Raw genomic sequence first — 54,107 nt, 5'->3', positions numbered from 1 at the left:
ACCAAAACGCCCGCCTCTCACGAGGCGGGCGTTTTGCGTTTCCAAGTCGCTTTTCTTACCGGATGGTCATGATCCGGCCAAAGGGAGGTAAGGCGAGGCCTGGCACAGTCCCCTCCTGTCTCAGAAGAGGGGAGGGGGCTTCGTGCCGATCCAAGCTCAAGCGGCTTTCCCGCGCATTCCCGACCACGTATCGTCCGGCCCCATGCGTCTTCTCATCATCGAGGACGACCGCGAGGCGGTCTCCTATCTCGTCAAGGCTTTCAAGGAAGCCGGTCACGTGCCGGACCATGCGGTCGATGGGCTGGATGGCTATGCGATGGCGCGGGAGGGCGATTACGATGTCCTCATCGTCGATCGCATGTTGCCGAAGCTCGACGGATTGTCGCTGGTTCGGTCCCTGCGCGAGCAGGAAGTCACCACGCCGATCCTGATTCTCTCGGCGCTCGGGCAGGTTGACGACCGGGTGAAAGGCCTGCGGGCCGGCGGCGACGATTACCTACCGAAACCCTATGCCTTCTCCGAGCTGCTCGCCCGCGCCGAGGTGTTGGCACGGCGCCGTGCATCCACACCCGGCACCGCCGAGGCGACGTCCTATCATGTGGGGGACCTGCATCTCGATCGCCTGTCTCACCGCGTCACCCGCGGCGGCCATGAAATTCTGCTCCAACCGCGCGAATTTCGTCTGCTCGAATATCTCATGCGCCATGCTGGGCAGGTCGTGACCCGCACGATGCTGCTCGAACATGTCTGGGACTACCATTTCGACCCGCAGACCAACGTCATCGATGTCCATGTCTCACGCCTGCGGGCCAAGCTCGACAAGGATTTCGACACCGCCCTGATCCATACGATCCGCGGTGCCGGCTATATCCTGCGACCGGACGATTCCTCCCGCTCGTCCGACGCGTCGTGAGCGAGGCCGACGGTCTGCCCGCGCGTATCCGGAACCTGTTCCGGACGACCGCCTTCAAGCTGTCCTTCGCCTATCTGGTCGTCTTCGCGACATTCGCCTTCCTGGCTTTGGGCTATGTCGCCTGGAATGCGAGCCGCGTGCTCGACGACCAGATGGTGTCGACCATCGAGGCCGAGATCAACGGCCTGTCGGAGCAGTACAAGGCCGGAGGCCTGCGCCGGCTGATCTCCGTCGTCGAACGCCGGGCCGGCGAACCGGGAGCCTCCCTCTATCTGGTGACGACGGCGGCGGGAGAGCGCGTCGTCGGCAATGTGGGAGCGCTCGCCGACGGAACCCTGGCCCAGCCCGGCCAGACCGAGGCCGCCTATGCCCGCAGCGGTCAGTCCGACGTGCTCGACCGCCACGCCATTCTGCAGGTCTTCGTTCTCCCCGGAGGGTTCCGCCTCGTCGTCGGACGAGACGTGGAGGAGCGTGACCGCCTGCGCTCCATCATCGCGACGACCTTCGGCTCTTCCGTGGCCCTGGTCGTCATCCTCGGGGTCGTCGGGGGATGGTTCGTGGCCAGCCGCGTTCTCCGGCGGGTCGACGCCATGACCGAGACGACGCGCCGGATCATGGCCGGCGACCTCGATGGGCGGCTCGCGGTGGCCGGAAACGGCGACGAACTCGATCGCCTGGCGAGTAATCTCAACGAGATGCTCGAGCGTATCGGCGAGTTGATGCGCGGCTTGCGCGAAGTTTCCGACAATATCGCCCACGATCTCAAGACCCCGCTCACCCGGCTGCGCAACCGCGCCGACGAAGCGCTTCACGGCGCCGACACGCCCGAGCAATTGCGTGCCGCCATGGAGGGCGTCATCGAGGAGAGCGACGGCCTGATCCGGGTTTTCAATGCCCTGCTGATGATCGCGCGGCTGGAGGCCGGAAACGCACAGGAGATCATGGCCCGGTTCGATCTCGGCCTCGTGGCGCAGGGGGTGGGCGAACTCTATGAGGCGCTGGCGTCCGAGCGGGGGATGGAACTGGCCATCGAGGCGCCCGAAGGGCTCATGATCCGTGGCAACCGCGAACTCGTGGGCCAGGCCCTCGCCAACCTCATCGACAATGCGGTGAAATATGGCGGCGCCGGCGGAACGGTGCGTGTCACCGCCGAAGAGCGCGGATCCGGCATTGCGGTCATCGTCTCCGACAATGGTCCAGGCATTCCCGAGGAGGCGCGCGGGCGCGTGCTCGGCCGGTTCGTCCGCCTGGAGGAAGCGCGGTCCCTGCCGGGATTCGGTCTAGGGCTCAGTCTCATCAATGCGGTGGTGCGCCTTCATCAGGGCACGCTCGCGCTGGAAGACAATCGGCCGGGACTTCGCGTCGTCATGACCCTCCCGGCCTGAAACTGCCTTACAAAACTTACCGTCGTCCCTCGCTCACGGCACAACGGCGCAGCGGGAGTTTTTTTGAGAGATACAAAGCAGGTTCGCGTTTGCGAGCCCATGCTCCATCGGGTGGTCGACATCCGACGGATGGAACCGCCGGCCTGGGTCCGTCCCGACCCCCTTGCCGATTCTCGAAAGGTCCGCTCCCAGGTTGTCGAGGCAAAGGCCAACGACCGGGTCGGGTGGAAAGCGGTGCGACTGCTTTTGTCGCTGGAAGCTCCAAGCGGACATCAACACCGTCCACTCGTAGCAGTAGTCCGAGCGTCTGATCGCCGAATGGCAGGCAGAAACGTTTCGGGAATCGCAGTCGTCAATCCGATCCGTTCGCTAGCCCAAGGAAATGGCCCAATCGAAGCTCGATGTCCGCCCCGTTCTCGGCGGCGAGCTTCGCCATTCGCGGATGGCGTCCCTTGCGGATGCCCGTCGTCATGGCCGAACGCGCCGCTGGCGGGCGATGACGAACGTCGGCGGCCAGGGAGGGCTGCCATGGACATCCTGGCGTCCCTCGCCGATCGGATCGCGGACGCGGGTATGCGTGGGACAGGCGCCTAGACGCGGGTGACCGTAACAAAGACTGTGAACTCTCACAACGCGTGCTGATCTCGGCGGAGCTTCGCGCTAGAAAGTTTATAGGGGCGTCGAATAACGACCCCGTGAGGAGGACGCGCATGCTCCGCTTGAGCCGGTGGATTGACGTGCTCAATGAGCGGATCGGTAAGGCTGCCGCGTGGGCGATCGTGGCTGCAGTGATCGTGTCCACCCTGAACGCGATCGTGCGCAAGCTGTTCGGCACCTCCTCGAACGCGTGGCTCGAACTGCAATGGTACCTGTTCGGTGCCGTGTTCATGTTGTGCGCCGCCTGGACACTCAAGGACAACGAGCATATCCGCATCGACATCGTGTCAAGCCGGCTCTCGAAGCGTGGCCGCGACCTCGTCGACGTCTTCGGGCACCTGTTCTTCCTGCTGCCTTTCCTGGTGGTGATGATCTGGCTGACGACGCCGTTCTTCTTGAACTCCTTTAATTCCGCCGAAGTCTCCACCAACGCCGGTGGATTGCTGATCTGGCCGGCAAAGGGGCTGATCCTCGTCGGCTTATTCCTGCTCGGGCTGCAGTGGCTCTCCGAACTGACCAAGCGCCTGCTGATCCTCGCCGGCCGGATCGAGGATACGACGAGCGCGGGCGGTCACCACGCCGCCGCCGAGTCGGAGGCCGAGCGCCTCGTGGCGGAGCTCGCGGGCGAGCCGGCGAAGGCGGCTTTCGAGGCCGATCCGAAGGCGGGCCCTAAACCCGCGCCGAAGGCAGTCCCGTAAGCCTGACCCACCGACACGTCCGTCCCCAGCTCTCGAACCCACCAAGGTCCGATGTTCGCCGAGTTGATCGCCCACAACCTCGCGCCGATCATGTTCGCGACGCTCGTCGTGTTCCTGCTTCTCGGCTATCCGGTCGCCTTCGCGCTCGCCGCCAACGGCCTGCTATTCTTCGTGGTGGCAGTCGAACTCGCGCCCTACGCGCCTGACACGATCAGCCTGTCCTGGCCGCTGCTTCAAGCCCTGCCGGAGCGCGTCTTCGGGGTGATGTCGAACGAAGTGCTGCTGGCGGTCCCGTTCTTCACCTTCATGGGGCTGGTGCTTGAACGCTCCGGCATGGCCGAGGATCTGCTCGACACGATCGGCCAGCTCTTCGGGACCATTCGCGGCGGTCTCGCCTACGCCGTGATCTTCGTCGGCGCGCTTCTCGCCGCCACCACCGGCGTGGTCGCGGCCTCGGTGATCTCGATGGGCCTCATCTCGCTGCCGATCATGCTGCGCTACGGCTATGACCGGCGCGTCGCCACCGGCGTGATCGCGGCCTCGGGCACACTCGCGCAGATCATCCCACCCTCCCTGGTGCTGATCGTCATGGCCGACCAGCTCGGCCGATCGGTGGGCGACATGTACGAGGGCGCCTTCGTTCCCGGCCTCGTCCTCTCGGCGATGTATGCCGGTTACGTCCTCCTCGTTACCCTGATCTGGCCAAAGGCCGCACCCGGCCTGCCCCGGGACGCGATCGGCTACCGGGAGGCGAACGGTGCCCGGGGCGTCTGGCAGCTTGGAATCCTCGTCATGTTCTCCGCCCTGATCGGCATGGCGGTGATGACCCAGACCGGCACCAAGGGCGGCGCCGATTACGTCATCCTGACGATCTGCATCGCCACCGTGGTCGCGCTGGTCTGCGCAGTGATGAACCGCTTCCTCGGCGCGCAGCGCGTCGTTGCATCCGCGCTGCTGGCACTGGCCCTCGTCGCGCTCAGTGTCTACCTGCGGGCCAACGATGGCGGTACCTGGGGCCTGCTCCTCGAACTCGTCGCGGCCAGCGCGCTGTACGCACTGGTCGTCGGGGTCGTAGAGCGCCTGACCGGCCTGCGCCTGATCTCCCGCATGGCCCAGCAGGTCACCTTCGTCATGGTGCCGCCGCTGCTGCTGATCTTCCTCGTGCTGGGCACGATCTTCATCGGCATCGCGACCCCCACCGAGGGCGGCGCCATGGGCGCGGTCGGCTCCCTCGTGCTCGCGGGCATCAAGCGCCTGCTTGACCGCAACCCGGCGCGCCTGAACCTCTCCCTGGTGAAGCAGGCCACGGAATCCACCGCCAAGCTCTCGACCTTCGTGCTGTTCATCTTGATCGGCGCGCGCGTGTTCTCGCTGACCTTCTATGGCGTCAACGGCCACGTCTGGGTCGAGCACCTGCTCACCAACCTGCCGGGCGGCCAGGTCGGGTTCCTGATCTTCGTCAACATCCTGATCTTCCTGCTCGCCTTCTTCCTCGATTTCTTCGAGCTGGCCTTCATCATCATCCCGCTAATCGGGCCGGCGGCGGACAAGCTCGGCATCGACCTTATCTGGCTCGGCGTGATGCTCGGGGTGAATATGCAGACGAGCTTCATGCACCCGCCCTTCGGCTTCGCGCTGTTCTACCTGCGCTCGGTCGCTGCCAAGGTGCCCTATCTCGACCGCGTCACCGGCAAGCGCATGGAGCCCATCACCACGGGCCAGATCTACTATGGGGCGATCCCCTTCGTGATCATTCAATGCATCATGGTCGCCCTGGTGATCCTCTTCCCTGGAATGGTCACGCACTACAAGTCGAGCGGCACCAAGGTCGATCCGGCCGCGGTGCAGCAGCAGCTCGACAATCTTCAGGGGCTGGGCGCCGGTCCCGGCGACGATGCGCCGCCCATCGATCTGGGCCCATCGAAGATCGAGTGATCGGCCTCGCAGGCTGACCCGCGCGGAGGAGTGAGATCTCCACCGCAGAGGTGCAACGAAGAAACGAATGGAGGAAACAATGAAGAGACGCGAATTTCTGAAGAATGCCGGTCTCGGCGCGGTCGCAGCCGGTAGCATCGCCGCCCCCGCCATCGCCCAGTCGGCACCCGAAATCCGCTGGCGCCTAAGCTCCGGCTTTCCGAAATCCCTAGACACGATCTACGGCGCGGCCGACGTGCTCGCGAAATTCGTCTCCGATGCCACGGACGGCAAGTTTGTGATTCAGCCCTTCGCTGCGGGCGAAATCGTCGGCACCTTTCAGGCGGCGGATGCGGTCAGCAACGGGACCGTCGAGATGGTTCACACCGCCGGATATTACTACGCGGGCAAGGATCCGACCTTCGCCCTTGGGGCCGCTGTCCCCTTCGGCTTGAACAGCCGTCAGCAGAACGCGTGGCTCTATCACGGAGGCGGCAACGAGATCGTCAACGAGTTCATGGCAAAGCAGAACATCTATGCGCTGCCCGGCGGCAACACCGGCACGCAGATGGGCGGCTGGTTCCGCAAGGAGGTCAAGACGGTCGCCGACCTGCAAGGCCTGAAGATGCGCATCGCCGGCATCGCCGGGCAGGTCATGGCCAAGCTCGGGGCCGTGCCGCAGCAGGTCGCAGGCGGCGACATCTACCCGGCGCTAGAGCGCGGAACCATCGACGCTGCAGAATGGATCGGCCCCTACGATGACGAGAAGCTCGGCTTCAACAAGGTGGCGCCATTCTATTACTATCCTGGCTGGTGGGAAGGCGGTCTGACACTGCACTTCTACATCAACAAAGCGAAGTGGGAGAGCTTGCCCAAGAACTACCAGGCCATCCTACAGGCCGCCGCGATGGCGGCCAATGTCGACATGCTGGCCAAATACGACGCCAGGAACCCGGCCGCTTTGCGCCGCCTCATCGGCACCGGAGCCCAGCTCCGGCCCTATTCGAACGAAATCATGGAAGCCGCCCTGAAGGCCACGAACGAGGTCTACGCCGAGATCTCGGCCAAGAACCTCGATTTCAAGAAGGGCATCGACGCTTTGCGTGCCTTCCGCGGCGAAGAATACCTCTGGTTCCAGGTTGCGGAGTATACCTACGACGGCTTCATGATTCGGAACCGAACCAAGAACTAACATGGGACCCGGCCTGCACGACCGCCACGACGTGCTGGCTAGGTTCTCCTGGACAGTGATTATCGAGGTAGGATTTCGGGACGGTTTTCCTTTCCACTTGGAGGACTGTGTGCCACGATAAGAAGTTCCACTTTCGGAACGACGTCTCACTCACCCGCCCGGCTCTCGCCGTGGCGGGTCTTTCCTTTGACCTTTGCGAGACTGCCTCAACCTTCGATGTGGACGCGCAAAAGCGCGCCATCGATTATCCAGGGATTGGCGGAGGTAGCGGTTGCCGGGAGCGCCGCATGACGCGCCGACACACTTCGGAGAAAACAAGATGGTTTCGACCTCTAATACCCTGATTGTGGATCGGCGCCAAAGCATGACCGTATGAGAAGCGCTGCCAAGCCTTTTAAAAAAAAATAACAAAATATGAGATTTGGGTGGGGTCACAATCGGCGCCGAGTGTGACCCCGACTCGCAGAAAAATTCGCTCGATTTAGCAATGACCTAAGCAGAATTGTGGGAGGGGTCATGCTTTGACGCAGATCCATACGTAGCCTGCGTCGATATCACGACGCGCGAGGAGGTCTATTTCGACACCACCAGTGAGACGGTCCGGCCCGAGCACATTCTGGCAAGCACCGCCATTCTTCCAGCCTTCCCACCGGTGGAGATCGACGGCCGGATGTTGTGCGATATCGGCTACACGAACAACCTACCACTCGATCCGGTGTTCGCGAACGAACCCGAGCGTGACCTCCTCTGCATCGCCCTGGACCTGTTCAGCCTGCAGGCCCCTCGACCGGGCTCCCTGGATGCCGTGCTGGAGCGCGCCAACGACCTGATCTTCGCCAGTGCGGCTCGCCGCGCCGCCCCAGGGCTCACGCGCGAGTATGAGCTTCGACAGCAGTTGAACCCTGACGGACCGATTGCGACCCTTCTCCACCTCGCCTATCAAGCAGGAGCCGATCAACTCTCGGCCAAGAGCTTCGACTTCTCGCCCTCGTCGATCCGTGATTGCTGGGATGCCGGCTCGCGCGATATGGTGCGCGGCGCCGACTGGCTGACGGGCGACATGCCAACAGGCCAACGCTTCGTCTACGCAAGCCCCTGACTGAGGATCGGCCTGGAAGAAGGCCTCGACCTTCTCTCCCCTCAGCCCTACCCCGATCTGATCACGGGGCTGGTTGGACGAGAACGGAGTGGTAAGTTTCGATGCTTATGCCTCAGCAAGAGAAACCGTAGATTTTGTACGGAGAAATAAGCCAATGGAACGATTATCGTCCCTAGGCTTGTTCTTTCTTTGCGGCGCAATATGCCGTGGAGTGCACTGCGATGATCGGACCTGCTGAACTCGAAGACATCCGACTGGATCTCAAGGCCGAAGAACTGGAGCGTAAAGCCGCTGCAGTTGCGAGGGGCGTAATGCCAATGTCCGAGGATGCAATCGCCTGTGTAGGAAAGAACAGTACGCCGACAACCTCAACCGCCACCGATTCCAGTTATAACTTTCCCTGTACCATTGCAGTCAGGACATGGGTCTGAGCCAGTTTTCCCGGTGCCGCTGCACCTTTGGCATAAGTTTTCGCCTGTTCCAGGCGTGCCGGGTGAGGCTTCGTCACCGGGTTTAGGCTGGTTACTGTCGACCATAGCGCTCTCCATGAAGTGCGGAACAACGGGTGCTGGTGACGTGATCCGTGAGATAGCCTCATGGCACTCAAACTATGAAACTGATTGCAAGACCACGAAGGCGCTTTGCCCTTACCCTGCGCCGTAACCACCCTTCTCATTGGTAGGGTGGTTGCTCGTGGAATGATCGTCATATCCTCCCGTCGAGGGCCCCTTATCCGCGGAAGGCTCTACCGAGCGTGGCCCTGTTGGACCGGCGTCGGCGAGTTCGGCCGGCTCCTTGACTCTTTCTACGGGGTGAGCCGGTGGCGGCGTTCTGATTTCGTTTGGTGCGACATCATCTCGTGAGGCCAAAGCAATTCTCCATAGGTAGGGGGCTGGAAGGGTTCAGGATGTCGACCACTCTCGCTTGACCTCCTCCGCAGAGCGGTCGAGGCGAACCGTGTTGCCCTCGACAGCTTGGACGAAATCCATGGGAATGAAGTGGTGGAGCCCTTCGGCCGCCGAGTCCTTCTTCGTCAGCTTGATCTCACCGTGGTCGACATGATCGACGGTACCCACATGGACGCCATCCGATCCGACCACGTCAGCGTGTTCATTGATCTGAGACACATCGACCATCGGTTTCACTCCCTGTTCCGACCTCAACGGGAGGGGGGTCGAGGCGTTCCTTTGTAACCGGCGCTAGGCCGCTACGGCCGGCAACGGCTCGATGCGATCCAGTTCCGGGCCGATCTCTGAAAGCAGGGTCTCGCTCTCGAAATCAGCCTGTAGGTTGAGCCAGAACTGGTGCGATGTACCGAAGTACCGAGCTAACCGGAGGGCGGTGTCGGTGCTGATGCCGATCTCCTCCTTCGCGATGCGCTCGATGCGCGAGCGAGGAAGGCCGAGTGCCTTAGCGACTGCGCCAGCGCTCAGCCTGAGTGGCACCATGAACTCCTCCCGTAGGACTTCCCCAGGATGGAGCGGCGGAAGTCGCTCGACATCCTCTCCAGCCTCGAAGGCCTGACGAAGGGTCGTGATGCTGATCATGTCGGACATGGCAGAGCCCCCCTTGGCTAGTGGTAGTCACAGAACTCGACCCGTTCCGGTCCTGCGTCAGTCCAAACGAAGACGATGTGGAACTGGTCGTTGACGGCGATTGCGTGCTGCCCGGCGCGATCTCCGATTAGGGCGTGGAGCTTGTTCGCGGGCGGTGACTTCAGGTCCTTTAGGTCGACAGCGTTATGCAAAGCGCGGAGCTTGCGCCGGGCAACCTTGAGGAGGTCGGCCGGGAAGCCTTTCGGGCAGCGGCCCCGAAACACCGCCTCCGTCATCCGGTCATGGAAACTGCGGATCATCACGCCGCCCGTGTCGCACTCGTCGATACATGTATCGCTCACTGCAACATGCAGGTCAAGCGGGACGTACCATTCAGTGCAACAATTCTAGTCAAGCCCAATGGCGAGGCGGGGCGATGAGCCCGCCTAATCGACGTAATTTATCCTCGCACGGAACCGGATGCCAGGCCCTCTCCGGTTCTCGAAAATGGGCTTTTAGAGCGCGCGAGTCTGAGCGCGTTTCCCTTCGGCCGCCCCCATTCCCATTAAAAAACTCGGTCGCTTTTATGGGGCGCACAAGTTCAGGCCGGCAGAGTGTCGATCGCCTAGGTGAACTCCTCGCCTGTCACGGCATTCAGCAGGAACAGCGTGCTGAAACCGGCGAAGGCGTTGCGCAGCGCTTTGATGTCGAGGAGGTCGCCCTTTGTAACCTTGACACCTTCTGGGAAGCTGGCCTTGGCGGGATCGCGGGTCAGAACACGGACGCTGGCGCCACGCCGGGTGAGCTGTTCGACAGCGAGAGCAAAGACCCCACTCAGAAACATTCCGTAGGTGATCGCGATGGCGGCGATCTCCCGGTGTTCGTGCAGGAGGGTATCGCCGTCGATCATCAAGGCCTGGCCGGTGATCGGCTCGGCCGCAGAGGCCGGAGCCAAAGCCAGGGTGAAGGCAAGACCGTAGACGGGGCAGCGCATCGCCTTCTCCGGTTTTTGTGGCACTAATCGGCGACGTTGCTGCTTCCATGGCGCCGCGTGTATCTGCTTCATCTTCGCTCCTTAGGGGCTACGATGAACCAGCCATCCTCCGTTCGTGAACACCCTCAATCTGTCCCACAGGTGCTGACGTCGGACATGCGGTGAGGCCCGTAAGCCGGTCGAGACCAATCTGTTCCGTCATGGCATAACTGAAGCGCCGTATGGCGGAATTATCAAGCTCAAAGCGAAGATCTAGGTTCAGGTCATCGGCGGCCGACGGCGCCTTGCACGAGGATCAGGACCATGACCGACATCAGCCCGCTTGCAGATTCCACCCTTCAGGGTCGCACTGTCCTCATCTTCGGCGGCACCTCTGGCATCGGCTTGGCTGCCGCAACCCAGGCCAAGGCTGCGGGCGCCAAGGTGATCGTCGTCGGGTTCAATCCCGAGGGCGCGGAGAAGGTCGCGACGGAGAACGGCTTCGATGGCTGGCGTGCGGCCGACGTCACCAAGGCCGAGACCATCACACAGGCACTCGCCGACATCCCGCACGTGGACCACCTCGTCCTCCTCGCCGGCAGCTTCGTCGCCGGCAAGGTCCTGGAGGCCGAAGTCGCGTACCTGAAGCGCGCCTTCGACGAGCGGATCTGGGCGGCCGTTCATACCCTGCGGACGCTCGGTGACCGCCTCGCTTCCGATGGCTCCGTGACCTTCATCTCGGGGGCACTGGCGGATCGCCCGAGCGCCCAGGGTACTGCCGTGCTCGCCGCCGCCTCGGCCGCGATGGAGGCCTTTGCACGAGGCCTGGCGCTGGAACTCGCGCCGGTGCGCGTGAACACGCTTTCACCCGGCACCACGGACACGCCGCTCCTCTCCCGTACGCTCGGCGCTCATCGCGATGCCTATGTGGCGGCCCTCACCGAGAAGCTGCCGCAGCGTCGTCTCGGCACCGCAACTGAGGCCGGTGCGGCAGTCGTCTTCCTCATGAGCAACGGCTTCATGAACGGCGAGACCCTCCACGTCGATGGTGGCGCCCGGCTGATCTGAACGCCCGACCTTACCTTGCCCAAGTCTACCCGCCGATAGTCGTTGCACGAACGAAGGTCCGCTTCATGACTTGGACATCAGGAAGCGGACCGGCAACAATGGGTCGAATACGGAACGTCCGATTCCGGGCGGAGAGCGAAAGCCCGCTTCCCACCCATCGCGGATGCTCAAGGCGGGCACCATCCGTCAGATTTCCACCACGAGCTTGAGCTTTTGAAGTGTCGCGCGTTTTCTGACGTAGAACCAGTGCCCGCTTTCGCTGAACCCGCTGAGCCGGGAAAGGACAGCCTGTGACCGAGGAAGCGCCTTTGACCCAGCGCCTGACGAGGGCGCCCGTCCTGATGGATCCCGAGCGTGCGGCGGCACGGCTCAAGGAGGTCGAGGCCGCGTTCGGCCATCTCGACGAGGCGGGACGAGCGCTGCTTCTCGGCCTTGCCGACCATTCTCCCTTTCTTTGGCAGCGTGTGGTGCGGGACCCCGCGCGCGTCGCCGCGATGCTGGATCGACCGCCCGAACGCTTGGTGGCCGACCTCATCGCCCGGCAGCGCTCTGCCGCACGCCAGGAATCCGGAGAGGTCCGCGATCTCGACGCCGTCGCCGCCGAGCTTCGACGCAACCGTGGCGATCATGCCCTTCTCGTGGCCCTCGCCGATATCGGCGGGCTCTGGCCCCTGGCGACGGTGACCAAGGCGCTCTCCGATTTCGCCGATGCCTCCGTTCATGCAGCAGCCGAAGCTCTCTTGTTGCAGGCGGCCGAGGCCGGGCGGTTTTACCCCCATGACGTCGCGAACCCGCAGCTCAAATCCGGCCTCGTCATCCTCGGCCTCGGCAAGCTCGGAGCCGGCGAGCTCAACTATTCCAGCGACATCGACCTCGTCGTGTTCTTCGATCCCGATATCGCGCGGTTGAAGGAAGGCCTGGCTCCGACGCCGTTCTTCTCCAAACTCGCGCAGGGGATTGCCAAGCTGCTGCAGGAGCGCACTGCCGAGGGTTACGTCCATCGCGTCGATTATCGCCTGCGCCCCGATCCCGGATCGACACCGACGGCCATCTCGCTGAACTCCGCCTATCTCTACTACGAGAATCTCGGCCAGAACTGGGAGCGTGCCGCCTATATCAAGGCGCGCGCGATCGCCGGAGACGTCGAAGCGGGCGAACACTTCCTGACTGGCCTAAGGCCCTTCGTCTGGCGCAAGTATTTCGACTTCGCCTCCATCGCCGACGTCCATGCGATGAAGCGCCAGATCCATGCCGTGCGCGGGCACGACACGATCGCGGTCGCAGGCCACGACATCAAGCTCGGGCGCGGCGGCATCCGCGAGATCGAGTTCTTCGTCCAGACCCAGCAGCTCGTCTTTGGCGGGAGACGGCCCGACCTGCGCGGCCGCCGCACCATCGCGATGCTGGCGGCGCTCACCGAGGAGGGCTGGATCGACGGCACCGCGCGCGACGAGCTGGGGCAGGCCTACGATTTCCTGCGTACCATCGAGCACCGCCTGCAGATGGTGAATGACGAGCAGACGCAACGATTGCCGACCGAAGAGGCCGGTCTCGAGAGCTTCGCCCGTTTCGCCGGTTTCGCCGACGCCAAGGCCTTCGAGACGGAACTGCTCCATCACGCCCGGCGGGTGCAGGCACATTACGCGTTGTTGTTCGAGGCGGAACCGGACCTGTCGGCTTCCGTGGGGAATCTCGTCTTCAGCGGGACGGACAACGATCCCGCCACCCTCGCCACCCTTCGGACCCTGGGGTTTGCCGATCCCGAGCGCGTGGCCGAGACGGTGCGCGGCTGGCATTTCGGTCGTCGCCCCGCTGTCCGCACGGCGCGTGCCCGCGAGGTTCTCACCGAGCTCGTCCCGGCCTTGATGCAGGCGCTCGGCGGCACGCCGAACCCCGATGTGGCCCTGGATACCCTCGACCGCGCCTTCGCGCGGATGCCGGCGGCGGTGGAACTCCTCACCATCCTGCGCTCGAACGATCGTCTGCGCCTGCTCTTCGCCGACCTGTTGGGAAGCGCTCCGCGCCTGGCCGAGACCGTCGCCTTCAGTCCCCATGTCCTCGACACGGTCATCGACCCGGCCTTCGTCGTGCCGAAAGTGGATGCCGAGGACATCGCCGCGCAGTATCACGGGCTGGTCGGTAAGCCCGCGGCCTATGAGGATTTCCTCGACCGCAGCCGGGACGCCGCGCGGCAATTGCGCTTCGTCACGGGGGCGCGACTGCTCACGGGCATCCTGTCGCCGCAGGCGGCGGGGCGGGCCTATGCCGGCATCGCCGATGCCGTCGTGGCGGCAAGCCTCGAAGCGGTCTCGCGCCAGTTCTTCGCCGAGCATGGGGAGGTGCCCGGCGGGCGCTGTGTCGTCCTCGGCCTCGGGCGGCTCGGGGCCAACCAGATGACGGCGGAATCCGACATCGACCTCGTCGTGCTCTACGATTTCGATGCGGAGAACCGGACGAGTCTCGGGCCGAAGTCCATCGACGCGGTCATGGCTTACAACCGGTTGACGCAACGCCTCGTCGCGGCGCTGACCGCACTGACCCGGCGTGGCGGTCTCTACGAGGTCGATCTTCGCCTGCGTCCCGGCGGCGGGCAGGGGCCCGTGGCGGTGCAGGTGCGGAGTTTCCTTCCCTATCAGCAGGAGGAGGCCGATCTATGGGAGCATATGGCGCTCACCCGCGCCCGGGTCGTCGCCGGGGATCGGAGTCTCGGCGACGAGGTGATGGGGCAGATCCGGACCATCGTCGGGCTGAAGCGCGAGACGGCGGAGGTCTTCCGCGCGGTTCGCGACATGCGCCAGGTCGTGGCCAGTGAGAAAGGGTTTGCGGGGCCGCTCGATCTCAAGCTGGCGCCGGGAGGATTGCTCGATCTCGACTTCATGGCCCAGGCCCTGACCCTGGCCCATGCTGAGCGCCATCCCGGTCTTGTCGGCCTCGATGCATCCTCCGTCTTCGCCGAGGCTGGTAATCGGGGCCTTCTGCCGGTGAACGAGGCGCGTCGGCTCGGCGAGGCCTATCGCCTCTTCGACGACGCGCTCCATTGGCAGCGTCTCATGGGCGAGGCGGAATCGAAGGCGGGCGCGTCGGTGGCGCTGACGCGGCTCGCCATCGCCATGGGCCTGCCGGATGCCGCGACCCTGGCGGCGGAACTCGATGAACGCCGCGCCGAGGTCAGATCGCTGTTCGAGCGCCTGCTCGGTTGAGCCTCGCAGGCCCGCTTTCGCGGGCCTCCCGCACCGGAATCGGACCCCTCCGCCGCTTCGTCGTAAATCTCGTCCGATGGCGGTCGAAAGGGGGGTGCTATGGCGGTGATTTCAGAGGAGGCCGCGCGCCTTGGCCAGGGCCACGAGGTCGTGCTGCGGTCGGGCACCGATATGCTGGATCACCTCCGCCGCCGCCAAGGCTCCGAGCCGGGCGCTCGACACGTTGTCGAGGCCGCGGGCATGGCCGGCGAGGAAACCCGCCGCGAACAGGTCTCCGGCGCCGGTCGTATCCACCAATTCGGTCACCGGTGCGGCCTCGATGGCGCGGATCTCACCGCCCTTCACCACGATCGCGCCCTCGGCAGAGCGGGTGACGAGGCCGAGGAGATGCATGCCGCGCTGGTTGCGCTCGTCGCGCAAAGCTTTGATGGCCGCTTCCTCGTTGTCCGTCTCGTAGAGGCTTTTCAGCTCGCCAATATTGGCGAACAGGATATCGATGCTGCCGTCGCGGATGAGGCCCAGGAACTCCTCGCGGTAGCGGCCGACGCAGAACGCATCCGATAATGTGAGTGCGACGGCGTTGCCGGCATTGTGGGCGATCTTGGCGGCCTTGCGGAAAGCCTCCTTGGCCGCCGGCGGATCCCAGAGATAACCTTCGAGATAGACGGTGCGGGCGCTCGCCACGGTGGCCTCGTCGACATCGGCCGGTGACAGACCCTGGCAGGCACCGAGATAGGTGTTCATGGTGCGCTCGCCATCCGGCGTCACCAAAATGAAGCAGCGGGCGGTGGCAGGCCCTTCCAGCGCGGCCGGCACAGTGAAGGAGACCCCCGTCGCCTTGAGATCATGGGCGAAAAGCCCCCCGAGCTCGTCGTCGCGGACCTTGCCGATGAAGCCGGTCTTCGCGCCGAGGAGAGCCGCGCCCACCGCGGTGTTCGCGCCAGAACCGCCGGAAACGATGGTGGCCGGTCCCATCACCGAGAACAGGCTCTCCGCCCGGTCCTCGTCGATGAGCTGCATCGCGCCCTTGGCGACACCCTGCTGTTCGAGAAATCCATCATCCGTCCGCGCGATCAGGTCGACGATGGCGTTGCCGAGGACGAGAAGGTCGAGGGGAGCGGACATCGGACATCCTGTCTGGCGCTGGCGATGCCGCAGGCTGTGGCATCGCACCCAAGGAGGGTCAAGCGAGGGAGGGCACCATAGATCGCGGCGGCGTCGGCTATTGCAGCGCCTTCACCTCACACTGCGCGTAGTCGCCGCTCGCTTTCACATAGGCGTTCAGCGCCTTCACATAGGCTTCGGCCAGGGGACGATAGGCCGCGATCTGGAGATTGTAAGCCTTCACCGCGTCGTTGAACGTGTAGGCCTCCCAGCCGGGGCATCCTCCCTTGGCATCGAGGCAAGCCGGCTTGGCGGGGGCGGTCGGCTTCGTCGGGCGCGTCGCCGGGTCCGGCGGCACGGCCTTCGCGCATTCCGCCATGGCGAAGGATGGGAGAAGGGCCGTCAGAATGAGAGCCGCTCCAAGAAGCCTGACACGCATCACTGGAAACTCCTCACGTTCCAAACGCCCGCACCAAGAGGGCGCTGAGCTTGTGCGCGAGGGATTCGCCGGTCGCAAGCGCTCAACTCGCCTGGACCGCTTCCCGCCCGGACTGATGGGGGACAGGCCTGCCCTTGCCGCCTCTGGTCATGGCGGGCCGCATCACGTTGAGCAGGGGCAGAGCGATGCCGGTGACGAGCACCCACCAGGCCGGGCGCAGGCCATCGTAGAATTCGAGATTGGCTCCGAGCACCGCGCTGGCGGGCACGCCGCTCTTCACCCCATACCACGCCGCCTCCACCAGGGCGGTGACGAGGGAGGCCGCGATGGCGAGGCCGAACAGGGTGATCGCGTTCATCGGCAGGCGGAAGCGCTGCATTCCCCGCCAGCCCATGAGCAGAAGAAACAGACCCGTCCAGTAGACCGGCGCCGACACGTCGATCTTGGCCTGAAGGAAGTAGTGGAACAGGCCGAGCACCGCGATGACGTAGACGGTTTTATGCAGGCGCGGCCAGGCTTTGCCGAGACGGCGGATCATCCCGTCCGTGGAGGTGATCCCCAATACGGTGAGACCGACGAGGGCCACGAAGCCGATGGAGAGATAGAACCGCGAGACGATCTCGCTCACCACCTTAGACAGGATGAAATTCTGGTCCACGACATAGAGACCGAGATGGACGAGCCCGTAGGCGAGGACGGTGAGGCCGAGCATGCGCCGGACCAGGATCAGTTTCGGATAGTTCGCGATCCGCCGCAGCGGCGTCACCGCCAGCGACAGCAGCAGGAATCGCACCGCCCACTCTCCTGTGCTGTGAATGAGGGCGGTGATCGGCTTTGGCCCAAGGGCGTCGAGCCCATAGGCGGCGGCGAGCCAGAGGCCGGGCGCCAGCGCGAACAGGAATGTCGCGAGTTTCAGGCCCGAGACACGACCGGCGCGGTCACGCCAGGGAGCGGAGAAAGCGGGTGTGGCAGGCATGAAGGTCCGTCAGCGGAAAAGTCTTCACTCTCAAATAGGTGAGCGTGGGGACGATATAGGGTGGCCAGTCACACGTTCGCGCGAGACCGCCTGTTCCATTCGTATGGCTTCCGCCGAAGGTTACCTCTCCACCGTGCCGCTGCGGCGCATCCGTGGGGCCTCCCGTCGCCGTGCCCGGTTGTGATAAACCCCGCGATGCCCCAGCCAAAGCCGTGAAACGTGTTCATGCCCGCATCCGCCTCGCCCGACCCGATCGATGCCATGAGCGCCGAGGAGGCTCGCGCCGAGCACTCTGCCCTGTCAGAGCAGATCGCGGAGGCAGACCGGCTCTATCACGGAGAGGACGCACCCGAGATCACGGATGCGGAATACGATGCCCTCCGGCGCCGCCTCGAGACGATCGAGACCCGCTTTCCGGATCTTGCCGGCACCGGACAGGCAAGCGCCTCCGTCGGTGCGAAGGCCTCTGAGAAATTCGCTAAAGTTCGGCACGCGGTGCCGATGCTGTCGCTGGGCAATGCCTTCGCGGATGAGGAGGTCCACGATTTCGTGGGCCGGGTCCGTCGCTTCCTCAACCTGCCCGATGAGCCGCTCGCCTTCACCGCCGAGCCCAAGATCGACGGCCTGTCCCTCTCCCTACGCTATGTCGAGGGTAAGCTTATCACGGCGGCCACCCGCGGCGATGGCGAGGTCGGCGAGGATGTGACCGCGAATGCGAGAACCGTCTCGGGCATCCCAGAGGTGCTGGCTGGGACGGGTTGGCCGGAGATCTGCGAGGTACGCGGCGAGGTCTATCTCTCGCACGCGGATTTCGCCGCCATCAACGCTCGCCAGGAAGCGGCAGGAAAGGCGCTTTTCGCCAATCCGCGCAATGCGGCAGCCGGGTCCCTGCGCCAGCTCGATTCCCAGATCACCGCCTCGCGGCCGTTGAAATTCTTCGCCTATGCCTGGGGTGAAATGTCGGAGATGCGGGAGACGACGCAGCACGGCATGATCGCGGCCTTCGCCTCCTGGGGATTCGCGGTGAACGACCGCACGGTGCTCTGCGCCGACGCGGATGCCATGCTGGCGCATTACCGCGTCATCGAAGAGGATCGCGCCGGCCTCGGCTACGACATCGACGGTATCGTCTACAAGGTCGACGATCTGGCTCTTCAGCGACGCCTCGGCTTCGTCTCGCGCAGCCCACGCTGGGCGCTGGCGCATAAGTTTGCGGCGCAGAAGGCCTTCACGATCCTGGAGGCCATCGAGATCAATGTCGGCCGGACCGGGTCCTTGAATCCGCTCGCGCGGTTGAAGCCGGTAACGGTGGGCGGTGTCGTTGTTTCGAACGCGACGCTTCATAATGAAGGCTACGTCCAGGGCGTTGGCGGGGACGGCGAGCCGATCCGCGACGGTCGCGACATCCGCGTCGGCGATACGGTCATCGTCCAACGTGCCGGCGACGTGATCCCGAAGGTGATGGATGTCGATCTTGCGCGGCGGCCGCCGGAATCGAAGCCCTATGTCTTTCCGGAGACCTGCCCCGCCTGCGGCAGCCGCGCCGTCCGCGAGGTCAATCCACGCACCGGACAGCGCGATGCGGTACGCCGCTGCACTGGCGGGCTCATCTGCCCGGCGCAGGGACTGGAGCGCTTGAAGCATTTCGTCTCGCGCAACGCCTTCGATCTCGAAGGCTTCGGCCAGACCTATATCGAGGTGCTTTTCGAGGCCGGACTCATCAAGGAACCCGCCGACCTGTTCCGCCTGGAATTCGCGCCGTTGAAGGAGGCCATCGTCGCCCGTCGAGAAGCGCTTTCGGCCGAGCGTCGCGCCGAAGGTGAGCCGCCACCGAAAAAGGCGAAGAAGAAGGGGGACGACGAGGACAAGGCCATTAAGAACCTGCTCGCCTCCATCGATGAGCGCCGCAGCCTGGCCCTCAACCGGTTCCTGTTCGCCCTCGGGATTCGCCATATCGGTGAATCCACCGCCAAGGCCCTGGCCAAACGCTTTCCGGATATGCCGAGCCTGATGCAGGCCCTCGCCGCCGCTGCCGCCGCTCAAGCTGGACCGGACTGGCTCGAACTCTCGGCGGTACCGAGGGTTGGGCCGACGACGCGGGACCGGTTGCTCGAATTGGGTTTCGTGGGCGAGGCGGAGGGCAGCGAGGTCGGGACGGGCCGGCGCCCGACTACGGCGCAGCGGGCTAACCTGATCGCCCATTACGGCGACGAGGCTGCCGTGGAAGCAGCCGTCGCCCGCGCCCGTGACCAGCGTCCCGGCGATCCCTATCGGGTCTTCGCCGACGATGGCGAGATCGGCCCCGTGGCCACCGATTCCCTCATCGCGTTCTTTGCCGAACCTCACAATGCCGATGCGGTCAACGCCCTGCTCGGAGAAGTGAAGACCGAGCCGATGGCGGTGGCCGCCACTGCGACCGCTTTCGCCGGCAAGACCCTTGTCTTCACCGGCACCCTGGAGCGCATGACCCGAGGCGAGGCCAAAGCCACGGCTGAACGCCTCGGCGCCAAGGTCTCGGGCTCCGTCTCGGCCAAGACCGACCTTGTCGTCGCGGGGCCCGGCGCGGGCTCAAAGCTGAAAGATGCCGAGAAGCACGGGGTCAAAGTGGTGAGCGAGGAAGATTGGATCGCCATGGTGGAGACGGCGTGACGACGCTCGCCATCGATTTCGAGACGGCCAACGAACGGCGCGACAGCGCCTGCGCGGTCGGGCTCGCATGGATCGAAGGCGGCGCGGTGGTCCGGCGTGAATCACGCCTGATCCGGCCACGTGAGATTCGGTTCTCGCCAGGCAACATCCGGGTCCACGGTATCCTGCCGGCGGATGTCTGCAAGGAACCGGAATTCCCGGATGTGATGGCGGAGTTCCTGCCCGACCTCTCGTCCGGGCTGGTACTCGCTCACAATGCCGGCTTTGACATGGGTGTGCTCCGGGCTTCGCTCCACGCCTATGGCATGACCGTTCCAGCCTTCGCTTCGCTCTGCACACTTCAAATCGCGCGAAAAGTGTTTCCCGCACCGGAGGGATGCGGCCTCGGCAAGGTCGCGGCCCGGCTCGGTATCCGTTTCGAACATCACGATGCGGGTGAGGACGCCTATGCCTGCGCGGAGATCGCCCTCGCTGCGGCGAGGCAGCACGGAGCTCCTGACATCACTGCCCTGGCAAGGGCGATCCACCTGCCGGTTACGCGACTGCCGGCCGGATATGTCGAACGGGAAACAAGGTCGTTCGAGTCACCCGTCTCGCCGATCGGGGCGATGCGGTTCTCCGTGCGGGGTAGCAGCGGCAATCTCTACGCGGTGACCCTGGAGGACCGCCCGAGCGGCCCGCGTCTGCGATGCACCTGTATGGCGGGACGCTACGGTGTCGCCTGCCGCCATGCCAAGGCGCTTCTCGTCGGCGACATCACCGATCTCGTATCGGGCAACCACGCGGACGTGGTCGCCCTCAGCCGGATGTTCGACGAGGCCGCGATACCGCGACCCCGGGACATGTGACCGTTCAGATGACCTTGAGCAGGGCGTCGACGCCGGAAATTTCGGTCTTGGCCGGGGATTCTTCGACGTTAAGGACCCGTACGACGCCGTCATCCACGAGCATGGAATAACGCTTAGAGCGCGGTCCGAGACCGAAGCCGGCCCCGTCCATGTCGAGGCCGATGGCCTTGGCGAACTCGGCATTGCCGTCGGCGAGGAACTCGATCCCGTCGGCATTGCTGGCCTTCTGCCAGGCTTCGAGGACGAACACGTCGTTGACGGAGGTCACTGCCACGGCATCGACGCCGCGTGCCTTGATCTCTTCCTGCTTCTCGACGAAGCCGGGCAAGTGGTTGCGGTGGCAGCTCGGCGTGAATGCGCCTGGTACGCCGATCAGCACGATGCGGCGCCCCTTGAAGATATCGTCGGTGGTCTTAGCCTCGGGACCCCCGGCGCCATTCACGCGAAAGGTCACCTGTGGAAGGTGGTCGCCAACCTGGATCGTCATCCGTCGTCGTCTCCTCAGATCGCCTGGAGCCCATGCCCGGTCTCGATGACCGAGTTCTGACACCACGGCGCGCGAGAGCTCATGGGCCAATGGAGCCATGATGACCCCCTATAGGTGAGAAGGGTCTAGCCCGAGCCTCGGGGCGTGTCGAGGCGAGCCTCCGCGAAGGAGCCCCCGTCCACATTCCATTGATGGACGTCGACCGTATCGAGCGGGCACGGATAGGTCGTCGTCCTCAGCCCCGTCGGGTTCGAGCGAAAAGAGGATGCGAAAGGCCGTTCCCGTTTCCCGAACTAGCAAGGGCTGAAAATCCGTGGGGAAGGATGATGATTCAGCCCTTCCCGACGCCGTGGACCTCCAACTCCCCGCTTCGATCCTTAGATCATCGAAGCTTAGGAACTTCGAATTTTCCAGAGATGCATCCTTCACGCGCCGTCGCTTCAGCAGGGACAGGGAGGTCGTCATCCTTCTTATCGATGGGCTGGATCGCATCCCTGCTGGACAAGCCATCACGCCCAGGTAGCATGATGCGATGCGACATGATCCGGTCTCCGCCTATCTCGACGGTCAGTTCCTCGTGGCGATGCCCGGCCTTACGGACGAGCGCTTCGCAAGGTCGGTGATTTATCTCTGCGCCCATTCCGCCGATGGTGCGATGGGGATTATCCTTAACAAGCCGGCCAGCGACCTGAACATGCCCGACCTCCTGGTCCAGTTGGACATCGCCAGTGAGGACGACGCGATCCGCCTGCGTGAGAAGGTGGGCCATATTCCTGTGCTCATGGGCGGTCCGGTGGATGCCAAGCGCGGCTTCGTGCTTCACACCGACGACTTCCACATCGATCAGTCGACACTCATCATTGATGATGGGATCTGCCTCACCGCGACCGTGGAGATTTTACGGGCCATCGCGAACGGGGCGGGGCCTACCAGCGCAGTCCTCGCCCTCGGTTATGCAGGGTGGCAGGCAGGCCAGCTCGAGAGCGAGATTCTCGCCAATGGCTGGCTCAATTGCCCTGCAGACCCAGAGATGATTTTCAATGCTGCGCTCGAAACGAAGTACGAACGCACTCTGCGCAGCAACGGTATCGACCCGGCGATGCTATCCTTCAGCGCAGGGCGAGCCTGAACGGATCGGCTCGTATCGCTTCATTCTCCGATCGGCGAACCGTCACTGTCTGGGTTCATACCCTCCACCGGCGGCTTCGCCTTACGAGGCCTGGGCGTCGTGCTCGCGGTCGGTGTGCTCGTATTGGCGCCAAGCCTTGCCGCGAGGGAAAGTGCCCGCGCCTCGGTGAAACGCACGTTGCAGAAGCCGTGGGCGCCCTCCCGGGCATAGGTCCGGCACGTTTGCTCACGGTCGGAGGAGAAAGCCGCCTGTTCGGTGACGATGGTGCGGACGTCCTGCCCACGGGCGCGCTGGGTCATCACCTTGTAGTTATCACGCACAGCCTTGTCGGCGACGCCTCGTCCAGAGTCGAATTCGGCGGAGCGAGGGATTAGGGTCGCTGCTGCAGGACCCCATAGGCCGCCCGGATTGGTGGCGCAATCTGCCGATGCGAAGCTGCAGACACGGCCACCGCCAATCGGTGTCACCAAGACGCTGCCTTCGAGGATTTCGAACCGAAGCGGGCATTCACCGCCGGTGATCTCGTAGCGCGCCACGCCCTGGGGACGTCCCTCGGAGGAAAGAGAGATCGGCGAGCCCCCGGATAGCGGTACCTTGCAGGTCTCGCTCGGCTGCGAAATCTTGGTGCCGGGCAAGGTGATCCGCGCGGTGGCCGCATTGCCAGCCTTGTCGATCTTGAGGCTGCCAGTCAGGCCATTGAGCAGGAGTTCCTGGCCAAGGATGTTGTCGTCGCTCGGTGTTTTCAGGACGACGGGGCGCGGGGGCGCAGGGGCCGGCCTTGGAGCTTCAGGGGCTGTTTCTCCTGGTGCGCCCGGCGGCAGCAACGTCCCCGGCTGAGGCGCTCCGGCCGGAGGTACCCCGCGAGGTGGTACTGGAGGCTTAGCCGCCTTGCCGATGCCGAACAGCTCCTCGAAAAAGTTCTGCGCCCCGGCTTCGTTCGCCGGAAGGGCGACGAGAGGCAGGACGAGGAGTGCAGGGAGCAGGTGGAAGGCGCGGGATGGACGCATCAAGTCTTTCATGCCTTTGGAGCTCGCGGCACCGGACTGGTGAACGGTGAATGTGCGTCGGGCTCTCGTTCTTGCATCAACTGTTTCGAAACCCTGATGTCACATCCGGGGCTGATGCTTTCGCCGACAAACTGACTTTTGACCCGCTTTGACGGGCCGGAAGCCCGTCTTCCACGTTCCAGACTAGCATGTGATGGGTGGCGCGGACGTGGCGTCCCTGCAACATTTTTGAGATCCATGCTGCCGAATATCGATCATCCCCCGTGCAAACATCCCGATTCGCGAAGGAGATAGGATCGGCGTGGCAGTTCGGAACGCTTCGCCTTGCGGCTCCGCATCACCCTTCTTATATCCGGCGGGACGCGGGATTAAGACCTGGATTGGCGCGTTTCAGGCGCTCTGGCTGGTTCGAATTCCGCTCTCACAATCTTTCGTTCTTCACCGCCATGGGCCGGGCCGCTTCGGGGCTCGGCGGTCTGCTTGACCAAATGACATGAGAGGGATCCCGCCATGGGTAAAGTAATCGGCATCGATCTGGGCACCACCAATTCCTGCGTGGCCGTCATGGAAGGCACGCAGCCCAAGGTCATCGAAAACGCGGAAGGCGCGCGCACTACGCCGTCGATCGTCGCCTTCCTCGACGACGGCGAGCGTCTCGTCGGCCAACCGGCCAAGCGTCAGGCCGTCACCAATCCGGAACACACGTTCTTCGCCATCAAGCGTCTCGTGGGCCGTACCTACGACGACCCGATGACGCAGAAGGACAAGGGTCTCGTACCTTACAAGATCGTCCGCGGCGACAATGGCGATGCCTGGGTCGAGGCCGACGGCAAGAAGTATTCTCCCTCGCAGATCTCGGCTTTCACGCTTCAGAAGATGAAGGAGACTGCTGAGGCACACCTCGGTCAGCCGGTGACGCAGGCCGTCATCACGGTCCCCGCCTATTTCAACGATGCACAGCGTCAGGCGACCAAGGATGCCGGCAAGATCGCCGGCCTCGAAGTCCTACGCATCATCAACGAGCCGACAGCGGCCGCCCTGGCCTACGGCCTCGATAAGAAGAAGACCGGCACGATCGCAGTTTATGATCTCGGTGGCGGCACGTTCGATGTGTCGATCCTCGAGATCGGTGACGGTGTGTTCGAGGTGAAGTCCACGAACGGCGATACCTTCCTCGGCGGCGAGGATTTCGATAACCGAGTCGTCGAGTACTTGACCTCCGAGTTCAAAAAGGAGCAGGGGATCGATCTGACGAAGGACAAGCTCGCCCTTCAGCGCCTCAAGGAGGCCGCTGAGAAAGCGAAGATCGAGCTGTCTTCGGCTACTCAGACCGAGATCAACCTGCCTTACATCACGGCCGACGCCACGGGGCCTAAGCACCTCGCTCTGAAGCTCAGCCGCGCCAAGTTCGAGTCCCTGGTCGACGACCTCGTCCAGCGCACGATCGAGCCCTGTCGCAAGGCTCTCAAGGATGCGGGCGTCTCGGCTTCCGAGATCGACGAGGTCGTGCTCGTCGGCGGCATGATCCGCATGCCTAAGATCCAGGAGGTCGTGAAATCCTTCTTCGGCAAGGAGCCCCACAAGGGTGTCAATCCGGATGAGGTCGTGGCCATCGGTGCGGCGGTCCAGGCCGGCGTGCTCCAGGGCGACGTCAAGGATGTGCTGCTTCTCGACGTGACCCCGCTGTCGCTTGGCATCGAGACGCTGGGCGGTGTCTTCACCCGTCTGATTGACCGCAACACCACGATCCCGACGAAGAAGTCGCAGACCTTCTCGACGGCCGAAGACAACCAGAACGCGGTCACCATCCGGGTCTTCCAGGGTGAGCGCGAGATGGCGGCTGACAACAAAATGCTCGGCCAGTTCGATCTGATGGGCATCCCGCCGGCCCCGCGCGGCATGCCGCAGATCGAGGTGACCTTCGACATCGACGCCAACGGCATCGTCAACGTGACGGCCAAGGACAAGGCGACGAACAAGGAGCACCAGATCCGCATTCAGGCTTCGGGTGGTCTGTCGGATGCCGATATCGACCGGATGGTGAAGGACGCCGAGGCAAATGCCGAGGCGGATAAGAAGCGTCGTGAGTTGGTCGAGGTGAAGAACCAGGGCGAAAGCCTGATCCACGCCACCGAGAAGTCGGTGAAGGAGTATGGCGACAAGGTCTCGGCCGACGACAAGGGCGCCATCGAGACCGCTATGACTGCCCTTCGCACGGCCCTCGAGGGTGATGATGCCGAGGTCATCAAGTCCCGCACCACGGATCTGATGCAAGCTTCCATGAAGCTCGGTGAGGCGATGTACGCCGCCAGCCAAACGCCGGAAGGCGGGGCGGATGCCGCTGCCGGTGAGGAGACTAAGAAAGACGATGTCATCGACGCCGACTTCCAGGAAGTCGATGACAAGGACCAGAAGAAGCGGGCATAAGGCGCACGCTGCATGCGGGGCCGGAGTGATCCGGCCCCGCATCACGTCTGGTTACCGACAATGGCGCGATTCCCGTGACGATGGGTGAGATCCGCCGGGGACTCTTGAGGACGGGGAATGTCGAAGCGGGACTACTACGAGATTCTTGGGGTCTCAAAGACCGCGACCGACGGCGAGATGAAGGTCGCCTTCCGCAAGCTGGCAATGACCTATCACCCGGATCGCAATCCGGGGAATGCGGAAGCAGAACTCAAATTCAAGGAAATCAACGAGGCCTACCAGACGCTCACCGATGGGCAGAAGCGCGCGGCCTACGATCGTTTCGGTCATGCTGCCTTCCAGCAGGGGGGAGCGGGTGGCCCCGGATTTGGAAACGAGTTCGGCGACTTCATGTCAGACATTTTCGATAATTTCTTCGGTGATGGTCGAGGGGGGGCAGCAGCCGGCGGCGCGCGAGGCGGTCGCGGTGGCGCGACCCGTGAGCGCGGCGCAGACCTGCGCTACAATCTAGAGATCTCTCTTGAGGATGCGTTCGCCGGCAAGACCGAAACCATCACGATGGCGACGGCGGTAACCTGCGAAGTCTGCTCCGGCAGCGGTGCGAAGGCCGGGTCCAAGCCGAAGCCCTGCCAGACCTGCGGCGGCTACGGCCGCGTGCGGGCGGCCCAGGGGTTCTTTGCCATTGAGCGTACCTGCCCGGCTTGTCATGGGCGCGGAGAGATCATCGACAATCCGTGCGGAAATTGCTCCGGCGCGGGTCGCGTCACGCGAGAACGCACGCTGTCCATCAACGTCCCGGCGGGGGTGGATGACGGTCTGCGCATCCGTCTGGCTGGAGAGGGCGAGACGGGACTGCGAGGCGGGCCGGCAGGCGATCTCTACGTCTTCCTGTCGATCAAGCCGCATACCTTCTTCCAGCGCGATGGTGCCGATCTTTTCTGTCGCGTCCCGATCTCTATGGTGACAGCCGCCCTGTCGGGCGAAATTACGGTGCCAGTCATTGATGGTTCGCAGACGGAAGTCCGCATCCCCGCGGGGACGCAGACCGCCAAGCAGTTTCGCATAAAGGGTCGTGGCATGCCGGTCCTGCGGTCGCGGGATGTCGGCGATCTTTATATTCAGGTCTTCGTAGAGACCCCGCAGAACCTATCGAAGCGTCAGCGCGAGCTCCTCCAAGAATTTAATAGTACGGCCTCCGAAGAGAACCACCCTGAGAGCGCAGGCTTCTTTTCGAAGGTGCGGGACTTCTTCGACGGTCTCAGCGGGGCAGCCCGCTCGTGACCGGCGTCTTCATCCGCGACGGCGGATCGAAACCGGCTCTTCGCCGTTGTAGCTGTGGCGGTGTTGCATCGGCGCTGCGAGCACGCTCCGCCCTCCCTGATGATACGAGGCTTGTGTCTTGACGGACATCGCTCTTTTGTCGTCTAGCCTTAGCCTCCCACGCGTGATCTGAGGATAGTGGATCTTGTTGCCGCTACGCCGACCCAGCGCCAAAGCCTACGCCGCTACCGGTTCTGTCCGTGAACGGCGGGAGCCGCTGGAGGATGAAGCTCGCTTTCTGCGCTCTTGGTTCGAGAGGCCGCTCGTTACCGGTTCGGTGACGCCGTCGGGCAAGATGCTCGCGCGGATGATGGCATCCTATGTCGATCCTCGTACGCCGGGCCCCGTGATCGAACTCGGACCCGGTACCGGTCCGGTGACCGAGGCACTCATCCGCCGGGGCATCGAGCAGGAACGTCTCGTGCTCGTGGAGTACAATCCGGATTTCTGCAAATTGCTGCAGAAGCGTTTTCCTCGCGCTACGATCCTGCGCGGCGACGCCTACAACATGAAACAGACGATCGGTGAGTTACTCACTTCAAAGGCCGCTGCAACCGTCTCCAGCCTGCCGCTGTTCACCAAACCTCTCGAGCAACGTCTTGATCTTCTCAATGCCGCGCATACGATGATGCATCCGGGTTCGCCCTTCGTGCAGTTCACTTATGCGGTGGTGCCGCCGATCCCCGAACGCTGCGATGCCGGGAGCTATACAGCCAGCCGCTCGAGCCGTGTATGGCTCAACCTTCCACCAGCACGGGTCTGGGTTTACCGCCGTCCCTGAGTCATTGCTGCCGAACGTTGGCTGAAGAGCCGGCTCATCCACGGTTCAGCCCATTGCTCCTACGGTCTGGCTATAGCGCCGGGATCGCCCTGGCGTAGCAATCGACGGAGGCTGACATGGCGTTTCGCGCATTCGCACATCGGATGAGAGGTTGGTTTGCCGCTGCGGCCCTCGCCGTCGGCGTTGTTGGCATGTCACCGGGCATCGTTCAGGCAGCACCCCTTTCCCCTTCCGTAGCCTTGGTCGATCCGGCACAGGCCGGTTTCGTTCCTGTTCAGTACGGTTGGGGCGGGCACCATCACCATCACCATCGTAGGCACCATGGCTGGGGTGGACATCATCGCCATGGCTGGGGCGGGCACCGGGGGTACGGCTGGGGCGGTCATGGTCATCATGGATGGCGCCCGCGCCATCACGGTTGGGGCCACCATCACCATCACGGGCATCGCCACGGCGGTTACTATCGCTTCTAGTAAAAAAGCCCCAGCGGGCTCGTCCGCTGGGGCTTCTTCTTGGTTTCCCATAGGACCAATCTATCCCATTCCAGGGCTAAAAGAATTTCGCCTTCGGCATGGTCATCGGTGCCATTCACGATACTCGAGTTCTCTGGCGAGGCCGGCCAGTTCTTGAACTTAAACGGCGCGGGCCGTTCCTCTTTCAGCGCCAGCTGTCGTGCTCCTCAAGCGATCCGTTGGGCAATGTCCGGAGGCGATTGAGGGGCATCGGGGGCGATCCGGTAGGCAGCACGGAGGGCTACTTCAGCGGTATCGGCCTGGGCTTCTGTCCGCGCATGAATGATGCCGAGGAGATCGGCTGTATCTCCCGGGCGGGCGAGTGAAGAGAAGCCGACTGCCGGGTCGATATCGTCTTGTGGCCGGGTACGGCCGCCGCCGAGTGAAATGACGGCAAGCCCGAGTTTGCGAGTCTCTACCCAGGCGACTGTACCGGTCGTGGTCATCTTCACCCGGCGGATCACCGGTGCGACGGAGCAATATTGGTCGGTTTTTTCGATGAAATCCGCAGGCCCCCCCAACTCAGCCAGCATCCGTCCGAAGATTTCGAGCGCCCGTCCGGAGTCGCGTGCCTGCTCGACCCTGCGGGATGCGTCGTCGAAATCCTTGGCAAGGCCGCCCAGCATCAGCATCTCGGCACAGAGCGCCACGGTTACGGCATGGAAGGCTGGTTCACAGGAGCGACCGGCCAGGTAATCCACCGCATAGGAGACTTCGAGGGCGTTGCCGGCAGAGGAGGCCAGGGGAGCGTCCATGTTAGTGATAAGCGCGACGGTTTTCAACCCAGCGCCCTTGGCGACGGTAACGATGCTTTCCGCGAGAGCCTGTGCCTCCTTCGTCCCCGCCATGAACGCTCCGGAGCCCGTCTTCACATCCATCACGAGACCGTCGAGCCCGGCCGCGAGCTTCTTCGACAGGATCGATGCCGTAATCAGGTCGAGGGATTCCACCGTGCCGGTGACGTCACGGATGGCGTAGAGCCGCCGGTCCGCTGGAGCTAGGTCGGCCGTCTGTCCGATGATGGCGCAACCGACGGAGCGGGTGACGCTGCGGAAACGATCGAGACCGGGTGTCGCGTCGTAGCCGGGAATGCTCGCGAGCTTATCGAGGGTGCCGCCGGTATGGCCCAGGCCGCGGCCGGAGATCATTGGCACGTAACCACCGCAGGCAGCCACCATGGGTGCCAGAGCGAGGCTGACCGTATCGCCGACGCCGCCGGTGGAGTGCTTGTCGAGCACCGGGCCGGGTAAATCCCAATCCAGCACTGAGCCCGAATGGGTCATCGCCCGCGTTAGGGCCACGCGCTCGGCCAGTGACAGGCCACGGAAAAACACGGCCATAGCGAAGGCGGCGGCCTGCCCCTCGGTCACCCGCCCATCGGTGAGACCGGAGATGAAGTCGGCGATCTCGGCATCAGCGAGAATGCGTCCATCCCGCTTGGCCCGGATCAGCTCCTGCGGTAGCATCAAGCGCGGCCTCCAAGGCTCGCAGTCAGCGCGTCATGCAGGCTGCTCGCCCCGATGCGGAAAGTCTGCGGCTCGACCCAGCCCGGCCCCATGATCCGGTCGGCGATGGCGAGATACAGGGCGGCATCGGCCACGGTGCGCAATCCGCCCGAGACCTTAAATCCGACAGGGCGATCACTGTCCCGGATGGCGGCGAGCATCGCCTCCGCGGCCTCCGGCGTTGCCGAGATGACGCTCTTGCCCGTTGAGGTCTTGAGGAAATCCGCCCCCGCGGCGATGGCGAGGCGGCTTGCCTCGGTGACTTGGCCGATTCCCGGCATCGCTCCGGATTCGAGGATCACTTTGAGAATGGCGCGCCCTGCAATCTCCCGCACGGCCTCAATCATCCCTGCCGTAGTCCTCGTGTCACCGGCAAGGTACGCCCGATAGGGTAGGACGAGATCGATCTCATGCGCGCCGTCATGCAGCGCCTCGGCGGTATCCTCCACCGCGCGCTCGATATCCGTGCCTCCGGCTGGGAAGTTGATCACCGTGGCGATACGCACCGGAGTCCCGGCCAGCAACTCGACGCAGCGCCCGATATGCTGGGGCCAGACGCAGACAGCGGCGACACGGCTTGCCCGGGCCTTGCCGCAAAGCGTCGCTATGGCCTGATCCGAACAAGAATCGCCGAGATCGGTGAGATCGAGAAGGGGCAGCGCGCGTCGGGCAACGGCGGTTTCGGAATGATGGGGATCGTCGCTCATGCTCTTTCCTACAGCCGTGCGACGAACGCGTCGATGAGACGGGCGAGGTCGAACGCGGCAGCGGCGGCCGCGCGCTTGGTCTCGTCGTGGTGTGGATCGCCGTCTCCGATCCCGGCGGCAAGGTTCGTAACCACCGAGATGGCCGCGACCCGCAGGCCGAAGAAGCGGGCGAGGATCACCTCCGGAACTGTCGACATGCCCACCAGATCGGCGCCGAGGCGCCCCGCCATACGGATCTCGGCCGGAGTCTCGAAGCTTGGCCCCGAGAACCATGCATAGACTCCGTGATGCAAGGGAATCCCGCATTCCCTTGCCGCTTCGTGGAGGGTTTCGCGCGCAGCCGAATCATAGGCGCCGACAAGGGGGACGAAACGACCATCACCCGTCTCGCCGATCAGCGGATTGAGGCCCGACAAATTGATGTGGTCTGCGACAGCCACAAGGCTGCCCGGGCCCGCCTGCGCCATCAACGATCCAGCCGCATTGGTGAGGAGTAGGAGCGGGACGCCAAGCGCCTTTGCGACCCCCAGGGGCACCTTCATGACGGCGGCGTTGCCGCTTTCGTAGGCGTGGCTCCGTCCTTCGAAAACCAGCACCTGTCGCCCGGAGAGGCGCCCAGCATGGAGGGTGCCGCCGTGACCGGTCACGCCAGGGGAGGGAAAGCCTGGAATCCCCGAATAGGCGAGGGAGATGCTGTCTTCGAGCTTGCCGGCGACCAGCCCGAGGCCCGTGCCGGTGACGATGGCGGCATCGTAGGGCCCGCCGAAACCGTGGCGACGCACCGTGTCGGCGGCGAGGGAGATGATTTTGTCAGACATCGGCGCACGGCTTGGTACGGTGCAGATTGTCCGACCCGAAAGACTGAGGGAGTAGTGCCTCCAGGGTGAAGCTGTGTCGGATACCCTCCGGGCCGGCGATGTGGATCGGCGTTCCGGGCTCCGCGAACTCCCTGATGCGCTGGCGGCAGGCGCCGCATGGCGTCACCAGAATTGGGCCGTTGCCTGTGATGAGGATGGTGGCGATGGCGCGTCCGCCGGCCGCGATCATCGCGGCGATGGCGCCCGCCTCGGCGCAGGTGCCGACGGGATAGGCCGCGTTCTCCACGTTGCATCCGGCATGCAGGCGGCCGTGCTCGTCCCTCAGGGCGGCGCCGACGGGAAAGTTCGAATAAGGCGCGTAAGCGCGGGCTTTCGCCGCGCCGGCGGCATCGAACAGAGCAGCGAGATCCGCGTCGATCGTGTCCGCCATCGCATGGGGTCCGGTAGGAGGATTCGACGGCTGTTAGAACAGGAACGCGACCGGCCTGTCGAGCGCCATCGGACGTCATCAAGCGCCATCGACACGGCGTCGGCGCGATCCTAGAACGCTCCTTCGATGGTCGCACTTGAGAAGCGGGCGAGACATGCTGGGTCGGTTCGAACGCAAGGCCTCCGGCGAGGCGACGGTGGAGTACGGCGACGGCACCATGCGCGTCGTCAAGCCCGGAAGCTTCGTGCGCTGCGCGGTCACCGGCGAGCCGATCGCCCTCGACAATCTTCGTTACTGGAGTGCCGAGCTCCAGGAGGCCTACATCACGCCCGAAGCGGTGATGAAGCGTCTGGCCGAGCTCGGTCGTTCGGCGGGCTGAACATCTCGACGACGCGGCTCACCTGCGCAAGCAGTAGGCTCTCGTCAACGAACCGAAGGGTCACGCCGAGCGCCGTCACCCCCGCGGCGAAATCCGCGGGCAGGCGCACAATGTCCTTCTCCGTCGTTACCAGCATCGCGCCCAAAGCCTGGGCCCAAGCCGCAAGGCCAGCGACATCCGCGGCGCGATAGGGGTGGTGATCCGGGAAGGACCGGGTCTCGACTAGGGTCGCTCCGGCCTCCACCAGCGTATCGAAGAATTTCCGCGGCCGCCCGATCCCTGCGAAGGCGAGCACGGGCTTTCCCGCAACCGCAGCGGGCACTGTCGGGACCAGCTTGGCTCGATGGACCGGCAAGCCTCGCGACGCCGCCTCCATTGTTAGAACCTCGCCCCGGCCGCCATCGCCGATGACGACGAGGCCGTGGACGTGACGCCATTGCCGCGAGAGCGGTGCGCGGAGAGGACCTGCCGGAAAAGCGAGGCCGTTGCCGATTCCGCTGACGGCGTCGACCACGGCGAGGGAAAGGTCCTTGGCGAGACTCGGATTCTGGAGCCCGTCATCCATCACCACCACGCCGGCACCGAGCGCGCGGCAGAGTTCCACCCCGGCAGGCCGGTCGCGGGCCAGGATCGTTAAAGCGCTGCCGGCTAGCAGGAGTGGCTCGTCGCCGACATCCGCCGATCCATGCCGAGACGGATCGACGGCGATCGGCCCGGTCAGACGTCCGCCATAGCCACGGGTCAGGAAGGCTGGCTCCAGGCCAATTCCCCGCAGCATCGCTGCCAAGGCGAGAGCGGTCGGGGTCTTGCCCGCGCCGCCAAGGGTGAAGTTGCCGACGCAGATGACGGGGCAGGCCGCCTTGTTGCCGGCGCGGTCCATGCGGGCGGCGACGCGCGATCCGTAGATTTCCCCGAGCGGCGCCAGCAATCGGCCGAGGGGATGGCCGGGCAAGTCCCAAAAAACCGGGGCTCGCATCAGGAGGCGATCACGGCGGAGAGTTTCATCTGGGCGATGAATGGATCGAGGATCGCAAGGGTGCGTTCCACCGCCCCTTCGAACGGACGCAAGGCGGCATTTCCGGCATCGGCCATGGCGCGGGACCGTCGGGGGTCGAGGAGGAGTGCGCCGACAGCCGCTGCCAGCTCCCCGGCATCCGCCACCATCAGGGCCCCGCCGGCCTCGTCCAGGGCGTGGTAGACCTGTGCGAAGTTCTGCACGTTCGGCCCATGCAGAATCGCCGCATCGAGACGGGTCGGTTCGATCGGATTCTGGCCGCCGCGCTGCGTCATTGAACCTCCAAGGAAGACCAGCGGCGCGAGGCGATAAAACAGACCCAATTCCCCGAGCGTATCGGCGACATAGACGTCGATGTTGCCGTGGGGGCGACCGCCGCGGGAGCGAAGCGTGCTTCGAAGCCCGAGGGCGGAGGCGCACGCCGCCACGTCCTCGCCGCGCTGGGGATGACGCGGCACCACCACGGTGAGAAGATTCGGCACTCTCTCCTGCAAGGCGGCGTGAGCTTCGGCGATCGTAGCATCCTCGCCAGGATGCGTGCTGGCCGCGACCCAGACCGGACGGTCGCCGATGACGTCGCGCAGATAGGCTAGCTGCTGATCGTCTGCAGGGGGAACGGCCGAATCGTATTTCAGGTTGCCGGCGATGCTCACGCGCGGTGCGCCGAGCCTTTCGAAACGCTCGGCATCGTCCCTGGTCTGCGCGAGGCAGATGGCGATGCGCGAGAGCAGGGCTTCGGCGGTGCGCGGCGAGCGAACCCAGCCCTTGAACGACCGCTCCGACATGCGGCCGTTGACGAGGAGCAGCGGGATGCCGCGCCGGTGCAGGGCGATGACGGTGTTCGGCCAGATCTCCGATTCCGCCACCAGCGCCAGGTCCGGATGCCAGTGATCGAGGAACCGTTCGATCCAGCGCGGCGCGTCGAGGGGCATGTACTGATGGACCGCGCCCGCGGGCAGGCGCCGCCCGATCAGTTCGGCGGCGCTGCGCGTCCCCGTTGTGACGAGGACGCTGAAGCCCCGGGCGATCATGCCGTCGACCAATCCGACGAGCGAGAGGGCCTCGCCCACGCTCGCTCCGTGCATCCAGACCAGGGAACCGCTCGGGCGGGCTCGTCCGGCAAGGCCGCGACGCTCAGGCAGGCGCCCGGGATCCTCCTTGCCCTGGCGGGAGCGCCAGGCCAGAAGGCCCGCCACCGCCGGTTCACCGACATAGAGGCCGAAGCGATAAGCCCGGAGAGCGATGGTGAGCGGGGGAGCCTTCACGAAAACGGCCCGAGGGCCAGCGACCCGGCCACCGGATCGACGACCCGGTCCGGGCGGCCGACGAGGGTGTAGGCCCGATCGTGAACCCGGTTCATCTCGTTCTCCAGGCGCTGACGCAAGCGCTCCAATTCCTCCGGATCGACGTCGCGCGGGACGAGGACCGGTTCACCGAAGACCATGGCGCCCCTGCCGAAGGGCAGCCCGAAACAGGCCTTGTCCCAGCTGTCGAAGCGCAGATGCCGGCTCGTGACAACCGCGACGGGAATGACCGGCCGACCGGAGAACCGCGCCAGTGTCAGGATGCCGAGATCGCAGCGGCGTGACACCTTCGGCACGTCGGCGCTGAAGGCGACGCTCTCGCCATCCTTCAAAGCCCGGATCATGGCGCGCAGCCCTTCCGCGCCGCCTTTCGCCTTGGCATCCCGCACGGCGCGTCCGCGTGCCCCGGAGGCCCGGATGACGCGGACACCCATCCGGGTGAGGGCAATGGTGTTGATGTTGCCATCCGCCGACCGCGAGATGATCGTCGCGATCCTGTCCTGCGGGCGGCGCATGAACGAGATCATCGTATGCTGACCGTGCCACATGCCGGCGATGAACGGCGATTTCCCGTCGAGCCAGCGGTGCGGCTCGGCCGGTTCGACCGTGAAGCGGTTCGTCGCGCGCACCAAGCGCAGATAGTGGAAGGCGACGAAGCCGAGGCTTTTCTGAACCGGTGGCGACCGGCCGACGCGTTTGAGAAGGCTCATACACTCGGTTCCGCGGGCCGGACGTTCGGCCCTTCGTCCGGTCGGCCCTCAGGGCGCACGCGCGGCCGGTTGCGTCGTCTGCGCATCCGCCGAACGGCGCTCGCTCGGGAGCATGGCCGGTCCCGCGTGGTCTAGCGCCGTTCGAATTACCGGCGCAACCTCGCCGGGGCGGGCCCGACCTCATCCATTCGACGGAACGGCCATCATGTAAGGGAGGAAGCACCGTATCGGAGCGCCGGCGCGGTCCTCTATGACGTGCGGGCTTACGCCGTTGCGATCCTGGATTCGAAGGCGCGAGCGACGATTTGCGAGGCTTGACGCGGCAGCCGCCAGTGGCGAAGGCGAGGCCCTCATCCGAAACGGAGACCGATGTTTCGCCTCGCTCATCTCACCGATCCGCATGTCGGCCCTATCGCACGTCCTCGCTTGCGCCAGCTTTTGGGCAAGCGCGCCACCGGCTATGTGAATTGGCGCCGCGGGCGCAGCCGACACCACGACATGGAGATCCTCGCGGCGCTGGTGGCCGATCTGCGGACGCAGCCCCACGATCACATCGCCTGCACCGGCGACCTGTGCAACATCGGTCTGCCGAGTGAGTGGTCGACGGCTAAGGTCTTCCTCGAAGCGCTCGGCGCTCCAGACGATGTGAGCTTCGTTCCGGGCAATCACGACGCCTATGTGCGCGGCTCACTCGAAGGGCTGTTGAAGGCGTGCCGCGCCTGGACCTCCGGTGACGATGGCACCGACGGCATCTTCCCCTATCTCCGGCGCCGTGGACCGCTCGCCCTGATCGGGGTCTCGTCCGCGATTCCCACCAAGCCCTTCGTCGCCAGTGGGCGCCTCGGCCCGTCGCAGATCGAGGCTGTCGAGACCATTCTGAAACGGCTGGGCGCCGAGCCCGAACCACCGTTTCGCGTGGCGATGATCCATCATCCGCCGCAGCCAGGGGGGGCGTCGCCCGGGCGCGAATTGAAGGACGCGGATGCGTTCACGGCGATGATCGCGCGCGCCGGCGCGGACCTGATCCTGCACGGGCACAACCATGTGGGGAGCATCGCCTTCGTCGAAGGCCCCGGTGGTGCCGCCGTCCCGGTGGTCGGAGCGCCTTCGGCCTCGGCGGTGTCGCACGGCGGCACCTTGCACCGCCGCGCGAGCTATCATGTCTATACGGTCAGAAAGGCCGACGACCGCTACGTGATCGAAGCCAAGGAACGCGGGTTGACGGAGGCCGGGGCGATTGCCGACCTCCGGGTGTTGCAGCTGACGCGGAGATGACCGCTCACCTGCCGGCTATGCCGGATCAGGCCGTCAATCCCACCAGGGGGCGCTGGGCCTGACGGGAGATGCTGGCCTGATACAGCTCTGCCTGAAGCCGTGTGAGGCCGCTCACGAGCGCCGTCGGACCCCGATAGACCGTATAGGTGCCGTCATGGGTCGGTTTGACGTGAATCGTCTGGGACATGGACTGTCTCCCGGCCTCGAGGAATCGGTCGATTCATTCTTTCGGAGTAGGTAGTGTTAATCGGGCGTTCATCCGCCGCAAGTGTGGCAGATGCCTATTCAGTCTACATTCGTCATTGCATCGCACTCCGACCCGAGCGGTGCTCACACATCTCCGGCACAAGAACACGTTCACGATCAACGACCGACAGCAGATTGGTGCGTCGCACAACGATGCATATTCCGCGTCGGTAGCGCTCTGTGCTCAGGCCGATTTGGGCAGTGGCGAAAACTCTTACGGATCATGAGAGCGACCTGACAGCCCACCCTGCGCTGAGCAAGCTGCCGGGCGGACGCCGCGTCATATCGATGCGGATGAAGCCGTGAGGGGATCACGTAGGCTGCTGCCGGCAAGGTGCGGTGATGGGCTGTCAGAACACAACTGGAAACGACATCGTCACCACCGTGCCGCGCTCGAACCGCGACGCGATCTCGAACTCGCCCGACCATCCCATGACGATCCCCTTGACGATGGCGAGCCCTAAGCCGGTGCCCTGACCCTCGGTCTTTGTGGTGAAGAAAGGATCGGTCGCACAGGCCGCGACCTCTTCGGACATGCCACACCCGTCGTCGATCACCACGAGCTGAAGGCATGGCACCTCGGCAGGACCCGCGGTGAAGCGCCGGTTGCAACGGTCGACCCGCACCGTGATGCGCGATGCCTCGGCCTGCATGGCGTTCTGGACGAGATTGAGCAGGATCTGGGTGACCTCGCTCTCCGTGGCGAGAACCGGGCTCTCGGTATCCCGAATCGCGACATCGAGAGGCGGACGCAGCATTGGCTGGAGGAACGCGCAGGCATTCTCCACCGCATGGCCCAAGGGTATGGCTTCGGGTACCCTGCGCTCCTGTCTGACATAGGCCAGGATGTTGCGGATGACCCCGACCGCCTGATCGGTGCAGGCGAGGATGGTTTCGAGGTCTGCCCGCTCGGGCGCATTCGCCTCGAAATCCGCGAGCATGATCTCCGTCATGCCATGGACCGGCTGAAGCAGGTTATTCAGTTCGTGCGCCACCGAGCCAACCATCTGGCCGAGGGTCTCGAGGCGCTGACGCTCCCGTTCCGTTCGCTTGCTCTCCTCCTGCCGCTGCCGTTCAAGCAGTTCGAGCTTGCTCCCGAAGGCAATGGCCGCTGCGATGGCCAGGGCGCTCAGACAGGCCGACATCCGGCGGATCATGGCCGGCTCGCTGATGGCGATTCCCATCTCCGACAGGGATAGAGTGGCCCCCTCGTGAAGGCCGACAATGTCTTCGAGCGAGACACCTGTCGCGATGGCCTCGCGGCCAAGCTCCTCGATATCGACGAGAGCGGCCTCCCCCTCGGTCATCACGTAGGAGGCCATCCCGGCGGCATAGCGGTCGAGGAAGGCCTTCACACCACGGCTCCGTCGAAGGCGACGCAGAGGACGGAGCAATCGTCGCTCTCGCATCCGAAGCGTGCGAGCAGGCAATCCGCGAGCCTTTGTGGTTCGTCGCGAAACCGCCAGCAGGTCTCGTCGATATCCACGTGCCGCAGGCCGTCGCTCCATAGTACCAGCACGTCCGCCGGATCGAACGCGAATGTGAGGGGGCGGATCGCTCGGATTCCCGCCCCGACGATGCCTGCGGCCCCGTCGAAGCGCCGCGTTCGAGCGCCGAATATCCCGCCCTGAATGTTGCCGACCCCCGCAACGGTCAATGTCATTGCGGTGAGGTCGATCTGCACGAGGGTGGCAGCTACGCCCCGTGTGCGCACGATCGCCCGATCGGCCCGTTGCATCCGTTCGGCCAGGCCGAGGCCGGAAGAATCCTCCACGGCGGCCATGAAGGATTCGGCGGCGAGCCGCGCGGAGGTGCCATGCCCGAGGCCGTCCGCCACGGCGATGAGCGTCGCGTCATTCTCCCGCCACCAAGCGACGACGTCACCGCAAGCGGTCTCACCCGGGAATGAGCGCAGGGACGAGGCGATCTTCATATGCGGGTCAGGCTGCAGGCGATGCGGGTTCCCTCGCCGGGACGCGTCGTCACCGCGAAGGTGTCGACGAGGCGCCTTGTCCCGGGCAACCCGCATCCCAGGCCCCCGAGGGTCGAGTAGCCATCCTGCATGGCCAGAGCGAGATCGGGTATGCCGGGGCCGTCGTCCTCTGCGGTGAAGCCGATGGTTGGAATGCCGTTCACCAGCGCGGCTGTCAGATGGATGACGCCGCCACGGTCGGCATGGAGGACGAGATTGGTCGCGATCTCGGACACCGCCGTGGCGAAGCCATAGGCCTGCACCGTCTTGAAGCCATGTCGGCCGGCTATATGCCGCGCGGCCCGCCGGGCCTCGGCCACGTCGATCTCCGCGATGATTCGGAACATCAGCGTTTCGAGGGGGGCCTCGTCCGGACGTTCGGATCCGATGGGCGTCGTCATGTATGCCGCACCATCTGCGCCCGGATCATGGTTCGTCCCGGCCGCGTCTCCACGACCATGTCGTCCATCAGCCTGAGGACGGCGGACATGCCGAGACCGAGTCCTCCGCCGGTCGAGAAGCCCGGGGTGAGGGCGGCGGTCACGTTGTCGATGCCGGGTCCCCGATCCTCGATTTCTAGCACGATGGTGCGGGTCAGGGCCGCCACCTGGGTGGTGATGCGGCATTGGCCGCCGCCGGCGTAGCGAAGGGCGTTGCGGGCAAGTTCGGAGATCACCGTGGCGAGGCGGGTCTGATCGACGGTGCCGAGCCCTATGTTCCGGGCTGCGTCCCGCCCGGCCTGACGCGCGATCAGGATGTCTTCCTGTCCGTGAATCTCCACGACCGATACCAGGGTCGCCGACGTATCGTCGGAAAATTCAGACCTCGGGTGGTTCGTCACGGTGACCTCCGCGGGTGGCCATCGCCCTCTGAACCTTCGCGACGCCGCCTTCGAGGTCGAACGCCGTTTCCATCTGAATCAGGTTCTGGCCCATCTCCACCAGAGTCAGCGCCACGGCGGGGCGCATGCCGGCGAGTACCGCGACACCGCCCATGATGCCGACCATCTTGGCGGTCTCCGACAGCACCCGCGCCATGTACGAATCCACTACGTCGACGGCGGTGATGTCGATGACGAGCCCATCCGCGCGGTCGTCGCGGAGCAGGGCCAGCGCATCGATCTGCAGATCCATGACCTGCTGGTCCGTCAGGTCGGCGGGCAGGGAGGTCAGCAGGACGCGCCCGAGCTTCAGGATCGGGACGCGCATCAGAACCCCGCCTTGCTGGGCGGTGCCTGGCCATCGGCGGAGAGCAGGCGGAAAGCTTCGCCGAGGCCGGCCCGCAAGGTGCCGCGGGTGATCATGCTCGTGAGGTTCACATCGAGCTTCACCAGTGTCTGCGCCGCATCCGGGCTGATGCCGGTGACGATGACCTTGGCGCCCAGAAGGCGTGCCGCCTCCACGGTCTTTGTGAGATGGAGGGCGACGCGGCTGTCGATCACCGGCACTCCCGTCACGTCGAGGATGGCGATGTGGGCTTCCTCCCGCGTCAACGCTTCGAGCAGCCATTCCATGATCTGTCGCGCCCGCTGCGTATCGACGATGCCCACGAGCGGCATCAGCACGATGTGGCGCCAGATCGGCAGGGCCGGTGTCGCAAGGTCGAGAAGCGCACGGCTCTGGCGCTCGATCAGCCGCTCGCGGGTCTCGACGAAGGCCGAGAAGGTCACGAGGGCAACTCTGTCCACCGTGGCATCCAAGTGCGCGAGAGTCTCGAGGAGTTCGGACGAAAGACCGCCGGCTTCGCGCTGGATGACCGCGCTGACGACGGGTTTGAGCGACATGACGAGGGTCGCGGTCTGGGCGGGGGTGTAGCCGTCCCGAGCCCGCGCCGAGCTGATGATGGTGGCCTGTGAGGCGACCTCGCGGAAGCTGTCCTCGGTTCCTTCAATGCCGCTGAGGAAGAACGCCGTCAGCGCGTCGAGAAAGGCGGCGAGTTCGATCCGCAGAACGCGGGGTGAAGCACTCGGTGTCACGCCGGCACCGCGATCGTCGCGTAAACGCTCGATCCATGAATCGATCACCGCATCGCGGTGCTCCGACAGGATCCGTCCGAGACTGTGCATCAGTTCACTCCCTTCAGACGGGCGGCGAGCAGTTCCGTCACGCAGTTCAAGAGCTCTTGCATGCCCACGGGCTTCATCAGCACGCGGTCGGCTCCGGCCCGGATCGCCTCTTCGGTAGAGAAGAGCTGGGGCATCCGTGGCGCCCCGCCCGTGATCGCCACCAGGGGAAGCGGCCGGGTGCGCGATTTCACGTGCTGGATCAGCGTCAGTCCATCCTGTCCCGGCATCCAGAGATCGGTCACGATCAGGTCGAATGAACCCGATCCCAGCGCCTGTTCCGCTTCGCCCACGGAACCGCATTCGGTCACCAAATGACCGCCGCGTTCGAGGAATTTGCGGATGGTCCGCCTGACGACAGGGATGTCGTCCACCACCAGGACGGTTGCCATGCGCGCGTGATCACTTTCTGCTTGTAGACGGTACCAGCGGAGCCGAGAGACCGGACGTTAATGTAGGTTACCATTGTCCCGCTCTAGGCGCAGCATGGTGACCCATGGTTTGTGGCTCAGGCCCCATGCGTTTCATATGCAGGGAGCCTAGAAAAGCTCGATCTCGTCGCCGCCTCCGACAACGAGTTTGCGCGGTGGAGATGGGCCATCGGCGTTCGCCACGGCGGCGAACTGATCGAGATCGGGCAACTCGCCCGTGGACTGGGCGGCGTTGCCCAACGCATCGAGATTGTGGCGTGCCGCCGCGAAGATCGTCTCGAGATGTTCGAGACGCTGGCGCGTGACATCCTGGAACTGAATCGAAGCCATGAGCTCGACCACCGGCTGAGCGATGCGTGCGCTTTCGTCCTGAACCTTCACCAGCGTGTCGCGCTGATGCGAGATCAGTCGCTCCATGTTCTCGGTCAGGTCCGATATTGCCGTCGAGATCTTCCCGAGTTCCACACGCTCACCCGCGATGCGGTGACTGACGAGGGTCGTCAGGTTTTCCCGAATCGAGCCACGCAGCGTCATCAAACCCTCGTTGATGCGGGTCGCCGCCTGATCGGAGGCTTGCGACAGCTGCTTGACCTCGGATGCGACAACGCCGAAGCCGGCCCCGAACTCCCCAGCGCGCGCCGCCTCGATAGCGGCGTTGAGAGCGAGGAGATTCGTCCGCCTTGCTATGTCGCGGATACCGCCGACCAGGCCGCTCAGTTGATCCGTCGCGGTTTCCACGTCCTCGAGCCTTACGCGGCACTCTTCGATGTCCCGATCACGGCTTTCGAGAAAGGCCGCGATCAGGTTCCGGTTCGTCACGAGTTGCCGGTCGGTCTCCTCCACGATCTCGATCACGCGGGTGTTGGACCCGGACGAATCGAGGAAGCTCAGAAGGTCCGACATGGCGATGTCGACCGCTCGCAGGCTCATCATGATGTTGTAGGCCGCCGCTTCGGTCTCGGATGTCACCGAAGCGGTGTCACGCGAGGCCCGCGCGAAGAGCTGATCGTAGACGCCGAAATGCTGCGTCAAGGCATGGTTGAATGGCGGAGGCTCGGTGCCGGACGGCCCGTCCGGCGCCTCCTCACCCGCCTTCGCCTCAGCCTGCTCATGGACATCGTCGTCGGCGGCAAGGGCGGAAGCAGGATCGTCGGTTCGACGGCGGGACAGACGTGTCGCAGTGGAAGCCAGCCACGTCGTCGCGAACCCTGCCGCCGCGATGGCGAGGAGGGCCGGGGTGAGACCGAGCGTGGGCAATCCGGCCGCGCCGACGACGAGGGCCGAAAATCCGGCCGCGAGCGGTGCGATTCGCTCCGGCGGTGGAAGGATGGCTTCCCGCCTCATGATTCAGGCGCCCGGCACGAGCTGGCGAATGACCTTGATGAGAGCGGTCGCATCGACTGGTTTCACAATCCAACCGGTGGCTCCGGCCGATTTAGCCTCGTTCCGTTTGTCCTGCTGCGACTCCGTCGTCAGCATCAGGATCGGCGTGAATTGAAGGCCAGGAAGCTTACGCACACGGCGGATCAGCTCGATCCCGTCCATCGCGCCCATATTGAGATCGGTGATGACGAGAGAAGGCTTGGTTCCGGTCTTTAAAGTCTCGAGGGCCTGCTCACCGTTCGCTGCTTTGACAACGCCGAGTCCAGCTTTGGTCAGGATTCCCTCGATGCTCATGAGCATCGTAGGGGAATCATCGACGATCATGATGGTCGCTGCCATGAATGCTCCTTAGACAAATTATAGAAGTCGAGTTCAGACATAATTTTCTGGAAACCACTCAATAGGTGGCAAATCATTGATTAGTGGTTTCATTGTTCCAGATCCATCTTCTTTTCCCCAGCGCATCTCAGGATAAACGGGTATCAAAGGCCTGATCGGGGTTGAGTTCAGGCCAGAGTCCCCCCAGTTCATCCGCCAGCACGCGATAATCGGCCGCACCACGACTGCGCGGGGCGTAATCGTGGATTGGCCGCCGGGCAGCGAAGGCCTCCGCGAGCTGAATGTCGGATCGGATCCCGCTGAGCAGGCGGTCGCAGCCGAACTCTGTGCCGACATCCTGCAGAGTATCCCGGTGATGGCTCGTGCGCGGATTCAGCATCACGGGAAGCAGGCCCGCCAGCGTCAGCCCCGCATTCACCGTCGTGGCGATCCGGAAGAACAGTCGCGTCAGTTGCCGCACGCCTTCGGCTGACAAGGCGTGGGGGATCATTGGGATCAGGACGCTATCGGCGGCCGCCAGGGCATTGACCAGGACCATGTCGAGAGAGGGCGGCGTATCGAGGATGACGAGATCGAACCGCTCGGCGATGGCGGGGGACCGTAAGTTACGTCGCAGAGCCGAGACACTCCGGTCGGCTACGCCCGTCCCGTCGAAGAGCGGGTCAGCGGGCGCCACCGCGACATTGGCCGATACGCTCGGCCGGATGGCCTCCTCGAGCGAGAAGCCCGTCTTGGAGAAGATGTGATGCGCCGTCGGCTCGTCCCGACCCGCCACCACGCCGAATCCGAGCCCGGCATGCCCCTGTGTGTCGAGATCGACGAGCAAGATGCGATGGCCGCGTGCCCCCCACTCCGCCGCGAGGTTGACAGCCGTCGTGGTCTTGCCGCTGCCTCCCTTCCGGTTGGAGATGGCGAGAATGGCGGTCACCTGTCGGCTCCGATCCCGCTGAGGAACGGCATGATTGCCTGGGCGAGCGTGGGATCCGACGGCGGCGCGATGCTGGCCGGCCGTGCGGCCGCCAGCACTTGGAGCAGGGCCGTGTGCAGGCCGGCGCATTGCGTCAGCACGACCTTGGGCACCTTGACCCGGCCGAAGAAGGCCTGGAGGTCGAGGGCTTCCTCCACCGAGCAATGACCTTCGAAATGTACGGTCGTGCGAGCAATTCTCAGCGGCATCAGAGCAATTCCTTGAGGTCCAGGATGAGCAGGACGCGGCCGTCTCCCAGGAGCGCGGTCCCCGAATAGCCCCGCATGCCCGCCAGGGCGCCCTGGAGGGGCTTGAGGATCACGTCCATTCCCTCGCGGAAATCGTCGATGACGAGGCCCACATGACGGCCGTCGATCTGGCAGACGAGGACCGCCTCCTCGGCTTCCTCGTCGCTGCTCCGCTGGCGCGCCGGCACGCCCAGCAGGGTCGACATCCGCATCAGAGGGATGACGATGTCGCGCAGGACGAAGGCTTCGGCGCGCTTGATCCGCTGGATCCGGCTTTCCGGCACCCGGACCGTCTCGGCGATCATGTCCATGGGCACGCCGTAGACGCCATCCGCGGCCTCCACGACCATCACCCGCGTCACCGCCATGCTGAGCGGCAGTGTGAGTCGGGTGGTGGTGCCTTCGCCCAGGCGCGATGTCACGGAGACACGGCCGCCGAGCTTCTCGACCGTGGTCAGCACCACGTCCATGCCGACGCCGCGACCGGACAGGTCGGAGATCTCCTGCGCCGTGGAGAAGCCCGGCCTGTAGATCAGGTTGATCGCCTCCTGATCGGACAGGCGGCCGGCCTCCTCGGCATCGATGACACCCTTCTCAATCGCCGCGGCGCGGATCCGGGCCGGATCGATACCGCGCCCGTCATCCTGCACCTCGATGACCACGCCGTCGGCTTCCTGGCGGGCCCGCAGACGCAGGCTCGCCGTGCGTGCCTTGCCGGCGGCCTCGCGTATGTCGGGCTGCTCGATGCCGTGATCGAGGGAGTTGCGGACGATATGCAGCAGCGGGTCGCCGAGCGCTTCGATGATCGTCTTGTCGGCCGCCGTGTCTTCCCCTTCCACGGACAGGTCGATCTGCTTGCCGAGCTTGCGGGCGAGATCGCGTACAAGACGTGGGAATCGATCGAAGATGTCCGAGACCGGAAGCATCTGGACCTGCATGATCGCGCCCTGCATCTCCTGCGCGAGGCGGTCGATGACAGCGTATTGCTCCTTGATCTCCCGCGACATGTCACGGGAGCCGTAGGTTTCCTCCGCCCGTTTGGCCAGGAAGGGCAGGCTGTTCTTCGAGACTACGAGCTCGCCGATCAGATTCATCAGCAGATCGACTTTAGCTTGCTCGACCTTGAGGGTCTTCTGCGGCGCGCGCACCTCCGAAGCTGCATTCCGTGCGGCTCCGTCCGGCACCGGTGCGGTACTCTTTGGGAGATCGGCAGCCTTCGGCAGGTCGGTTGCCGAGGTAATCGAGGGGAGTGGATCCGAGGGGGGGAGGGTATCCGGCGTCCCACCGCTTTCGAGCACGTCCAGGAAGATCAGGAGCGGAAGCGTCGAGCGGCTCTCATGAGTATCGACGATCGCCTGCTGGAACGCATGACGTTGCGCGTCCAGGCCGAGGCCGACGAGCAGGTTGCCGACCACCGCCGCGACGGAGGCCAGCCGAATCTCGTCATACCCGTCCTTGCCGAGGGCTTGCCGCTGGCCCGCAAGAATGCTGCGTGCCACCGCGCCGTTGGGGCCGTCCAATAGCGTAGTCGGAGCCCCCGACGCAGTAGCGGATACGGTGGAATTCCCTACGCCGCCGAAACGCCCGGTTCCGGCCGCGTCGATCAGGGCGCGGACGAGGTCGTGGTCCGGAGCGGTGGCGGAGGCTGCGTCTTCGAGCCAGGAAAGGGCGTCGTTGCGCCATAGACCCGGCCCGGTGAAGCTCCGAAGCGTCGCCGCGCTGGCACGGATGGCCGCGAGATCGCCCGCGGCGTGCTGGGCCGAGGCGGCCTCGTAAAAATCGTCCCAGACCGGTCCGTCGCTCGGCTCGCCGGCAATCTGGACGAGGTCACGGGCAGAGACCGGACTGAACGAAACCTGATCCAGCTCGTAGCGTATCGCCTGCTCCACCTCGGTCCGGGGCGCGTCCGTGAGGATGTGGAAGCGTAGGTTGCAATGGTAGGGGTCGAGATCAGCTACCGGTCCCCAGGGCGCCACCGCCTCGATGGTGAAGGCCATGGCCTCGGGAACCTGGAGGGCGGCCTGAAGCGGGTCGGTGCCCGCATAGAAGCAGCCAGGGTCGGGCTCGTAGCACAAGGCCAGAACGGTCGCGCCTCGACAGGCACGACGGAATCCCTCCCGAAGGGATTCCACGGGCAGGCGATGCAGCCAGATCGGCGGCGCTTCGGCCGGCAGCGTTGCGTCAGCCGTCGTGGCGGTTTCCGGCGAATCCTTGGAGGCGACCCGAGCACGCAGGCCCGATGCCATCCGGCTGGCTACGCCATCGGCATCGGCGGGAAGCTCGGCGTCGCCTTCGAGACGGTCGACCCAAAGGCTGACCTGGTCCAGGCTGTCGAGCAGCATGTCGACAAGGCTCGAATCGAGAACGATTTCCTGCGCCCGAACCGCACCGAGCAGATCCTCGGCGGCGTGGACGAGACGGGTCAGCGCGGTCGCGTCGAACAGCCCCGACGACCCTTTCAGGGTATGGACGGCCCGAAACACTTCATTGATCGCAGGTCCGTCCTGCGGGTTCTTCTCGAGCCGCAGCAGGCCGCCGGCGGAGGCCTGCAACAGTTCCCGCGCTTCCGGAATGAAGCGCTGCAGCAAGGGGTTGTTACGGCTCGGGTTGCTCATGCCGCTGCACCGGTGAGAAGGCGGGCGGTCTGGACCAGAGCGACGGGATCGGCGGGCTTCACGAGGTAGAGGTTGGCGCCTGCATCATAGGCTCTGGTGGCATCCTGGTCACCGGCTTCGGTACTGATCGCCACCACGGGAATCGCCCGTAGCGCCGGCTCGTTCCGAAGGCGAGACAGCAACTCGTAGCCGTCCATCTTCGGCATGTTGATGTCGACGATCAGCATGTCGAAACGGCCGAGAAGCGCCCGCTCCAATCCCTCGAATCCATTCGCCGCCTCCTCGACGACGAAGCCCGCCCGGCTGAGCACGTCGCGGTAGAACATGCGCATCGTCGCGCCGTCCTCGACCACGAGGATCTGTTTCTGTTCGGCGCTCATCTCAATCGTTCCCGAGAGGCTTCTGATAGACGATCGTGTCGCCGAATTTGCGCGGCTGAAACATCGACGAGATCCGGCTCATGCTCTCGGAATGCCCGAGGCAGATGAAGCCGCCCGGCGACAGGCAGTCGTAGAGTGCTTCGACGGCCAGCCGGCGCGACACGTCGTCGAAGTAAATCAGAAGGTTACGGCAGAAGATGACGTCGACGGCGCGGTAGCGGGTCGTATGTAGGGGGTCGACGATATTGGCGATGGAGAAGTCGACGGATTCGCGTAACTCCTCGCGGAGTTGGAAGCGATCCGGTCCGACACTTTGGAAATACTTCGCACGCAGAGCCGGAGTGAGCCGGTGCAGCGAGCGCTCGCCGTAAATGCCCTGGCGTGCCTCGTTCAGCACGCGGGTATCGATGTCCGAACCCCTGATCTCGATGGCGAAATCATCAGCCCGCGACCAGTTCTCGATGATCTGGATCGCGACGGAATAGGGTTCTTCGCCGGTCGAGCACGGCATCGACCAGATCCGCAGGGTATCGCCGATCTTACGCGAGCGTGCGATCTCCGGCAGCATGCCCTGGACCAGGGCATTGAACTGATAGTCTTCGCGGAAGAAATAGGTCTCGTTCACCGTCATGATGTTGACGAGGCATTGAAGCTCCTCGCCAGAGGCCTGGAAGCGAACCAGATCGAAATAACGCCGGAAGCTTGTGCTTCCCGTCTTTTCCATACGGTCATACAGGCGCTTCTCGACGAAGTACCCTTTCTTGTCGTTGAATAAAATGCCTGTCCTACGATAGAAGAACTCGAAGAAGATGTTGTATTCTTCTTCGCTGATCGGAGGGTGCCCCTGTCTCATCGTCATGGCGCTGGAGAGCGGCATTACAATCCTCTGATCCGGCGGATCACGGCCGAAACCGCGAAGGCAATGAAGGGGACGTCGGGGAAACGGCCGGGGAGGGCTTCCAGCGCGGGAATGGCGTGTTCGGTGCCGATCTCGGCCAGTCCCTCGACGGCGGCCGCGCAGACATTCACGTGCTCGTCCTCGGCCACGACCTGCGTCAGCCAAAGCGGCGTGCTGGGATGCGGCAGCAGGCTCACGATGTTCACGGCGAAGATGCGCACGTCGCTATCGGCATCGGCGAGCAACTCGGCGACGAACGGCTCGACCTCGGAGGGCATCTCCTGAAGCGCCTCGATGACGGCATTGCGCAGGCCGGTATCCTCGCTGCGCAGGAACGGCAGCAGGCCTTCCACCACGCGCTCGGATTTCAGCCGAATGAGAGACGTGACGATGGCGCTCCGGACACTGAGGGCGCTCTCCACTGCCAGCCGATCGCATAGCAGCGGCACTGCTTCCGGGACTGCGCCGAGGGTCCGCGCGGCACCGCGACGCGCCGAAGCCTCCAGGGAGGCGAGTTCGAGGCTCAGCGTCGCCAGATCGATGGTGGACGCCATTACCTGCGTGTCGCCGAGTGTGGCAGGTTTCCTCAGTGCCATCCTAAGCTCCCTGGGCTCGAAGGCCCGCCTGTGGCCGAAGCCAGGCGGTGAGTTGTGCGGCGATCGCGTGGCTCGGCAGCACCATGCTGGCGCCTCCGAGCTTGATGAGCTCGTTCGGCATGCCGAATACGACGCTGGTGTCGGCATCCTGCGCGATGGTCAGGCCGCCGCGCTGGTTGATCCGGGCCATGGCCTCGGCGCCGTCATTGCCCATGCCGGTGAGCTGCACGCCGATGAGCTGCTCGGCCGGAAAATGATCGAGGGCGCTGACGACCAGGCGGGTGACGCTCGGATGCCAGAGATGATCCTGAGACTGGGGCAGCGGGGTCGCCGAATGACCGGTGCCGCGCTTCGTCACGACGAGGTCGGCGTCGCCCTTGGCGATATAGATTGTCCCTGCCGCCAGCGGCGTCTGGCGCGCCGCCTCGACCACGGACATGGCGCAGAGCTCGTTCAGGCGCCGGGCGAAGACGCCGGTGAAGCTGCCGGGCATGTGCTGGGCCACCAGGACCGGCCAGGGGAGATCGGCAGGCAGAAGCGGCAGGATTTCCTCCAGCACGCTCGGGCCCCCGGTGGAGACGCCCACCAGGACGAGGCCCATGCGGCCCCGCGCGCCGGCCCGTACGCGGTTCGAGACGCTGTCGACGGGAGCCGAAGCGGGTGCCGGGCGCCTTGCCCCGATGCGCTGGCGCAGGCCGAGGCTACGCCGGATCCGCACCCGTGCAGCACCGCGGATCTTGGTGAGCAACTCGTGGTGGATGCGGTCGATCGACAACGAGATCGTACCGCCGGGCTTCTGGACGAAGTCCACGGCACCGAGCCGCAACGCCTGGAGGGTCGTCTCGGCGCCTTCCTCGGTGATGGAGGAGACCATCACCACGGGGCGCGGGTAATCGCTCATGATCCGGGAGAGGCAGGTGATCCCGTCCATTTCCGGCATGTTCACGTCGAGGGTGATGACCTGCGGGTCGAATTCCTCCAGGCTCGCCAGGGCCTCGACGCCGTTGCGTGCGGCACGGACGATGAAATCGCCCTGGCCTTCGAGCAACTGGGTCAGATGCCGGCGCATGAGCGCGGAATCGTCGACGATGAGCACCTTGATCATGCAACTGTCTGACGGATGAGGTGAAAAGGAGCAGAAGCGCAAGAACGGCACGATCCGAATTCGTGGATCGATGTCCCGTCCCGCGAAGGTCAGCCATGCCCGGGACCGACCGTCATCCGACGCTTAACGAGGGCGGCCGAACGACGGGCGGATTTCCGGAGCGGCCGGGACCGTGAGGCCGGTCCCGGCCGGGTATCAGTGCGTGACCTGTCCGATGGAAGCCGCTTCGTCGGTGTCCAGAAGCTGCAGGATATCCAGCAGCAGGATCATCCGCTTCTGATCCTCGAGGTTGGCCACCCGGCGGATCAGTCGCTTCTGCGCATCCGAGAGGTGAGGGGCATCTCCGATCACCTTGCCGGAGATACGCATCACTTCGGACACGGAATCCACGATGAAGCCCGTGCGCACGTCGCGGATCGTGAAGACCATGATCCGCTGGCGGTCGCTGCGATCGGCCTGGGCAAGGTTGAAACGCCGCCGCTGGTCGATCACCGGCAGGACGACGCCCCGGAGGTTGATGACCCCCTCGACGAAGGCCGGCGCGCGGGGGATTCGGGTCAGCTCGTCGGGGACGCGGACGATCTCCTGCACGGCTTCGATCGGGACGCCGTATTCCTCGTCCATCAGGCGGAACACCACGAACTGTTCCTCGTCGAGGCTGTCCTGGACCGTTTCCCGATCCGAACCGGTGTTGGTGCCCATCATCGTCTCCCCGGCCTTCACGGCCAACCGCAGATCGGCGGTGTCGAACATCCGCCCCGCCGAGAGGACCGAGACCAGGCGCTTGCCGCCCTGAAGGCGGCAGATCGCCTGGATCTCGTCCATTGTGCCGTCATGGCTGAGAAGGGTCGGCATGGCCTCCACGAGGCTGCGGTTGACCCGCAGGACCTCCTTGACGCTGTCCATCACGACGCCGACCGAAAAGCCGGACTCACCGCCGAGGGACACCACCACCACCTTGTCGGTGCCGCTGAACGCTTTCGCGGGCAGGCCGAACATCTCGCGGAGCGAGACGAGCGGCAGGAGCCGGTTCCGCAGGGTGATTACTCCGAGCACATGCCCGGGAGTGTTCGGGATCTGGGTCACGTGCTCGGGGAGCTGCACGATCTCCTGCACCTGCTCGATGGGAAAGGCGTATTCCTGCCCGGCCACCTCGAAGCTGACGAGCTGGTCCTCATCGACCACCGCGTCGACCGATACGGAGACGGATGCCGTCCCGTCCGAGCCGATGAGGCCGCCCGCCGAAGACCGCTGGGCAGCGATGGAGCTGAACTCCCGCTGCACCAGCTGCACAGAGTCGAGGATCATGACCATCGATCCGCCCTTGGCGTCCTTGATCATGCCGGTGAGCAGCTCGGTATCGACGGTGCCGCGGAGCGAGGAGGCGGGCTCGATCCGCTCTGCATCTACGGTCACCACATTGGCCATCCGATCGACGACGAAGCCGATCGGACTGCCCTGGTCGAGCACCACCACGCGGGTCGCGTCGTCGTGGAGCACCGGCGGGAAGTTCAGCACGTCCCGGAGGTTGAGGACGGGCAGGACCGTGCCCCTGAGGTTGGCAAGGCCGAGGAGGGAGCCCGGGCTGAGAGGGACCCGGACCACGGTGGGGACCCGGATGATCTCCTGGACATCCGAGAGGGAGACGGCGAACATCTCGGTCTCGATGTGGAAGATCACGAATTGCCGTGCTTCCGTAAGTGCCGCGTCCGAGACCGGCGGCGGGGCGGCGCGAGCCGCTGGAGGCGCGAACTCGGCCTCCAGCGTTTCTAACGCCTGGGCAACTGCTGGTGCCATGGGGGTATCGTCCCTTCGAGAGAGCTCGGGTCAGGCGGCCTGGAGCTCGTCGGCGAGGGAGGCGATCTCTTCGATGGCCGCGGCGAGTTGTTCGGCGCCCTTGGCCTGCTCGCGGGCCGCGTTGCCGGCCTCGCCCGAGGTCCGCACCGCCTGCTGGGCTGCGGCCGCCACCTGCTCGACGGCGGTCTGAACCTCCGTCACCATGCGGACGATCCCGTCCGAGCCGTTCAGGATCTCGCGGTTGCCGGTGATGATGTCGCCCATCTCCTTGGCAACCAGCTCCAGGTTCTTGGAGATGATCGCCGACTTCTCCACCTCGACGACGGCCGCCTCGGCGATTTCCTGGATATCGCCGCGCACGAACACGACCGTGTCCTGAATCGCCTTGACGGTATCCTTGATCCGCTCGGCATTCTCTGCGGAATCCCGGGCGAGGTTGCGGATATCCGTCGAGACCACTGCGAAGCCCTTGCCGAACTCGCCGGCCCGTGCGGCCTCTACGGAGCCGTTGACGGCCAGCATGTTGGTCTGGATCGAGACCGTGGTGATCGCATCGACGATCTTGTCGATGCGGCGGCTGACCTGTTCCAGGGCCGCGATCTGATCACGGCTGAGGCGACCGGCCTCGACGGATTTCTGGATTCCGCTCACCATCGTGTCCACCAGGGACTTGTTGTCGGTCAGGATGTCGGCGATGGACTGCGCCTTCTCGACCGCTGCCGTCGCGAAGGCGCGCGATGTCTGGGTCCGCCGCTCGATCTGGGTGATCGCGGCGGAGGATTGCTGTGTGGCCGCCGATTGCTGCTGTGCGCCCTTGGTGATCTGGTCCAGGGCGGTCATGATCTGGGTCGACGCCCGGTTGATCTCTTCCACGGCGCTGGACAGTTCTTCCGCCGCGGAGGCCACCTCTTCGGCGCTCTTGCCGATATTGGCGCTGCTCTTGAGCTCTTCGGCGAGTTCGGAGAGCTCCTGGGACGCCTGTTCGCTCTGCGACAGGGCCGTCGTCTGCTGCTCGATCATCTTGGCGGCCTCCTGGCAGGCGGAACCCTGCTCTTCGGCCGCCGCCGCGATGATCTCCGCGCCCTTCTGAGACTCCTTGGCGGCGATGCCCGATTCATCGGCCGCCTTCGCCATATCGCGGCACCCGGTGATGATCTCGGCCATGTCCTGACGGATGCGCTCGAGCTGCCCCGTCACGGTCACGCCCTTCTCGGCCTCGCTCCGCGAGGAGGCGGCCGAGCTACCGATGCCGTCCGCCACGATCTTCACGTCGCGCTGGATCTGGGCGACCAGCTCCTGGATGTCCCGGGCCGACTTCTCGCTGGTTTCGGCCAGGGTCCGTACCTCGTCGGCGACGACAGCGAAGCCCTTGCCGTGCTGGCCGGCGCGGGCCGCTTCGATTGCCGCATTGAGGGCGAGTAGGTTGGTCTGATCGGCGATACGCGCAACGGCTTTGACGATCTCACCGATGGTGGTCGCCTGCCGGTCGAGTTCCTCGACAATCTTGACGGAGGCTTCCTGGCGCTCGGATGCCTTGGCGATGGCCGCGATGGTGTTGCCGATCTGGCCGGCGGTCTCGGCGAGCAGGGCGGACAGGTTCTCGGTCTTACGAAGGGACAGATCGGCATTGTCCTTGGCGGCGAGGATCAGGATTGCCCCTTGGTTCACCGCTTTCATGGTCTCCTGCGCGGCGCTGGCTGCTTCCTCGGCTCCGACGCCGATCTGCTCTGCGGCCTTGCGCAGTTCTTCCGCGGCTGAGGACGCCTCGGCGACGCCGCTGGACAGCTGCGAAGTCGCCGAGGCGATCAGCTCCGCAGCCTTCTGCTGGCGTGCGAAGGTCCGCGCCTTGCGCTTCTCGGCTTCCGCCACGAGATGCGATTTGGCCGGAGGCGAATGACCCTCATCCCGCATGCCATGGGAGACGGGCAGAGCGCGCATCGTCGCCTTCTTCGCAAGAGCCATCTGAGTAAGACCTTCCCAATGTAGCAAGCGGTTGGGAAGGCTCGCTTCTGCTGAAGGCGCTCCAAACCCAAGATAAATTTGAGATTTCCCGGTGGGCTGTGGTCGGAACCAAAATTTACTTAAGTAATGTTCCGTTCCAGCACGATCTAATTGGCCTATATGAATTAAAAAACAGTTAATGCAGGCATTAAGCTCGCTTAATAGAACTCCGGTAGGCAAACGTATTCAATTTGCTGAAATATACCTGCAAATAGTATCCCGCACGACGCATAATGGTGACATTAGATATCGATTGCCGATTTGGTTTGACGGGTTTCTCGGATTGAGGATCGCAAAGCGTTAATTCGCCAATTTTTGCTTCGCGATGAGGCTGAACCGCCTCTACGAATTGCTCAAGCCTCCGCACAAAAACGTGCCGTTAATGCATGCTGCAAGTCAGTCGACCTGTTTCATCATGTAATCCGTTGGACGTGCCAGAACGGGGCTGACCATGCGACCTTCTGGCTCATCATTCGAATGCGGGATGCAGACCGCCGGCGCGGACATGCGGAGCATGTCGTTGGCGATATCGAACAGGTCCGCACGTTGACCGACGTGAACCGGGATCGGCCAGTACCGTACCAAAGCGCAGCCCCTCCGCCCTCAGGCGA

General features: G+C 64.5%; 50 protein-coding genes and 2 pseudogenes. 16 read left to right on the top strand and 36 right to left on the bottom strand.

The features are described from left to right. Positions 1-202 precede the first annotated feature (202 nt). The 6 genes and pseudogenes from IPV08_RS20555 to IPV08_RS20530 form a co-directional block, all read left to right on the top strand. Complete coding sequence (locus IPV08_RS20555; protein WP_207413319.1) at positions 203-913, top strand: response regulator transcription factor; 711 nt, start codon at positions 203-205, stop codon at positions 911-913. Then, the gene (locus IPV08_RS20550; RefSeq protein WP_207413308.1) at positions 910-2,298 is read left to right on the top strand and encodes an ATP-binding protein; all 1,389 of its coding nucleotides are present in this window, start codon (positions 910-912) and stop codon (positions 2,296-2,298) included. The genes IPV08_RS20555 and IPV08_RS20550 overlap by 4 nt, the downstream gene beginning before the upstream one ends. 710 nt (positions 2,299-3,008) lie before the next feature. Next, the gene (locus IPV08_RS20545; protein ID WP_207413306.1) at positions 3,009-3,653 is read left to right on the top strand and encodes a TRAP transporter small permease subunit; all 645 of its coding nucleotides are present in this window, start codon (positions 3,009-3,011) and stop codon (positions 3,651-3,653) included. 51 nt (positions 3,654-3,704) lie between these two features. Beyond that, positions 3,705-5,588, top strand: a complete 1,884-nt coding sequence (locus IPV08_RS20540; RefSeq protein WP_207413304.1) for a TRAP transporter large permease subunit — start codon at positions 3,705-3,707, stop codon at positions 5,586-5,588. Positions 5,589-5,667: 79 nt separating this feature from the next. After that, positions 5,668-6,759, top strand: coding sequence for a TRAP transporter substrate-binding protein (locus IPV08_RS20535; protein WP_207413302.1), 1,092 nt, complete (start codon positions 5,668-5,670; stop codon positions 6,757-6,759). A 538-nt stretch (positions 6,760-7,297) separates the two neighbouring features. Then, positions 7,298-7,858, top strand: a pseudogene (locus IPV08_RS20530) (DUF3734 domain-containing protein); the annotation flags it as partial. 902 nt (positions 7,859-8,760) lie between these two features. On the opposite strand, the gene IPV08_RS20525 reads toward IPV08_RS20530, so the two are convergent. The 4 genes and pseudogenes from IPV08_RS20525 to IPV08_RS20510 all read right to left on the bottom strand — a co-directional run. Next, positions 8,761-8,994 carry a DUF2171 domain-containing protein gene (locus tag IPV08_RS20525; RefSeq protein ID WP_207413299.1) on the bottom strand — a complete coding sequence of 78 codons (234 nt, stop codon included), beginning with the start codon at positions 8,992-8,994 and terminating at the stop codon, positions 8,761-8,763. 63 nt (positions 8,995-9,057) lie between these two features. Beyond that, positions 9,058-9,414 carry a HigA family addiction module antitoxin gene (locus IPV08_RS20520; protein ID WP_207413297.1) on the bottom strand — a complete coding sequence of 119 codons (357 nt, stop codon included), beginning with the start codon at positions 9,412-9,414 and terminating at the stop codon, positions 9,058-9,060. A 17-nt stretch (positions 9,415-9,431) separates the two neighbouring features. Then, complete coding sequence (locus IPV08_RS20515; RefSeq protein WP_207413316.1) at positions 9,432-9,713, bottom strand: type II toxin-antitoxin system RelE/ParE family toxin; 282 nt, start codon at positions 9,711-9,713, stop codon at positions 9,432-9,434. Between the two features lie 308 nt (positions 9,714-10,021). Beyond that, positions 10,022-10,237, bottom strand: a pseudogene (locus tag IPV08_RS20510) (NAD(P)H-binding protein); the annotation flags it as partial. A 453-nt stretch (positions 10,238-10,690) separates the two neighbouring features. Between IPV08_RS20510 and IPV08_RS20505 the strand changes: the two are divergent. Further along, entirely contained in the window at positions 10,691-11,434 is a 744-nt protein-coding gene (locus IPV08_RS20505) for an SDR family oxidoreductase (protein ID WP_207413295.1), read from the top strand. Positions 11,435-11,775: 341 nt separating this feature from the next. Beyond that, positions 11,776-14,634, top strand: a complete 2,859-nt coding sequence (locus tag IPV08_RS20500) for a bifunctional [glutamine synthetase] adenylyltransferase/[glutamine synthetase]-adenylyl-L-tyrosine phosphorylase (protein WP_246748095.1) — start codon at positions 11,776-11,778, stop codon at positions 14,632-14,634. Between the two features lie 111 nt (positions 14,635-14,745). Here IPV08_RS20500 and IPV08_RS20495 read toward each other — a convergent pair whose 3' ends face one another. The 3 genes from IPV08_RS20495 to IPV08_RS20485 all read right to left on the bottom strand — a co-directional run bounded on the left by IPV08_RS20495 (position 14,746) and on the right by IPV08_RS20485 (position 17,153). Beyond that, on the bottom strand, positions 14,746-15,759 hold the full coding sequence (locus tag IPV08_RS20495; protein ID WP_207413291.1) for an adenosine kinase: 1,014 nt from the start codon (positions 15,757-15,759) through the stop codon (positions 14,746-14,748). Between the two features lie 97 nt (positions 15,760-15,856). Next, positions 15,857-16,177, bottom strand: coding sequence for a hypothetical protein (locus IPV08_RS20490; RefSeq protein ID WP_207413289.1), 321 nt, complete (start codon positions 16,175-16,177; stop codon positions 15,857-15,859). 82 nt (positions 16,178-16,259) lie between these two features. Further along, positions 16,260-17,153 carry a protein-methionine-sulfoxide reductase heme-binding subunit MsrQ gene (locus IPV08_RS20485; protein ID WP_207413287.1) on the bottom strand — a complete coding sequence of 298 codons (894 nt, stop codon included), beginning with the start codon at positions 17,151-17,153 and terminating at the stop codon, positions 16,260-16,262. Positions 17,154-17,378: 225 nt separating this feature from the next. Here IPV08_RS20485 and ligA point away from each other — a divergent pair, with 225 nt between their 5' ends. Both ligA and IPV08_RS20475 read left to right on the top strand, forming a co-directional pair. Next, entirely contained in the window at positions 17,379-19,802 is a 2,424-nt protein-coding gene (gene ligA, locus IPV08_RS20480; protein WP_207413285.1) for an NAD-dependent DNA ligase LigA, read from the top strand. After that, on the top strand, positions 19,799-20,650 hold the full coding sequence (locus IPV08_RS20475) for an exonuclease domain-containing protein (RefSeq protein ID WP_207413283.1): 852 nt from the start codon (positions 19,799-19,801) through the stop codon (positions 20,648-20,650). The genes ligA and IPV08_RS20475 overlap by 4 nt, the downstream gene beginning before the upstream one ends. A gap of 4 nt (positions 20,651-20,654) precedes the next feature. Here IPV08_RS20475 and IPV08_RS20470 read toward each other — a convergent pair whose 3' ends face one another. Continuing rightward, on the bottom strand, positions 20,655-21,137 hold the full coding sequence (locus IPV08_RS20470; RefSeq protein WP_056429647.1) for a peroxiredoxin: 483 nt from the start codon (positions 21,135-21,137) through the stop codon (positions 20,655-20,657). Positions 21,138-21,669: 532 nt separating this feature from the next. Here IPV08_RS20470 and IPV08_RS20465 point away from each other — a divergent pair. After that, entirely contained in the window at positions 21,670-22,266 is a 597-nt protein-coding gene (locus IPV08_RS20465) for a YqgE/AlgH family protein (protein ID WP_207413281.1), read from the top strand. A gap of 20 nt (positions 22,267-22,286) precedes the next feature. Here IPV08_RS20465 and IPV08_RS20460 read toward each other — a convergent pair whose 3' ends face one another. Further along, on the bottom strand, positions 22,287-23,273 hold the full coding sequence (locus tag IPV08_RS20460; RefSeq protein ID WP_207413280.1) for a hypothetical protein: 987 nt from the start codon (positions 23,271-23,273) through the stop codon (positions 22,287-22,289). A gap of 510 nt (positions 23,274-23,783) precedes the next feature. Between IPV08_RS20460 and dnaK the strand changes: the two genes are divergently transcribed. The 3 genes from dnaK (at position 23,784) to IPV08_RS20445 (ending at position 27,801) form a co-directional block, all read left to right on the top strand. Then, entirely contained in the window at positions 23,784-25,700 is a 1,917-nt protein-coding gene (gene dnaK, locus IPV08_RS20455) for a molecular chaperone DnaK (protein ID WP_056429641.1), read from the top strand. A gap of 117 nt (positions 25,701-25,817) precedes the next feature. Further along, positions 25,818-26,981 carry a molecular chaperone DnaJ gene (gene dnaJ, locus IPV08_RS20450; protein WP_056429639.1) on the top strand — a complete coding sequence of 388 codons (1,164 nt, stop codon included), beginning with the start codon at positions 25,818-25,820 and terminating at the stop codon, positions 26,979-26,981. 184 nt (positions 26,982-27,165) lie between these two features. Beyond that, positions 27,166-27,801: an rRNA adenine N-6-methyltransferase family protein gene (locus IPV08_RS20445; protein WP_056429636.1), complete on the top strand. Its 636-nt coding sequence runs from the start codon at positions 27,166-27,168 to the stop codon at positions 27,799-27,801. A gap of 194 nt (positions 27,802-27,995) precedes the next feature. Here IPV08_RS20445 and IPV08_RS20440 read toward each other — a convergent pair whose 3' ends face one another. From IPV08_RS20440 to cdd, 5 genes are all read right to left on the bottom strand, one after another. After that, on the bottom strand, positions 27,996-28,196 hold the full coding sequence (locus IPV08_RS20440) for a hypothetical protein (protein WP_207413278.1): 201 nt from the start codon (positions 28,194-28,196) through the stop codon (positions 27,996-27,998). Between the two features lie 284 nt (positions 28,197-28,480). Continuing rightward, on the bottom strand, positions 28,481-29,779 hold the full coding sequence (gene deoA / locus IPV08_RS20435) for a thymidine phosphorylase (RefSeq protein ID WP_207413312.1): 1,299 nt from the start codon (positions 29,777-29,779) through the stop codon (positions 28,481-28,483). Beyond that, on the bottom strand, positions 29,779-30,525 hold the full coding sequence (gene deoC / locus IPV08_RS20430; RefSeq protein WP_207413276.1) for a deoxyribose-phosphate aldolase: 747 nt from the start codon (positions 30,523-30,525) through the stop codon (positions 29,779-29,781). The genes deoA and deoC overlap by 1 nt, the downstream gene beginning before the upstream one ends. 8 nt (positions 30,526-30,533) lie before the next feature. Continuing rightward, on the bottom strand, positions 30,534-31,343 hold the full coding sequence (locus IPV08_RS20425) for a purine-nucleoside phosphorylase (RefSeq protein WP_207413274.1): 810 nt from the start codon (positions 31,341-31,343) through the stop codon (positions 30,534-30,536). Continuing rightward, on the bottom strand, positions 31,336-31,773 hold the full coding sequence (gene cdd, locus IPV08_RS20420) for a cytidine deaminase (protein WP_207413272.1): 438 nt from the start codon (positions 31,771-31,773) through the stop codon (positions 31,336-31,338). The genes IPV08_RS20425 and cdd overlap by 8 nt, the downstream gene beginning before the upstream one ends. A gap of 154 nt (positions 31,774-31,927) precedes the next feature. On the opposite strand from cdd, the gene IPV08_RS20415 reads away from it, so the two are divergent. Beyond that, the gene (locus IPV08_RS20415; protein WP_056429621.1) at positions 31,928-32,152 is read left to right on the top strand and encodes a DUF2093 domain-containing protein; all 225 of its coding nucleotides are present in this window, start codon (positions 31,928-31,930) and stop codon (positions 32,150-32,152) included. Here the strand turns inward: IPV08_RS20415 and lpxK are convergent. The 3 genes from lpxK to IPV08_RS20400 are packed head-to-tail and all read right to left on the bottom strand — an operon-like array spanning position 32,097 to position 35,181. Then, the gene (lpxK, locus tag IPV08_RS20410) at positions 32,097-33,128 is read right to left on the bottom strand and encodes a tetraacyldisaccharide 4'-kinase (RefSeq protein ID WP_207413270.1); all 1,032 of its coding nucleotides are present in this window, start codon (positions 33,126-33,128) and stop codon (positions 32,097-32,099) included. The two genes, IPV08_RS20415 and lpxK, sit on opposite strands and share 56 nt — an antisense overlap. Further along, positions 33,128-34,432, bottom strand: a complete 1,305-nt coding sequence (locus tag IPV08_RS20405; RefSeq protein WP_207413268.1) for a 3-deoxy-D-manno-octulosonic acid transferase — start codon at positions 34,430-34,432, stop codon at positions 33,128-33,130. The genes lpxK and IPV08_RS20405 overlap by 1 nt, the downstream gene beginning before the upstream one ends. Beyond that, positions 34,429-35,181 carry a lysophospholipid acyltransferase family protein gene (locus IPV08_RS20400; protein WP_207413267.1) on the bottom strand — a complete coding sequence of 251 codons (753 nt, stop codon included), beginning with the start codon at positions 35,179-35,181 and terminating at the stop codon, positions 34,429-34,431. The genes IPV08_RS20405 and IPV08_RS20400 overlap by 4 nt, the downstream gene beginning before the upstream one ends. Before the next feature lie 369 nt (positions 35,182-35,550). Here IPV08_RS20400 and IPV08_RS20395 point away from each other — a divergent pair, with 369 nt between their 5' ends. Next, positions 35,551-36,456 (top strand): metallophosphoesterase, encoded by a 906-nt coding sequence (locus IPV08_RS20395; RefSeq protein ID WP_207413265.1) that lies wholly within the window; start codon positions 35,551-35,553, stop codon positions 36,454-36,456. Between the two features lie 25 nt (positions 36,457-36,481). Here the strand turns inward: IPV08_RS20395 and IPV08_RS20390 are convergent, their stop codons facing one another. The 19 genes from IPV08_RS20390 to IPV08_RS20300 all read right to left on the bottom strand — a co-directional run bounded on the left by IPV08_RS20390 (position 36,482) and on the right by IPV08_RS20300 (position 53,457). After that, complete coding sequence (locus IPV08_RS20390) at positions 36,482-36,643, bottom strand: hypothetical protein (protein ID WP_200919205.1); 162 nt, start codon at positions 36,641-36,643, stop codon at positions 36,482-36,484. A gap of 409 nt (positions 36,644-37,052) precedes the next feature. Further along, on the bottom strand, positions 37,053-38,057 hold the full coding sequence (locus IPV08_RS20385) for an ATP-binding protein (protein ID WP_207413263.1): 1,005 nt from the start codon (positions 38,055-38,057) through the stop codon (positions 37,053-37,055). After that, entirely contained in the window at positions 38,054-38,635 is a 582-nt protein-coding gene (locus tag IPV08_RS20380) for a SpoIIE family protein phosphatase (protein ID WP_207413261.1), read from the bottom strand. Before IPV08_RS20380 ends, IPV08_RS20385 begins: the two co-directional genes overlap by 4 nt. After that, on the bottom strand, positions 38,632-39,075 hold the full coding sequence (locus tag IPV08_RS20375) for an ATP-binding protein (protein ID WP_056424963.1): 444 nt from the start codon (positions 39,073-39,075) through the stop codon (positions 38,632-38,634). Before IPV08_RS20375 ends, IPV08_RS20380 begins: the two co-directional genes overlap by 4 nt. Beyond that, positions 39,072-39,515, bottom strand: coding sequence for an ATP-binding protein (locus IPV08_RS20370; RefSeq protein WP_207413259.1), 444 nt, complete (start codon positions 39,513-39,515; stop codon positions 39,072-39,074). Before IPV08_RS20370 ends, IPV08_RS20375 begins: the two co-directional genes overlap by 4 nt. Beyond that, positions 39,493-39,882, bottom strand: coding sequence for an STAS domain-containing protein (locus IPV08_RS20365; protein ID WP_056424960.1), 390 nt, complete (start codon positions 39,880-39,882; stop codon positions 39,493-39,495). The genes IPV08_RS20370 and IPV08_RS20365 overlap by 23 nt, the downstream gene beginning before the upstream one ends. Then, positions 39,882-40,739 (bottom strand): STAS domain-containing protein, encoded by an 858-nt coding sequence (locus tag IPV08_RS20360; protein ID WP_207413257.1) that lies wholly within the window; start codon positions 40,737-40,739, stop codon positions 39,882-39,884. The genes IPV08_RS20365 and IPV08_RS20360 overlap by 1 nt, the downstream gene beginning before the upstream one ends. Continuing rightward, entirely contained in the window at positions 40,739-41,128 is a 390-nt protein-coding gene (locus IPV08_RS20355; RefSeq protein WP_056424954.1) for a response regulator, read from the bottom strand. Before IPV08_RS20355 ends, IPV08_RS20360 begins: the two co-directional genes overlap by 1 nt. Positions 41,129-41,275: 147 nt before the next feature. After that, positions 41,276-42,511 carry a methyl-accepting chemotaxis protein gene (locus IPV08_RS20350; protein WP_207413255.1) on the bottom strand — a complete coding sequence of 412 codons (1,236 nt, stop codon included), beginning with the start codon at positions 42,509-42,511 and terminating at the stop codon, positions 41,276-41,278. A gap of 3 nt (positions 42,512-42,514) precedes the next feature. Then, positions 42,515-42,889: a response regulator gene (locus IPV08_RS20345; protein ID WP_056424947.1), complete on the bottom strand. Its 375-nt coding sequence runs from the start codon at positions 42,887-42,889 to the stop codon at positions 42,515-42,517. A 127-nt stretch (positions 42,890-43,016) separates the two neighbouring features. After that, positions 43,017-43,817 carry an AAA family ATPase gene (locus IPV08_RS20340; protein WP_207413253.1) on the bottom strand — a complete coding sequence of 267 codons (801 nt, stop codon included), beginning with the start codon at positions 43,815-43,817 and terminating at the stop codon, positions 43,017-43,019. Beyond that, positions 43,814-44,065, bottom strand: a complete 252-nt coding sequence (locus tag IPV08_RS24760) for a hypothetical protein (RefSeq protein WP_056424942.1) — start codon at positions 44,063-44,065, stop codon at positions 43,814-43,816. Before IPV08_RS24760 ends, IPV08_RS20340 begins: the two co-directional genes overlap by 4 nt. Then, entirely contained in the window at positions 44,065-46,719 is a 2,655-nt protein-coding gene (locus tag IPV08_RS20330) for a chemotaxis protein CheA (RefSeq protein WP_207413251.1), read from the bottom strand. Before IPV08_RS20330 ends, IPV08_RS24760 begins: the two co-directional genes overlap by 1 nt. After that, complete coding sequence (locus IPV08_RS20325) at positions 46,716-47,099, bottom strand: response regulator (protein ID WP_207413249.1); 384 nt, start codon at positions 47,097-47,099, stop codon at positions 46,716-46,718. Before IPV08_RS20325 ends, IPV08_RS20330 begins: the two co-directional genes overlap by 4 nt. A 1-nt stretch (position 47,100) precedes the next feature. Beyond that, positions 47,101-47,976, bottom strand: coding sequence for a protein-glutamate O-methyltransferase CheR (locus IPV08_RS20320; protein ID WP_246748091.1), 876 nt, complete (start codon positions 47,974-47,976; stop codon positions 47,101-47,103). Beyond that, the gene (locus tag IPV08_RS20315; protein WP_207413247.1) at positions 47,976-48,593 is read right to left on the bottom strand and encodes a HEAT repeat domain-containing protein; all 618 of its coding nucleotides are present in this window, start codon (positions 48,591-48,593) and stop codon (positions 47,976-47,978) included. The genes IPV08_RS20320 and IPV08_RS20315 overlap by 1 nt, the downstream gene beginning before the upstream one ends. Before the next feature lies 1 nt (position 48,594). Further along, positions 48,595-49,698: a chemotaxis-specific protein-glutamate methyltransferase CheB gene (gene cheB / locus IPV08_RS20310; RefSeq protein ID WP_207413245.1), complete on the bottom strand. Its 1,104-nt coding sequence runs from the start codon at positions 49,696-49,698 to the stop codon at positions 48,595-48,597. A gap of 195 nt (positions 49,699-49,893) precedes the next feature. Next, positions 49,894-51,495 carry a chemotaxis protein CheW gene (locus tag IPV08_RS20305; protein ID WP_207413243.1) on the bottom strand — a complete coding sequence of 534 codons (1,602 nt, stop codon included), beginning with the start codon at positions 51,493-51,495 and terminating at the stop codon, positions 49,894-49,896. 30 nt (positions 51,496-51,525) lie between these two features. After that, positions 51,526-53,457, bottom strand: a complete 1,932-nt coding sequence (locus IPV08_RS20300; protein WP_207413240.1) for a methyl-accepting chemotaxis protein — start codon at positions 53,455-53,457, stop codon at positions 51,526-51,528. Positions 53,458-54,107: the final 650 nt, after the last annotated feature.

Origin of the sequence: Methylobacterium sp. SD274, assembly GCF_017355285.1 — a bacterium.
Taxonomy (GTDB): domain Bacteria; phylum Pseudomonadota; class Alphaproteobacteria; order Rhizobiales; family Beijerinckiaceae; genus Methylobacterium.
Note: the sequence above shows the minus strand (reverse complement) of the source record. Positions and strands in the feature narration are given on the sequence as shown.

Coding starts and splice junctions, on each gene's coding strand:
- deoC (WP_207413276.1), bottom strand. CDS start 30,525: ATGAGCGACGATCCCCATCATTCCGAAACCGCCGTTGCCCGACGCGCG.
- IPV08_RS20545 (WP_207413306.1), top strand. CDS start 3,009: ATGCTCCGCTTGAGCCGGTGGATTGACGTGCTCAATGAGCGGATCGGT.
- IPV08_RS20440 (WP_207413278.1), bottom strand. CDS start 28,196: ATGATGACCATGACCGCCCCAGCCGTACCCCCGGTGCCCGCCCCAGCC.
- IPV08_RS20490 (WP_207413289.1), bottom strand. CDS start 16,177: ATGCGTGTCAGGCTTCTTGGAGCGGCTCTCATTCTGACGGCCCTTCTC.
- cheB (WP_207413245.1), bottom strand. CDS start 49,698: ATGATCAAGGTGCTCATCGTCGACGATTCCGCGCTCATGCGCCGGCAT.
- cdd (WP_207413272.1), bottom strand. CDS start 31,773: ATGGCGGACACGATCGACGCGGATCTCGCTGCTCTGTTCGATGCCGCC.
- dnaK (WP_056429641.1), top strand. CDS start 23,784: ATGGGTAAAGTAATCGGCATCGATCTGGGCACCACCAATTCCTGCGTG.
- lpxK (WP_207413270.1), bottom strand. CDS start 33,128: ATGCGAGCCCCGGTTTTTTGGGACTTGCCCGGCCATCCCCTCGGCCGA.
- IPV08_RS20540 (WP_207413304.1), top strand. CDS start 3,705: ATGTTCGCCGAGTTGATCGCCCACAACCTCGCGCCGATCATGTTCGCG.
- IPV08_RS20315 (WP_207413247.1), bottom strand. CDS start 48,593: ATGGCACTGAGGAAACCTGCCACACTCGGCGACACGCAGGTAATGGCG.
- IPV08_RS20300 (WP_207413240.1), bottom strand. CDS start 53,457: ATGGCTCTTGCGAAGAAGGCGACGATGCGCGCTCTGCCCGTCTCCCAT.
- IPV08_RS20325 (WP_207413249.1), bottom strand. CDS start 47,099: ATGAGCGCCGAACAGAAACAGATCCTCGTGGTCGAGGACGGCGCGACG.
- IPV08_RS20505 (WP_207413295.1), top strand. CDS start 10,691: ATGACCGACATCAGCCCGCTTGCAGATTCCACCCTTCAGGGTCGCACT.
- IPV08_RS20395 (WP_207413265.1), top strand. CDS start 35,551: ATGTTTCGCCTCGCTCATCTCACCGATCCGCATGTCGGCCCTATCGCA.
- IPV08_RS20375 (WP_056424963.1), bottom strand. CDS start 39,075: ATGACGACGCCCATCGGATCCGAACGTCCGGACGAGGCCCCCCTCGAA.
- IPV08_RS20320 (WP_246748091.1), bottom strand. CDS start 47,976: ATGCCGCTCTCCAGCGCCATGACGATGAGACAGGGGCACCCTCCGATC.
- IPV08_RS20495 (WP_207413291.1), bottom strand. CDS start 15,759: ATGTCCGCTCCCCTCGACCTTCTCGTCCTCGGCAACGCCATCGTCGAC.
- IPV08_RS20350 (WP_207413255.1), bottom strand. CDS start 42,511: ATGAGGCGGGAAGCCATCCTTCCACCGCCGGAGCGAATCGCACCGCTC.
- IPV08_RS20520 (WP_207413297.1), bottom strand. CDS start 9,414: ATGTCCGACATGATCAGCATCACGACCCTTCGTCAGGCCTTCGAGGCT.
- IPV08_RS20400 (WP_207413267.1), bottom strand. CDS start 35,181: ATGAGCCTTCTCAAACGCGTCGGCCGGTCGCCACCGGTTCAGAAAAGC.
- IPV08_RS20555 (WP_207413319.1), top strand. CDS start 203: ATGCGTCTTCTCATCATCGAGGACGACCGCGAGGCGGTCTCCTATCTC.
- IPV08_RS24760 (WP_056424942.1), bottom strand. CDS start 44,065: ATGCCGCTGAGAATTGCTCGCACGACCGTACATTTCGAAGGTCATTGC.
- IPV08_RS20360 (WP_207413257.1), bottom strand. CDS start 40,739: ATGCACAGTCTCGGACGGATCCTGTCGGAGCACCGCGATGCGGTGATC.
- IPV08_RS20305 (WP_207413243.1), bottom strand. CDS start 51,495: ATGGCACCAGCAGTTGCCCAGGCGTTAGAAACGCTGGAGGCCGAGTTC.
- IPV08_RS20525 (WP_207413299.1), bottom strand. CDS start 8,994: ATGGTCGATGTGTCTCAGATCAATGAACACGCTGACGTGGTCGGATCG.
- IPV08_RS20460 (WP_207413280.1), bottom strand. CDS start 23,273: ATGCGTCCATCCCGCGCCTTCCACCTGCTCCCTGCACTCCTCGTCCTG.
- IPV08_RS20485 (WP_207413287.1), bottom strand. CDS start 17,153: ATGCCTGCCACACCCGCTTTCTCCGCTCCCTGGCGTGACCGCGCCGGT.
- IPV08_RS20330 (WP_207413251.1), bottom strand. CDS start 46,719: ATGAGCAACCCGAGCCGTAACAACCCCTTGCTGCAGCGCTTCATTCCG.
- deoA (WP_207413312.1), bottom strand. CDS start 29,779: ATGCTACCGCAGGAGCTGATCCGGGCCAAGCGGGATGGACGCATTCTC.
- dnaJ (WP_056429639.1), top strand. CDS start 25,818: ATGTCGAAGCGGGACTACTACGAGATTCTTGGGGTCTCAAAGACCGCG.
- IPV08_RS20365 (WP_056424960.1), bottom strand. CDS start 39,882: ATGCGCGTCCCGATCCTGAAGCTCGGGCGCGTCCTGCTGACCTCCCTG.
- IPV08_RS20380 (WP_207413261.1), bottom strand. CDS start 38,635: ATGAAGATCGCCTCGTCCCTGCGCTCATTCCCGGGTGAGACCGCTTGC.
- ligA (WP_207413285.1), top strand. CDS start 17,379: ATGCCCGCATCCGCCTCGCCCGACCCGATCGATGCCATGAGCGCCGAG.
- IPV08_RS20470 (WP_056429647.1), bottom strand. CDS start 21,137: ATGACGATCCAGGTTGGCGACCACCTTCCACAGGTGACCTTTCGCGTG.
- IPV08_RS20465 (WP_207413281.1), top strand. CDS start 21,670: ATGCGACATGATCCGGTCTCCGCCTATCTCGACGGTCAGTTCCTCGTG.
- IPV08_RS20500 (WP_246748095.1), top strand. CDS start 11,776: ATGGATCCCGAGCGTGCGGCGGCACGGCTCAAGGAGGTCGAGGCCGCG.
- IPV08_RS20345 (WP_056424947.1), bottom strand. CDS start 42,889: ATGGCAGCGACCATCATGATCGTCGATGATTCCCCTACGATGCTCATG.
- IPV08_RS20535 (WP_207413302.1), top strand. CDS start 5,668: ATGAAGAGACGCGAATTTCTGAAGAATGCCGGTCTCGGCGCGGTCGCA.
- IPV08_RS20355 (WP_056424954.1), bottom strand. CDS start 41,128: ATGGCAACCGTCCTGGTGGTGGACGACATCCCTGTCGTCAGGCGGACC.
- IPV08_RS20390 (WP_200919205.1), bottom strand. CDS start 36,643: ATGTCCCAGACGATTCACGTCAAACCGACCCATGACGGCACCTATACG.
- IPV08_RS20425 (WP_207413274.1), bottom strand. CDS start 31,343: ATGTCTGACAAAATCATCTCCCTCGCCGCCGACACGGTGCGTCGCCAC.
- IPV08_RS20515 (WP_207413316.1), bottom strand. CDS start 9,713: ATGATCCGCAGTTTCCATGACCGGATGACGGAGGCGGTGTTTCGGGGC.
- IPV08_RS20415 (WP_056429621.1), top strand. CDS start 31,928: ATGCTGGGTCGGTTCGAACGCAAGGCCTCCGGCGAGGCGACGGTGGAG.